Below are 56,093 nucleotides of genomic sequence, written 5' to 3' on the forward strand. Positions count from 1 at the left end.
GAGCTTGAATCACGCAGGAAGGGCAGCCTCAAGCCGTTTAATGGGTCCTGACCCTACGGCAGTCCATCTATGATCGGCCGGTATTCACAGATCTGAAATCTGGTCAAATTCCGCCCCGCTAATGCACCTCATCAGTGAGGTATCTTAACAATTGCCGTTCCACTCTCGCAGAACGGCATCAACATTTATCGCACGGGCTGGGCCGCGGGCGCCCCTTTTTTCATGCCGTCATTCCAGAACCCAGTCATCTTCGCCGCGAACCTGGCCCATCGCGGTCCAGTCGGCACGCACCCGCGCGACACGGGTATCCCCCCAGGTCTTGAAGACGATGTGAAAGCCCTGCGGTGTGATCGCCTCGGCGCTGATGTCGACGCGGGAATTGTGCATATTGTCGATGTCCCACATGGACAGCCCCACCATCACCACCGGCGGTTCGAGGAAGGCTTCCTTGAAGGTCACGATGAAACGGCTTTCACGAGGCCCCTGCCCCGTCCACATCACGCCGCCATCTGCGAAATCGGAAAACAGCACCCGGCTGCCTTGCAGGATGCCCAAGGAACTTGTGTTGAAACGTCTCAAAATGGAAGTCTCCTTTCCCGCGGGTCAATAATGACAAATCCCGCCGGGACTGGAAGCTGCAATGATGAAGGCCCCGAAAAATATCGGGGCCTTCAATAACTTCAGCACGGGCAGCGATCAGTGCGCCGAAGCGCCCCGCAGCGCGAGCAGGTCATTCACGACCTTCTCGGCAGCGTCCTTCTGATCGGCCGGGGCCTTGGAGGCCAGGGCACGGGCCTCGGCCACCAGCTCGTCGATCACGGTCGCCGAAAGCTCTGCCACCGGAATGGCACGTTCGGCCAGCACGGTGACGCCCGAAGCGCTGATCTCGGCAAAGCCACCGGTCACGGCGAAGGCCTGCGTCCCTTGGGCGGAAACCGCCTTGAGGATGCCGGGGCGCAGAGTGGTGATGGTGGCCGCATGGCCTTCCATCGCCGTCAGGTCGCCGTCCGTCCCCGGGATCTGCACCTCGGTGGCCTGAACGGAAGCAAGCTTCCGCTCGGGCGACACGAGGTCGAATTGCAGGGTGTTGGCCATTCTCAGCCCCCTTACGCCGCAGCCGCGGCGAGTTTGGCAGCCTTGGCTTTCACTTCTTCGATGTCACCGACCATGTAGAAGGCGGCTTCCGGCAGGTGGTCATACTCGCCATTCACCACGGCCTTGAACGAGGCAATGGTCTTGTCGAGCGGAACCTGCACACCGTCCGAACCGGTGAACACTTTCGCCACGTCGAACGGCTGCGAGAGGAAGCGCTGGATCTTCCGGGCGCGGGCCACGGTCAGCTTGTCCTCTTCCGACAGTTCGTCCATCCCGAGGATGGCGATGATGTCCTGCAGCGACTTGTAGCGCTGGAGGATACCCTGCACCTGACGGGCGACGTTGTAGTGCTCTTCCCCGATGACGGCCGGGTCGAGCAGACGCGAGGTCGAGTCCAGCGGGTCCACGGCCGGGTAGATCCCGAGTTCCGAGATCGCGCGCGACAGAACGGTCGTTGCGTCGAGGTGGGCGAACGAGGTGGCCGGCGCAGGGTCGGTCAGGTCGTCGGCCGGAACGTAGATCGCCTGCACCGAGGTGATCGAGCCGTTCTTGGTCGAGGTGATGCGTTCCTGCAGCGCGCCCATGTCGGTCGCCAGCGTCGGCTGGTAGCCCACGGCCGAAGGAATACGGCCGAGCAGAGCCGACACTTCCGAACCCGCCTGGGTGAAGCGGAAGATGTTGTCCACGAAGAACAGAACGTCGGTGCCCGACTGGTCACGGAACTGTTCTGCCAGCGTCAGACCGGTCAGCGCCACGCGGGCACGGGCCCCCGGGGGTTCGTTCATCTGACCATACACCAGCGCCACTTTCGATTCCGCGAGGTTATCGGTCTTGATAACGCCGGATTCGATCATTTCGTGGTAGAGGTCATTGCCTTCACGGGTCCGCTCGCCAACACCGGCAAACACGGAGAAGCCCGAGTGCACCTTTGCGATGTTGTTGATCAGTTCCATGATGAGAACGGTCTTGCCCACGCCGGCGCCGCCGAACAGGCCGATCTTGCCGCCTTTGGCGTAGGGGGCCAGCAGGTCGATGACCTTGATGCCGGTCACGAGAACCTGGCTCTCGGTCGCCTGGCTGGCGAAGTCCGGGGCGGGCTGGTGGATGGCGCGGGTTTCTTTCGCCACGACCGGGCCCTTTTCGTCCACCGGCTCGCCGATGACGTTCAGGATGCGGCCGAGGGTCGCGTCACCCACCGGAACCGAGATCGGCGCGCCGGTGTCGCTGACCGCGGCGCCACGGACCAGACCTTCGGTCGCGTCCATGGCGATGGTGCGAACGGTGTTCTCGCCGAGGTGCTGGGCAACTTCCAGAACCAGTTTCTTGCCGTTGTTGTCGGTTTCGAGGGCGTTCAGAATCGCCGGCAGGGCGCCGTCGAACTGGACGTCCACAACGGCGCCGATGACTTGCGTCACTTTGCCTTGTGCTTGTGCCATGTCGTTATCTCCGTACGGGTCAGAGCGCCTCGGCGCCCGAGATGATTTCGATAAGCTCTTTGGTGATCGCGGCCTGACGGCTCCGGTTGTACTGGATCGTCAGCTTGTTGATCATGTCGCCCGCGTTGCGGGTGGCGTTGTCCATTGCGCTCATCCGGGCACCCTGTTCGGAGGCCCCGTTCTCCAGCAGTGCGGTGAAGATCTGCGTTGCGACGCCGCGCGGCAGCAGGTCGGCCAGGATGGCTTCCTCGTCGGGCTCGTAGTCATAAAGAGCCGCGGACGAGCCGCCTTCCAGCTTGGCCGGAATGATCTGCTGTGCCGTGGGCACCTGGCTGATGACCGACTGGAAGCGGTTGAAGAAGATCGTCGCCACATCGAATTCGCCGCCTTCAAAGCGGGCGAGGATGTCGCGGGCGATATCCTGCGCGTTGGCATAGCCCACGCGCTTCACTTCGGTCAGGTCCACGTGACCGACGAACTTGTCGCTCAGGTCACGCTTCAGCTGTTCACGGCCTTTCTTGCCGACCGTGAGGATCTTCACGACTTTGCCCTGCGCCAACAGCTCGTTCGCATGCGCGCGGGCAAGCCGCACGATGGTCGAGTTGAAGCCGCCGCAGAGGCCGCGTTCCGCCGTCATCACCACCAGCAGATGGACGCGGTCGGCGCCCGTCCCGGCCAGAAGCCGGGGCGCGCTTGCCGAACCCGCCACCGAGGAGGCCAACCCCGCCATCACGGCATTCATCCGTTCGGCATAGGGGCGGGCCGCTTCGGCGGCATCCTGGGCGCGGCGAAGTTTCGCCGCCGCCACCATCTGCATGGCCTTCGTGATCTTCCGCGTGTTCTTGACGCTTCCGATCCGGTTTTTTAGGTCCTTAAGGCTGGGCATGTCCCTGTCCCCTCAGACGGATCAAGCGAAGGTCTTGGCGAAATCAGCGATCGCAGCCTTCAGTTTCTCTTCGTCGGCACCCTTGATCTTCGGATCGCTGTTGGTGATCCAGTCCAGGATGTCCTTGCGCTGACCGCGCAGGTAGGACAGCAGGCCCGCTTCGAAACGGCCCACGTCCTTGACGGCGACCTTGTCGAGGAAGCCCGCGGTGCCCGCGTAGATCACGCAGACGATTTCCGCGTTGGTCAGCGGCGAGTATTGCGGCTGTTTCATCAGCTCGGTCAGACGGGCGCCGCGGTTCAGCAGAGCCTGGGTCGAGGCGTCGAGGTCCGAACCGAACTGGGCGAAAGCGGCCATCTCGCGGTACTGGGCGAGCGACAGTTTCACCGGGCCGGCCACGGTTTTCATCGAGTTGGTCTGAGCCGACGAACCCACGCGCGACACCGACAGACCGGTGTTCACGGCCGGGCGGATGCCCTGGTAGAACAGTTCGGTTTCCAGGAAGATCTGGCCGTCGGTGATCGAGATCACGTTGGTCGGAATGAAGGCCGACACGTCGCCGCCCTGGGTTTCGATGATCGGCAGCGCGGTCAGCGAGCCAGCCCCGAAATCTTCGTTCAGCTTGGCCGAACGCTCCAGCAGACGCGAGTGGAGGTAGAACACGTCGCCCGGATAGGCTTCACGCCCCGGCGGACGGCGCAGCAGCAGCGACATCTGACGGTAGGCAACGGCTTGTTTCGACAGATCATCATAGATGATCAGGGCGTGACGGCCGTTGTCGCGGAAGTATTCCGCCATCGCGGTCGCAGCATAGGGCGCGAGGAACTGCATCGGAGCCGGGTCCGAAGCGGTCGCAGCCACGACGATGGTATAGTCGATGGCGCCGGTTTCTTCGAGCTTCTTCACCAGCTGGGCAACGGTCGAACGCTTCTGACCCACGGCGACGTAGATGCAGTAGAGCTTCTTCGACTCGTCCGAGCCAGCCGCTTCGTTATACGACTTCTGGTTCAGGATGGTGTCGAGCGCCACGGCGGTCTTGCCGGTCTGACGGTCGCCGATGATCAGTTCGCGCTGGCCACGGCCAACGGGGATCATCGCGTCCACGGCCTTGAGGCCGGTCGCCATCGGCTCATGCACCGATTTGCGCGGGATGATGCCGGGGGCTTTCACGTCGGCGATGCGACGCTCGGTGGCCGCGATCGGGCCTTTGCCGTCGATCGGGTTGCCCAGACCGTCCACAACGCGGCCGAGCAGGGCGTCACCCGCGGGCACGTCCACGATCGACTTGGTGCGCTTGACGGTGTCGCCTTCCTTGATGTCCTGGTCGGAACCGAAGATCACGACGCCGACGTTGTCGACTTCGAGGTTCAGCGCCATCCCGCGGATGCCGCCGGGGAATTCCACCATCTCGCCGGCCTGGACGTTGTCCAGCCCGTGGACGCGCGCAATACCGTCACCGACGGACAGCACACGGCCGACTTCAGCCACGGCAGCGTCCGTGCCGAAGTTCTTGATCTGCTCCTTGAGGATCGCAGAGATCTCAGCAGCCTGGATTCCCATCACCCAACCTCTTTCATTGCATTCTGGAGAGCCGAGAGCTTGGACTTGATCGAGGTGTCGATCATGGTCGAGCCCAGCTTGACGACGAGACCGCCGATGAGGCTCTCATCGACGGCGAGTTTCACTTTGACGTCCTTGCCGACGCGCGCTTTCAGCGTCGCGGCCAGTTTGTCGGCCTGCTCTTGCGACAGGGCGGCAGCAGCGGTCACTTCGGCCGTCACTTCACCCTTTTCCGCTGCGATGCGGGCACGCAGGTCGGCCACCAGTTGCGGCAGCACGAACAGGCGGCGCTTGGCCGCCATGAGCTTGAGCGTATTGGTGGTCAGGGCCGAAAGACCCGATTTGGCCGCGATGGCGGCGATGGCATTCCCTTGATCGTCGCGCGAATAGATCGGCGAAGAGATCAGGTCACGCAGGTCTGCCGAAGCCGAGAGAGCGGCGTCGAGCAGATCGACATCCTTCTCAAGTGCCCCGAGGCCATTTTCTTCCTTGGAGAGGTCGAAAAGGGCGGTTGCGTAACGCGCGGCAATGCCGGAGGAGATCGAAGCTGGTTCGGACACGTCAACCCTTCCGCTGGCTCTGCCCCTTGACCCGCACGAAAAGCGCCGCGCAGGCCAGAGGCTATTGTTGGCGCATGAGGACCATGCGTCTCAAATTCGAGGCGTCTCTAGCAGAGGAACCCCAATGCCGCAACCGTGAACAGGGCAGAAAAAAGGCCTGTTCGGCGCAAACATTTCCGTCAGCGGGCCGTTATTGGTCATTTGCATCGAAACAGAGACTGACGGCCGGGAATCGCCCCCGGCGGGTGGGATCAGGCCGCCCCCTCTGCCCCGCGCGAAAGCGCGGAAACGACCCGATCGCCGCGGGGCGCGACCTGCCGGAACCGCCCGCGAAATGGGCGTGCGTCAGTCGAGACTGTGGTTCAGTGCAGGCTCCGGCACCCCCTGCCCCACCCCCTCCAGCACCTTCAGCGGCTTGCGGACCACCGCGCCCAGGCCGCCGCGTGTGGGCGCATAGACCTGTTTTGACGCCTCGACCAGCAGCACCCCGCCGGCAAGCCAGGGCGCGCAACGCCGACCGGCGCCTTCCCAGAACGCCGCCGTCCGCAGCCAGAACCGCTTGCCCGAGGGCGGGGCATACAGCGCGGCCACATGCCGTTCCGGGGTGAACCCGTGGCGGCGCAACTGCGCCTCAAGCTGGCGCAGCGAATAGGGCCGACCAAAGCCGAAGGGCGTGCCATCGCCCCGCGCCCACAGGCCCGACCGGTTCGGCACCACAAACAGCGCCTTTCCCCCCGGCCCCAGCACACGGTGACATTCCTCCAGCACGGCCGAGGGCTGCTCCGAGGTTTCAAGCCCATGCATCAGGATCAGCCGGTCGACAAAGCCGCTGGAAATCGGCCAGGCGGTTTCCTCGCACAGGAGGCTGACATTCTCCATCCCGGCGGGCCAGGGCATGACACCTTGCGGACCCGGCAGCAGGCCGATGACCCGCCGCGCCTCGGTCAGGTAGGGGCGCAGCAGCGGCAGCGCAAAGCCGAACCCCGCGACCGTCTGGCCCGGCGCGGGCGGCCACATGGCCACCACCTGATCCCGGATGGCCCGCTGTGCGACCCGCCCCAGAGGCGTCCGGTAATAGAAATTCCGCAGGTCCAGCACATCAAGATGCATTGCAGCAGGTTCCGCTTCACAGCAATCTGGGACCAACTTATCGAAAACGCCGGGAAATGCCATGCTCGAACTCGTGACGGTGCCGTGTCTCAAGGACAATTACGCCTTTCTGGTCCATGATCCGGAAACCGGAGCCACCGCCTGCGTGGATGTGCCCGAGGCCGCGCCGATCCTGAAGGCACTGGCGGATCGGAACTGGCAGCTGACCCATGTGCTGCTGACGCATCACCACTGGGACCATGTCGATGGCCTGCCCGACCTGGCGGCACGGCACAGCCCCATTGTGGTCGGTGCCGCCGCTGATGCCCATCGCCTGCCGCCTCTCGATCTTGCGGTGGCAGAGGGCGACAGCTTTGCCTTTGGCCCGGCCGAGGTGCGGGTCATGGATGTTTCGGGCCATACGGTCGGCCATATCGCCTTTCACATCCCCGCCGCGGGGCTTGTGTTCACAGCCGACAGCCTGATGGCCATGGGCTGCGGCCGCCTGTTTGAAGGCACCCCGGCCCAGATGTGGGACAGCCTGTCGAAACTTGCCGCCCTGCCCCCCGAAACGCTGGTCTGTTCGGGCCATGAATACACCGAAAGCAACGCCCGCTTTGCCGCAAGCCTTGATTTGACGCCTGCGCTGGCCGCCCGTCTGGACCGCATCGCCCGCGCCCGTGCCGCGGGGGAACCCACCGTGCCTTCAACCCTGGCCGAGGAACTGGCGACCAATCCCTTTTTGCGCGCCCGCGATCCGGCCCTGAAACAGGCGCTTGGCATGGAGAATGCACCGGATGCCGATGTTTTCGCCATGCTCCGAAGCCGCAAGGATAATTTCTGAGACGATGACGGACGCCGCCGATCACAAATTGCAACCAAGCCGCACGAAAGCGGTAAATCTTCCAAATAGGGCTTGAAGCGCCGCAAAGAAAACCGAACTTTAACCTTATGAGGCCACGGTCGGAGATGGGGCCCCCACCCGCCGACCAGAAGGAAGGAGCACTCTGTCGTGCCATCTTTTTCGACCACCCTTGAACAGGCCATCCATGGCGCCCTGGCCCTCGCCAATGCCCGTCGTCACGAACTTGCGACGCTGGAACACCTGCTGCTTGCGTTGATCGATGAACCCGACGCAGCGCGGGTGATGAAGGCCTGCTCGGTCGATCTCGATGATCTGCGCAAGACTCTGACCGACTTCATCGATGATGACCTCTCGACGCTGGTCACCGATGTCGAAGGGTCGGAAGCCGTGCCCACGGCCGCATTCCAGCGCGTGATCCAGCGCGCCGCGATCCATGTGCAATCCTCGGGGCGGACCGAGGTGACCGGGGCCAATGTCCTTGTCGCCATCTTCGCCGAACGGGAATCGAACGCCGCCTATTTCCTGCAAGAACAGGATATGACGCGCTATGATGCGGTGAATTTCATCGCCCATGGTGTCGCCAAGGACCCGGGCTATGGCGAAAGCCGCCCGGTGACCGGCTCTGAAGAACCCCATCACGAAACGCCCAAGGGCGAGGCAGGTGAGGCGAAGGAATCCGCCCTTTCGAAATACTGTGTCGATCTGAACGTGAAGGCCCGCAAGGGCGACGTCGACCCGCTGATCGGCCGCGAGCAAGAGGTGGAGCGCGCGATCCAGGTGCTCTGCCGCCGCCGCAAGAACAACCCGCTGCTGGTGGGCGACCCCGGTGTCGGCAAGACCGCCATTGCGGAAGGTCTGGCCAAGAAGATCGTCGATGGCGAAACGCCGGAAATTCTTTCTGGCGCAACGATTTACAGCCTCGACATGGGCGCACTGCTTGCAGGGACCCGCTATCGTGGGGATTTTGAGGAACGCCTGAAGGCCGTCGTCAAAGAGATGGAGGATCACCCCGACGCGATCCTTTTCATCGACGAAATCCATACCGTCATCGGCGCGGGGGCGACCTCGGGCGGGGCGATGGATGCGTCAAACCTTCTCAAACCCGCGCTGCAGGGCGGCAAGCTGCGCTGCATGGGATCGACCACTTACAAAGAGTTCCGTCAGCACTTTGAAAAGGACCGCGCACTGTCGCGCCGGTTCCAGAAGATCGACGTGAACGAACCTTCGGTGCCGGATGCGATCAAGATCCTCATGGGCCTCAAGCCCAATTTTGAGGAACATCACGATCTGCGCTATACGGCCGAGGCGATCAAATCGGCGGTGGAACTGGCCGCGCGCTATATCCATGACCGCAAGCTGCCTGACAGCGCCATCGACGTGATCGACGAAGCCGGTGCCGCCCAGCACCTGCTGCCGACGGCCAAGCGCCGTAAGACCATCGGCATCAAGGAAATCGAATCTGTCGTGGCCAAGATCGCCCGCATCCCGCCGAAATCGGTGTCGAAAGACGATGCCGAAATCCTGCGCGATCTGGAAAAGACCCTGAAACGCGTGGTCTTCGGTCAGGACAAGGCGATCGAGGCGCTGTCTTCGGCGATCAAGCTGGCCCGTGCGGGCCTGCGCGAGCCGGAAAAGCCGATCGGCAACTACCTGTTTGCCGGGCCGACGGGTGTTGGCAAGACCGAGGTCGCCAAGCAGCTGGCCAATACGCTGGGGGTAGAACTTCTGCGCTTCGACATGTCGGAGTATATGGAGAAACACGCCGTCAGCCGTCTGATCGGCGCCCCGCCCGGCTATGTGGGGTTCGATCAGGGGGGTATGCTGACGGATGGTGTTGATCAGCACCCGCATTGCGTGCTGCTGCTCGACGAAATTGAAAAGGCGCACCCGGATGTCTACAACATCCTGCTGCAGGTGATGGACCACGGCAAACTGACCGACCATAACGGCCGTCAGGTGGATTTCCGCAATGTGATCCTGATCATGACCTCGAACGCCGGGGCCGCCGATCAGGCCAAGGCCGCCTTCGGTTTTGGCCGCGACCGTCGCACCGGCGAAGACACCGCCGCCATCGAACGGACCTTCACGCCCGAATTCCGCAACCGTCTGGATGCGGTGATCAGCTTCGCGCCCCTGGCGCGCGAGACGATCAATCAGGTGGTCGAGAAGTTCGTGCTGCAGCTGGAAGCCCAGCTCATGGACCGCAATGTCCATATCGAGCTGACGGCAGAGGCCGCGCAATGGCTGGGTGACAAGGGCTATGATGACAAGATGGGCGCGCGTCCGCTGGGCCGTGTGATCCAGGAAAACATCAAGAAGCCTTTGGCCGAGGAGTTGCTCTTTGGTCGGTTGATCAAAGGCGGCGTGGTGCGCGTCACCGTGAAGGACGAAAAGATCGAGCTGATCATCGAGGAACCGGGCAAGCCGCGGCTGACCGGGCAAAAACCACCGCTGCTGACGGCGGAATGATCGGCCGACTTGCGCTGTGTCTGACACTGGCCCCCGCGACAGCGGGGGCCTTTGATTTGGCGTTACCACTGGATTGCACGCTGGGCGAGACCTGTTTCATCCAGCAATTCCCCGATCACGACCCCGGCCCCGCGGCACGCGATTTCACCTGTGGCAGCCTGACTTATGACGGGCATGACGGCACCGATTTCGCGCTGGTCTCAGATGCCGCGATGGCGGCGGGTGTCACGGTCCGCGCGGCGGCGGATGGGGTGGTGCGGGGCATGCGGGATGGCATGGCCGATCTTCGCATCTCGGATCCGGCGGCGCCAGCGCTGAACGGGCAGGACTGTGGCAATGGCATCGCGATCACCCATGCGCACGGGTGGGAGACGCAGTATTGCCACCTCAAGCGCGGCTCGGTGCAGGTGGCCGCCGGGCAAAAGGTTCAGGCGGGGCAGGCGCTTGGCCAGGTGGGCCTGTCGGGCAATACCGAATTTCCGCATCTGCACCTGACCGTCCGGCGCAATGGCCGTCCGGTCGATCCCTTTGTACCGGATGCGCAGGCCTGCGGCCCCGCGGCCAAAGGTCTTTGGCAGGCGCCGCTACCCTATGTGGCGGGAGGCATCGTCTCGGCCGGGTTCGCGCCAGAAATCCCTGAGTTTGACGCCGTAAAGGCCGGGACCGCCCCACCCGCCAGTGACACCGCCCCGGCGCTGGTCTTTTGGGCCCAGCTTTACGGCACCCGCAAGGGTGACCGCCTGATCCTGCAACTTTCCGGCCCATTAGAAACGCTGGTCGAAGAAAGCTTCACCTTTGACCGACCTCAGGCCCGCGCCTTCCGCGCTGTCGGACGCAAGCTGCGCGACGACTCCTGGCCGCCCGGCACCTATCACGGCACAGCGCGGCTGATGCGTGATGGTGCCGAAATCGACCGCGTTGTCTCCAAGGTCATTCTACCGTAACAGCGGCGCCGCGCCGAGCGGGATGGGCCCCAGCATCATCCGCCCGTTCCGTGCCACCAGCGGCAGATCAAGCTGCCCCGGCACCTTCGATTGCACAGCAAGGTTTTCGGCCACCGACCGCAGCGCCACTTGGAACCGCGCGGGCACAAGGCCCATGGCCTCGGCGGCCGTCAGCGCCTCACGCCATCCTTGAACGGTAAAGGTGATGGTGCCTTCGGCCTGTCCCTGCGCATCGGCCACCAGACGCCCTTCACCCTTCACCTTGACCGGTCCCCATGTGACCAGCGCCTCGCGCAGATCCACCGCCTCCACCTGCGGCGCGCCATCCATCAGCGCAATCGGCGCGCGCAGCGTCAGGTCGGCCAGCAGCGACAGCCGCTCGACCGTGCCGGGCAGATCGGTGGTCGCAAGGGCCGCCGTCAGCGCCTGATCCGGCACCAGATCCAGCATCCGCAACGCCAGCTGCGCCTGCGTCCCCTCCCCCGCGATCAGCGCCGCATTGGCCGATCCGACCCCAAGCGACCAGCCCAGATCCGATCGCAGGCTGACCCCTTCTGCCACCAGATCGAGCCGTTTCAACGGCACGGACGGCAGCGGCCGGGTAAACAGCGACCCCTGCATCCGGGTGGACTTCAGCGCAACCTCCTGCCCTTGAAGCGAAATCGTCTGATCATCCGGCAAGGCGGCAATCAGGTTCCAAGGCGCATAGCTGAGCGTCAGGATCTGTGCGAACGGTGCGGACCAGGTCACGCCATGCGCGACATCCTCAACCCGCGGCTCTGTGAGTGTCACATCAAAGCGGTTGGGAAAGCCCGCAACCTCGACCCCGGCATGGCGGACCGCAAGGCCACGCACCGCGGCCTGATCCATCACCATGGCCACCGCCTTTTCGGCCCCACGTTCCCCGACGAACCACCACCCGCACCACAAAACCCCGAGGATCGCCACGATCCAGACCAGCGCCCGCATATCCGCCTCTTTTCCTTGTCAGCGGCCCAGTTTACAGGGGTCCGGAAGGGAGGGCCAGCCATGTGGGTCTTCGGTTACGGTTCCTTGATCTGGCATCCCGGCTTTCCGGTGGCGGAACGCCGCATCGCGCGCCTGACCGGCTGGCACCGCAGCTTCTGCATGCGGTCAATCCACCATCGCGGCACCGAGGAAGCACCGGGCCTTGTCCTCGCGCTCGACCGGGCCGAGGGGGCGGTTTGCGACGGCGTGGCCTTCCGCGTGTCGCCGGGGGCCGAGGAACACACCCTAGCCGAACTGCGCGAGCGCGAGCTTGTCTCCTCCGCCTATCTGGAAACCCGTCTGCCCGTCACTGCGGGGGATGAGGTGCTGGAATGCCTCGCCTACGTGATCGACCCTGATCACGTGCAGTATTGCGGGGGGCTGCCACTGGAAGAACAGGCACAGATCATCGCGCAGGCCACGGGCGGGCGCGGACCGAACCGAGATTACCTGTGGAACACCGCCGCCCATCTGGCGGAGCTTGGTCTTGCCGACCCCGATCTCGAATGGCTGTCAGCGCGGGTGCGGCAACTGACCGCCGCTTTGCCTTGACGGCTTGGCAGCGCGCCGTGCTGCCCCTACACTTGCCCCAAAACCAGAGCAGCCCGGCACCACCGGAAAAGGACGAGGCATGACCAGACTTGCCCCCAGCGCGGCCCCCGTCTTCGCGCAGCCCATCCGCCAGATCATCCTGATGCTGATCGTGATCGGGTTGGTGATTTCGGGCATCTGGGTGATGATGCCGGTGTTGCGGGGAATCATCGCCTCGAACCCGCCGCTGAACCTGTTCATCCTGTCGGTGTTCGCGCTGGGGATCCTGACCTGTTTCTGGCAGGTCTGGCAGCTGGTGAAATCGGTCAGCTGGCTGGATGCCTTCGTGCAGGACCGCCCCGGCGCCGATGTAACCAGCGCGCCGCGTATCCTCGGGCCGCTCGCGGCACTGCTGGGGCCGCGCACGGCGCGGTTGCAGCTGTCCTCCAGTTCGTCGCGGTCCATCCTCGATTCCGTGGCCACCCGCATCGACGAGGCGCGCGATATCACGCGCTATCTTGCCAACCTGATGATCTTCCTCGGGCTTTTGGGCACGTTCTATGGGCTTGCGACCACTGTCCCGGCCATTGTGGAAACCATCCGATCGCTGGCCCCGCAAGAGGGCGAATCCAGCCTGCAGATCTTTGGCAAGCTGATGGGCGGGCTGGAAAGCCAGCTGGGCGGGATGGGGACGGCGTTCTCGTCTTCGCTGCTTGGCCTTGCCGGGTCGCTGGTGATCGGCCTGCTGGAGCTGTTTGCCGGCCATGGCCAGAACCGCTTTTACCGCGAGCTTGAGGAATGGCTGTCGTCCATCACCCGCATCGGGCTTGAGGCGGGCGAAGGGGATGGCGGCGGGATGGGGCAGCTGGCGCAGGTGCTCGACAATCTCTCGGACCAGATCGAAAACCTGCAGATGATGGTCAGCCAGACCGAGGTCAGCCGCACCACCGCCGACGACCGGCTGGCCGAACTTGCCGAAGCTGTCACCCATCTGACCACGCGGCTTGAGGCCGATCAGGCGCAGACCGCCCTTCTGGCACGTATCGCGGATGGGCAGGATCGGCTGATCACCGCCCTGACGGGCGAAACGGGCGGCCCGCACATTGATGCCGAAAGCCGGATGCGCCTGCGGTCGATTGATGTGCAGCTGCTGCGGATTCTGGAAGAAATCTCGGCCGGGCGGCAGGAAACGCTGGCGGATCTGCGATCCGATCTGGGCGGGCTGACGCAGGCCGTGCGGCAACTCTTGCGGACGAGGGCCTGAGATGGGTCTTTCGCGCCGCGGCTCAGTTCGCAACAATGAGGGCATGGTCTGGCCGGGCTTTGTGGATGCTGTGACCACCCTTTTGATGGTGCTGATGTTCATCCTGACCATCTTCACCGTCATGCAATCGGTTCTGCAACAGACCATCACCACCAAGGAAAATGAGCTGGACGCGCTTGGGGTGCAGGTTTCGCAACTGGCCGATGCGCTGGGGCTGGAACGCAAGAAGGCCGAGGGTCTGCAGGCCGAAGTCGGCAGCCTGACCGCAAGCCTTGCCGCCGCCCGCGCCAAGGGCGAGGAGCAAGCCTCGCTGATTTCATCGCTGTCATCGCAACTTTCCGACAAGACCACCGCGCTGGAAGGCGCACAGGCCCGGATCACCAGCTTTGAGGCGCAGGTTGCAAGCCTGATCGCCGAACGCGATGCCGCGCGGGGCGAGGTCGGCAGCCTGACCGCCTCGGTTGAGGATCTGAAGGCCGCCCAGACCAAGCTGATGACGGAACAAGAGGCGCTGAACCTGGCGCTCGCCAAGGCGCGGGAAGAGATCGACAGCCAGACAGAGGCCGCGCGTCTGGCCGCCGCCCGCGCCGATGCGATGCAGGCGCTGGCCGACAAGCTGAAGGCCGAGAATGCGACCCAGGCTGTGAAGCTGACCGATGCCGAGGCCTCACGTCTGGTGGACGCCGCCGCCCTTGAGGCGCTGCGCGAAAAGCTCAAGGCCTCGGACACCGAACTGACGGCGCTGACCCTCTCGCTCGAAGAACAACGCAAACGGGCGGAAGAAACGCTCACCCTTCTCGCTGCAGCGCAGGGGGTGGATGTGGAAAAGGCCGACTTGGCCGAAACCGCCAAGGCGCTGCTGGCCCAGCAAGAGGCGAAATCGGCCGAGGCCGCGCGCCGGGTTGCCCTTCTGAATCAGCAGATCGCCGCGCTGCGGACGCAACTGGGGGAATTGCAGGGGCTGCTCGATGCCGCACAATCGCGCGATGCGGCGGCCAAGGTGCAGCTGGAAAATCTGGGCGGGCAGCTCAATTCTGCACTGGCGCAGGTAGCGGCGGAGCAAAAGCGCCGGGCCGAGCTGGAGGCCGCCGAACGCGCGCGGCTTGAGGCCGAGAAGCTGAACCTTGAAAAATTCCGGTCGGAATTCTTCGGCCAGCTGCGTGAGGTTCTGGCGGGCCGTGAAGGCGTGCGGATCGTGGGCGACCGTTTCGTCTTTTCCTCTGAGGTGCTGTTCAACCCCGGATCGGCCGATCTGGCGCCCGAAGGTCAGGCGCAGATCGCCAAAGTCGTGCAGACCCTGACCGAGATTTCAGGGGATATTCCGCCCGGCATCGACTGGATCATCCGGGTCGATGGCCATACCGACAATGTGCCGCTTTCGGGCACCGGCGCCTTCCGCGACAACTGGGAACTCAGCCAGGCGCGGGCGCTGTCGGTGGTGCGGTTCATGCAGGATCAGCTGGGCTTTCCGCCGAACCGCCTTGCCGCAACCGGCTTTGGCGAATGGCAACCCGTGGCCGAAGGCGATGGCGCCGAGGCCCGCGCCCAGAACCGGCGGATCGAGCTGAAGCTGACGGAACGCTGATCAGCGGCAGTAGGTGCCGTTGCGATAGCTGACGATATCCACATGGATATGGTCTTCGTGGAACCCATCCGACCCCGGCCCCAGCGTGGTGCCATAGGGGCCGCAGGCCGCCTTGTGCGCGGCCTTCATCGCCTTGGATTTGCGATAATCCTGCGCCACCGACAACGTCTTGCCATTTGACAGAACGAAGCCCGATACGTCCAGCGCGCGGCCGCGACCATGTTCGCTGACCTTGTTGCCGCGCACGCCATTGCGCGGGCGGCAGACATAGCTGCCCGCGATCTGCAACTGCACTACGGCATTGTCGAAGGCGGGCTGGATGCCGCGCTCGATCCACTTCTTGGCGGCGATGGCGGTGTCGCAGGTGATGGTAGCGGGCTGGCTGAAGGTCACGCCGGCGATTGCCGTCACCTTCACCGGGTCTTCGATGCCGCAGCCCCGCACGCGGCTGGTGATGGGCGCGATCTCTTCGCCGCGAATGTCGGGGTCGCCACAGACCGAGCCCTTCTTGGGCAGGACCGCAGTCTTGCCCGGCACGGTGCGGACGGCGGCGGCCTTGAAGATGCCCCAGCCCTTGCGCTTGGGTGCCTCTTCCTGCGGGGCGATGGCCAGATCGGCAGGCCGGGGGCGCGGGCGCGTCATCGGCACGGTGACGGCTGACACCAGCGCGACCGAGGCCTCATCCACCACGGGCGCCTCGGGCGCGGGTTCCGGTGCGGGTGCGTCTGTCACCAGCCCTGCCGGGCGCGGGCGCGGGCGGGTCAGCGGCACAACGGCATTGGTGGTGGAAACCGACACGACCAGCGGTTCCGTCGGGGCAGCAGGGACGACGGTGCCGGGACGGGCCTTGGGAAGCATCGAGGATTTCAGCCCTTCGGCCTGCACCGCCCCAGCCAGACATGCCAGACCGGCTGCAAGTACAATCGCACGCTTCATCATCGTTACTGCCCCCGCCGTATCGCTCACTTGCCCGGCGGTTGCACCCGCCCGAAATCCGGCGCAGAGGTATCCTGCCCCGCCTCGATGATCCCCCGGCGGATGGCCCGCGTCCGGGTGAAATAGGCATGCAGATGCGCGCCATCGCCCAGACGGATCGCCCGCTGCAGAGCAAAAAGCTCTTCGGTGAACCGCCCGAGTATTTCCAATGTCGCATCCTTGTTCGTCAAGAACACATCACGCCACATGGTGGGGTCACTGGCGGCAATCCGCGTAAAGTCGCGGAAACCCGCCGCTGAATACTGGATCACCTCGCTGTCGGTGACGCGGGCAAGGTCATCCGCGACCCCCACCATCGTATAGGCGATGAGGTGCGGGGTATGCGAGGTGACGGCCAGCACCAGATCATGATGCTCGGCGTCCATCTCATCGACCTTGGCGCCGATAGATTCGCAAAGCTGCCGCAGACGGCGCGTGGCCTCGGGGTCGGTGCCAGGAACCGGGGTCAGCAGCCACCAGCGGTTCTGGAACAGCGTGGCAAAGCCCGACCGCGGGCCGGAATGTTCGGTCCCGGCAATCGGGTGGCCCGGAATGAAATGCACCCCTGCCGGGATATGCGGGGCGACCGCATCGATCACCGCCTGCTTGACCGACCCGACGTCCGTAACGGTTGCACCGGGGGCCAGATGCGGGCCGATTTCCGCGGCAATGGCGCCCATGGCGCCCACCGGCACGGCCAGCACCACCAGATCGGCGCCGCGCACGGCCTCGGCCGCGGTTTCGGCCGTGCGATCGACAAAGCCGATATCAATCGCCACGGCCCGGCTTTCGGCCGACTTCGCAAAACCCACGATCTCATCGGCCAGACCGGCGGCCTTGATGGCATGGGCCATCGAGGAGGCGATCAGGCCAAGCCCGATCAGCGCGACGCGCCGATAGACGGTCCCTTGCCCTGCTGCCGTCATTTCACACCTTTGAACTGTCCAATCGCATGGGCCACGCGGCGGCAGGACGCTTCATCCCCCACGGTGATCCGCAGGCAATGCGGCAGCTTGTAGCCCGCCACGCGGCGCACGATCAGGCCCTGCTGCTGCAGGAAGGTATCGCAGGCCTCGGCCTCTTCGGCGCTGGCAAAGCGGGCCAGCACGAAATTGGCCATCGAGGTGTCAGACGGCACACCGACCGCAGCCAGCGCCTCGGCCAGCCAATGGCGCAGACGGGCGTTTTCGCTGCGGCAGCGGGTGACGAAATCCTGATCCCGCACCGCGGCCTCGGCCGTTTCCAGCTGGGTGTTCGACAGGTTGAACGGACCACGGATGCGGTTCAGCACATCGATGATCGCCTTGGGGCCATAACCCCAGCCAATCCGCAGCCCGCCCAGACCGTAGATCTTGGAAAAGGTCCGCGTCATCACGACATTGCCCGAAGCCTCGACCAGCGACAGCCCGGCGTCAAAGCCATCGACATATTCGGCATAGGCCCCGTCCAGCACCAGAATCGCCTGCGGCGGCAGACCGCGTGCCAGCCGCGCGACCTCACCGGCCGAAATCATCGTGCCGGTGGGGTTGTTGGGATTGGCAATGAAGACAAGCTTGGTGCGTTCCGTGCAGGCCGCAAGCAGCGCGTCCACGTCGGTGGTGCGCTCGCGCTCTTTGACCTCGACCGGGGTCGCCCCGACCGCAAGGGCCGAGATCTTGTACATCAGGAAGCCGTGTTCGGTGTAAAGCACCTCATCCCCCGGCCCGGCATAGGCCTGGCACAGGAAGGTGATGATCTCGTCCGAACCCACGCCGCAGATCACCCGCGCGGCATCAAGTCCATGCACCTCGGCGATGGCGGCGCGCAGATTGGCGTGATCGGTCGAAGGGTAGCGATGCAACTGATGCACCGACTTGGCGAAGGCATCCTTCGCCTTGTCCGACGGCCCGAACGGATTTTCGTTCGAGCTGAGTTTCACCACATTGCTCACCCCCGCCACATGGGCCTTGCCACCTTCGTAAAGGGCAATGTCCATGATACCGGGTTGCGGGCGGATGGCGTCGTTCATCGCTGTCTCCATTGCAGTTGCGCCGGGTTTAGCGATCCCCCCGGCGCTTTGCCAGTGCGATATGCGCCCGCGCAAAGGAAAGGGCCGCGACTGCGGCCCTTCGGTCAATGCTTGTCGGTCTTGGAGGCGAGCCAATCCATCAAGGCCAGCAACACGCCCGAGGCGACGAAGGTCAGGTGGATGATGACCAGCCATTGCAGCTTGACGCTATCAAGCGGCGCGGCGCCCTTGCCAATCTCCATAAAGACCTTGAGCAGATGGATCCCCGAAATCGCCACGATCGAGGCGATGAGCTTCATCTTCAGCCCCGAGAAATCGACCTTGCCCATCCAGCTGGGTCGATCCGCCGAATCCCGGATATCAAGCTTCGAGACGAAATTCTCATACCCCGAAAACAGCACGATCAGCAGCAGGTTTGCCGCCAGCGACAGGTCGATCAGCGTGAGGATCGCAAGGATCGCCTGATCTGCCGACATGGTGAAGGTCTTGCCCGCGTAATAGACCAGCTCTTCGGTGAAGACGATGGTCAGCATCCCAAGGCTGACAACCAACCCCAGATACATCGGCGCCATCAGCCAGCGGGACGCGAAAAGGCCCTGTTCGAAGCGGGTTTCGATACCGGGTTTTTGTGACATTACCGTTAAACTCCTGTGCCGGAAATGGATGAGGCCCGCCAAGACAGGCGGGCCTCCAAGCTTGGATCGACCGAAGGCCATAAGGCCCGCGGATCAGTTCTTCGCGTAGTATTCGACGACGAGGTTCGGTTCCATGACAACCGGGTAGGGAACGTCCGACAGCGAGGGCGTACGGACGAACTTGACGGTCATCTTGGAGTGGTCGACTTCGAGGTAGTCGGGAACTTCACGCTCGGTCAGGGCGACGGCTTCCAGCACGATGGCCAGTTGCTTCGAACGCTGACGCACTTCGATCACGTCGCCTTCCTTCACACGGTAGGAAGCGATGTTCACGCGCTGGCCATTCACGGTCACATGGCCGTGGTTGACGAACTGACGGGCCGCAAAAACGGTCGGAACGAACTTGGCGCGGTAGACAACGGCGTCCAGACGACGCTCGAGCAGACCGATCAGCATTTCGCTGGTGTCGCCCTTCACGCGCTCGGCTTCCGCATAGATCTTGCGGAACTGCTTTTCGGTCAGGTCCCCGTAGTAGCCTTTCAGCTTCTGCTTGGCGCGCAGCTGCGTACCGAAGTCCGACAGCTTGCCCTTGCGGCGCTGACCGTGCTGGCCGGGGCCATATTCACGCTTGTTCAGGGGCGACTTGGCGCGACCCCAGATGTTCTCGCCCATGCGGCGGTCGATCTTGTACTTGGCAGCGGTGCGTTTGGTCATCGCTGATCTCCTTCTCTCTTTATGCCCTCGGCGCTTCCGAAACCGCGTCACGCGCCGGGCCTTGCGGCCCATTGCGATCTTCGATCCCGGCCTTGCCAAGATGGAAGGGCGTTGTCCTTTCCCTTGCGGGCGACAGGCATCCCCTTGCGGGGGCCACCAACACCAATGAAAAGCCCCGGAATCTCTTCCGGGACATGGCGCGCTTATACAGGCCCGCCGACCCGAGTCAACGCCAGATGACGGCCCGATGTCATCAGGCCGCCATGTCGTGCCGCAGGATCGCCGCCTCGGAGGCGGAAAGGTTGCGCCGCGCGTAATCGCCATAGCGATCGGGGTTCACCTCAATGCCCGGCAGAACCTCAATCAGCCCGGCCCGCTGGTCAGGGGTGATGGTGTCCAGCGCCGTATTCGAGGGGTGGAAGCTTTCCGTCTCCATCCCGTTGGCAAAGACAATATTGTGCCGTTCCAGCAGGATATGGACATAGGTCACTTCGCGCAGCGCGTGATCGACCACGATGCTGCGGTCATTCAGCAGATCTTCCGCCGCGACCAGAACCTCGGCCTCGTTGAACAGCGCCCGCGCCGCCGGACCCTGCACCAACATCCGGTGCTGGGGCGAGACCAGGAGGTCATCCTCAGGCCGCCCCGACCCCAGCGCACCGGCGCGGAAGCGGATGGGGCGCAGATGCGGCATCGCGTAAAGACGCGCACCTGTCATGCGGCGATGTCCCGTCCAGAGGATCGGCTGCGGGCCATTGTCCCGCGTCAGGATGCTGTCGCCCGGCCGCAAGTGCTGAATGAGGCGTGGTCCTTCGGGGGTTGCGATGCGCGTATCGGGGGTAAAGCAGATCACCCCGCCGGCATGGCGGGCCCCTGCCCCTTTGTGCGTGCGGTCGATCGCCACACGAACGACCCACATATCCCGGCCCGCGGGCGGCAAATCCCCCACGAACATCACCAGTCGCGCGCCCGTATCGGGCACGTCGATCAGCGTGACCGCATAGGAATGGTGGCCATCCGTGACGATGAAGCCCTGTTCGGGTTCATCCTCGACCGGCGCGGCCATTGCGTCCCTGTCCTCGGGCAAACGTTGCTGCCCAAGAGATGCACCCACAAGGCGGCGCACCATGCGCGCCGCACGTTTCCGTACTTCCGCTGCCCCCTCGGCCCCTTCCAGAACCAGAACGGTTTGCGGGCCATCGACCCGCACCGGCGCGCCCGTCCAGCGCCAGGATGCCCCGACATTGAGCACATCCAGCGGCGCGGCCGCGATTCCGTCTGTCTCTGTCTGCGACCAGGATATGACAAACGTGCCCCGAGAGCCCGCCATCATGCCTGTTTGCCTGCTCGTTTTATTGTTTATGAGAAAAACGTTAACAGGCGGTTTTCCGCTTGGCTATAACCAAACGGCAACAATCCCAACCAATTGGATGTGTTGTATCATCTTTGGGATAGGTCAAAACTGCAGGCTGAGACGGACAGAGCCTAAAATTTGGTCAGTCGCCTGTTCCTCAAACTCTTTGCCCAGCCAGGTGACGCCGTAAAAGACAGCCGCACGCTCGCCCTGCCAATGTACACCGGCCCGAAGCCGCGCGCGGTCCCCCTTCAGCGTCGCAGGGCCAAAATCGGGCAGGTAGACGCTGTCAAAGACCCGCGCCACATCGCCACCCAGGGTCAGACTGATTCCCTGTTCCGGCAAGGCAGAAATCCCCAGCACGCGATGCCCGGTGACGGTATCGCGGGTAAACAACCCATCGCGGCCAAAGCGGCCCAGAATCACATCGGCCCCGACGCGCAGATAATCTTCGACACCGACCTGCGCCTCAAGGAAGGGGCGCACCACGGCAGACCCCAGTGTCAGATCCTTGCCGATTTCCAGATTGGCGGTGGGATGCACCCCATCGGGGATCTGCGACCCAAGCACCCGCGGGGTATCGAGGCCCAAAAATTCATGCACTTCGCGCTGGAAGGCGCCGACCTTGGTCTGCGGGCCGGTAAAGACCAGTTCTCCCCCAAGCCGCGCCTCGAACCCGCCAACATCAAAATGCGTGAAAAGCCCCGGCGCGATCACCCCGGCATAGGGCCGGTCGATGGCCCTGTTGGTCAGACTGCGGGGCGCGATGATTTCGCTGCGGATCCGCGCCTCAAGCACGGAACCGGCCTCGGAAGGAAGCTGACCATCCCAGCGATAACCACGAAAGCGACTGACCGCATAAGACCCTGACCGCCAGCGATCATGCATGTCGCCCAAGGCATCATTGGTGAAAAGGCGCGCAAAACCCAGCGTCACCCGATCCTGGGAAAATGCCGAGGGGGCGCATCCCATGAAAACAAGCGCGGCACAAATCGCCGCCCGGAGAACCTTTTTCATAACAATCCCGACTCAAGGCCCCCCAGCCTTGACCAAGCTTAAGCAGAAAAACCCGCCCCGGCATAGTGCGGTCGGGCCACAGTCGCCTGCGCTGCCGCGCCGTCTTTGCTGAGTGAAAGAATCAGGCTTTACAAATCCAAGTGTTTTTGTCACCTTTCCTGCATCCAAGCCAACCCGCCTCGGGCCAGCCCGGATCGCACAGCCGCAGCAACCCGAGGTCCAGATGAAAGCGCGCCAAACCCGCCCTTTGCCCCAGCTCTCTTCCGAGCCGAGCCTGACAGAGATCCTGCTGCAGACCTTGAACGGCCTGATGCCGGTGACCCCGGATCTCTCGGCCTTTTTCGACCGGATGGAGATGCCCCGATGAACATGCAAGTTGACCCCCGCACCCTCATTGCCCTGACCACCGACCGCACCCCCTGCCATGACGCGCTGCTGCTGACGGAAGGGGGCAATCTGGCCCGCATCGTGCTGCACGATCAGGTCTATTCGCTGCGGATCACGCGGGCAGGCAAACTGATCCTGACCAAGTAAACTTTGGAAAACCCATGAAACGCACGCTGACCGCCGCCCTTTTCGCCACAGTGGCCCTTCCCGCCCTTGCCGCCACCGAGGCCGAGGTCGTCACGACCTATGCCGATCTGGCAGAGGCGGGCTATGCCGACAGTCTGGCCACGGCCAAGACCCTGCAGGCGGCGGTCGCGGCGCTGATTGAAACGCCGAGCGAGGCAACCCTCGCCGCCGCCCGCGCGGCCTGGTTCGCGGCCCGCATCCCCTATCAGCAGACCGAGGTCTTCCGCTTCGGCAACCCCATCGTCGATGATTGGGAGGGCCGCGTGAATGCCTGGCCGCTGGACGAAGGGCTGATCGATTATGTCGACAGCAGCTATGGCGAGGCGCCGGAAAACCCGCTCTCCACGCTGAACGTGATTGCGGCGCCCGAAATCACCATCGGCGGCGCCAAGATCGATGCCAGCCAAATCACCCCTGGCCTGATCCGCGACACCCTGCATGAGGCCGACGGCATCGAGGCCAATGTCGCCTCGGGCTATCATGCCATCGAATTCATGCTTTGGGGGCAAGATCTGAACGGCACCGGCAAGGGCGCGGGCGCGCGCGCCTTCACCGATTACCTGCAGACCGAGGGCTGCACCGGCGGAAATTGTGACCGCCGCGCCGCCTATCTGCAGGCCGCGACTGACCTGCTGGTATCGGACCTTGCGGAAATGACCGCGAACTGGGGCCAATCCGGCGCCGCCCGCGCGGCCGTGCTGGCCGATCCGGCCAAGGGATTGCAGGCCATGCTGACCGGGATGGGAAGCCTCTCTTATGGCGAACTGGCGGGCGAACGGATGAAACTGGGGCTCATGCTCAATGACCCCGAGGAGGAGCAGGACTGCTTCTCGGACAATACCCACAACAGCCATTTCTATGACGGCGTGGGCATCCGTAATGTCTATCTCGGCAGCTACACCCGCGCCGATGGCAGCACTGTCAGCGGCCCCGCGCTGGCCGATCTGATCGCCGCGCGCGACCCAGCACTGGATACGCGCCTGCGGGCAGAGCTTGACGCCTCGGTCGCCGCGCTGCAGGCGGTGAAGACCGCGGCCGAGGGCGGGCTGGCCTATGACCAGATGCTTGAGGCCGGCAATGCCGAGGGCGAGGCGCTGATCACCGGCGCGGTCGATGCGCTGGTCACCCAAACCGCGTCAATCGAGCGGGCGGTGGCGGTGCTGGGCCTGACCGGCGTTGCCTTCGAAGGGTCCGACAGCCTCGACAACCCCGGCGCCGTTTTCCAGTGACGCCGATGCCGGGCGCGCGGCCTCCCTCTCGTGCGCCCGGCCCTTTTCCGACAGGAGCCGCGACATGATCGTCTGCCACTGCATGAACATTTCGGACCATGACATCCGCGCCGCGGTAGACTGGATGCGCGCAGCCGACCCGGAAACCGTCATCACCCCCGGCAAGGTCTATCACGCCATGGGCAAGCGCGCGGACTGCGGCGGCTGCATGCCGCTTTTTCTTGCAACCATGCGCGGATGTGACACGTTCGAAATACCCATGCAGCTGCGCGGCCTGAAACGCCGTGCCCCAGCCACAGGACAGGACATCCATGAAGGGCGATCCCAAAGTCATCGAGTATCTGAACGCAGCCTTGCGGTCTGAACTGACGGCCGTCAGCCAGTATTGGCTGCATTACCGCCTGCAGGAAGACTGGGGCTTTGGCCGGATCGCCGCCAAATCGCGCGCCGAAAGCATCGAAGAGATGCACCATGCCGACCGGCTGATTGCGCGCATCATCTTTCTGGAGGGGCATCCGAACCTCCAAAAGCTCGATCCGCTGCGCATCGGCCAGAACCTCAAGGAAACGCTTGAGGCCGATCTGGCCGGCGAACATGACGCCCGCACCCTTTATATCGCGGCGCGACAGCATTGTGACGCGGTGGGCGATTATGTCAGTCGGGCGCTTTTCGATTCCCTGATCGCGGATGAAGAGGGTCACATCGACTTCCTCGAAACGCAGCTTGGCCTTTATGAGACGCTGGGCCCCGAAAAATACGGCATGCTCAACGCGAAACCGGCCAACGAGGCGGAATGACGCATTGCAGGCGGCGAGATTTCCGATAGAAGTAGTCGGAAATCTCGCCCTCTCATGCCCGAGCTCCCCGATGCCCCTTCGCCTCGCCCTTCCGGTCGCCCTTCTGGTGGCCCTTCCCGCCGTGGCGCAAACGCTGGATGACCGGCATCTGCCCGTCCTGCCCCGCACCCCGGCCGAAGCCAAGCGCATCGCGGCCGTGCTGGCCCCGCCCACCGATTTCACCAAGCCCGAAGCCTTTGAGGACAACCCCGGCGGCGCGGCAACCACCCGCACCATCGCCACCGCTGATGCCTTTTCGCAATCGTCGGAAAACATGCCTTTTGAGCGCGAGATGGATTTCAAGCTGGGCAATGGGCTGTTCCGCAAGACCTGGGTCGCGGCGCCGTCGTCAACCCGCGCGTCGGATGGGCTGGGCCCGATCTACAATGCCCGCGCCTGTCAGGATTGCCACCTGAAGGATGGTCGCGGCCATATGCCCGAAACCGCGCAAGAGCCGCGCGTTTCGGCCTTTCTGCGGCTTTCGGTGCCCAGCGGGGCTGCCCCCGCGGGCATTCCCGACTACCTTCCCACCCTGCCCGAGCCGACCTATGGCGGCCAGCTGCAGGACTTCGGCGCCCCCGGCCATGCCCCCGAAGGGCAGATGACGGTTCGCTACGAAGAGGTGCCGGTCACGCTGGCCGATGGGACCGTCGTGTCCCTGCGCCGCCCGACCTATGGGGTGGACGATCCCGCCTATGGCCCGCTGCACCCCGACGTGATGCTGTCGCCCCGCGTGGCGCCACAGATGATCGGCCTCGGGCTACTCGAGGCGATCCCGGCGGCTGAAATCCTCGCCCGCGCCGACCCGGGGGATGCCGATGGCGACGGGATTTCGGGCCGCCCGAACATCGTGATCAGCGCCGAATTCGGCGTGCCCATGCTGGGCCGTTTCGGACACAAGGCCGGGGCGCCGACCGTGCGGGAACAAAGCGCCGGGGCCTTTGCGGGGGATATGGGGCTGTCAAACCCGCTCCATCCCGATCCGGCAGGCGATTGCACGCCGGGCCAGACCGCCTGCAAATCCGGCCCCCACGGGCAGGAACCCGGCCTGCGCGAAGGGCTTGAGGTGGACGGGCCGAGCCTTGACCTTGTGACCTTCTATTCCCGCAATCTGGCCGTGCCCGCGCGCCGCGATCCGGCCGACCCGCAAGTGCTGCATGGGAAAGAGCTGTTCCATCAGGCGCAATGCGCGGCCTGCCATGTTCCGAAACATGTGACCAACCGCCTGAAAGACCAGCCGGAGCAAAGCTTTCAGTTGATCTGGCCCTTCACAGATCTTCTGTTGCACGACATGGGCCCCGGTCTTGCGGACAACCGCCCCGAGGCGCGGGCCACCGGGCAGGAATGGCGCACCGCACCCCTTTGGGGGATCGGGCTGACGGAACAGGTCTCTGGCCACAGCCAGTTCCTGCATGATGGCCGGGCGCGCAACCTGCTGGAGGCGATCCTGTGGCACGGGGGCGAGGCTGAAGCCGCGCGCGAAACCGTGATGGCCATGCCCGCCGCCGACCGGGAGGCGCTGGTCGCCTACCTGAAAAGCCTGTGATACAGATCCCGATCAAAGGCCCGTGCCTGTCGTCAAGAAAGCCCCGATGAAACGCTCTGCTCTCCTGCTTGGTCCCCTTCTCGCCCTTACCCTTGCCGCCCCGGTCGCCCGGGCCGATGTGGCCGAAACGGTCGAGGATCACATCCTTCCGGGGCTTGCACGTTTCACGGCGACCACCGCCACGCTGGCGGCTATCGACAGCTGCGAACCCGAGGCGCTGCAAGTGGCCTGGGGTGCGGCCTTTGACGCCTGGGTTGGGGTGGGCCATCTGCGGCTCGGCCCGGTCGAGGAAGAGGGCCGCGTGCTGGCCATCGCCTTCTGGCCCGACCCCAAGGGAATGGGCCAGAAACAGACCAATGCGCTTTTAGCCAAGGCAGATCCCGCCGTGTTGGAGCCTGCGCTGATGGCCGAACAATCGGTGGCGGTGCGCGGCCTTTTTGGCCTTGAACGGCTGCTTTGGCCGACCGAGACCGCAACCGGCGATTACCCCTGCGCCTTGACCCATGCGATTGCGGATGATCTGGCACGCATGGCTGCGGAAATCGATGCCGAGTGGCGCGCGAGCTTTGCGGATCACCTGCTCAACCCCGGTCCGTCCAGCCGCTATCTGACCTTGACCGAGGCGCGACAGGCGCTGTTGACCACCTTGATCACGGGGCTGGAGTTCAACAAGGACGCCCGCCTGGGCCGCCCTCTGGGCAGCTTCGACAAACCCCACCCCGAGCGGGCCGAGGCAGCAACCTCGGGGCGCTCCACCCGCAATCTTGAACTGTCCCTGGTGGCGCTGCGCAGCCTTGCACGGTCGCTTCACCAGCCGATCCCCCGGACCGAAGCGGCCTTCGACCGCGTTCTTGCCAATGTGGCAAAGGTAGACCTGTCACAGGTGGATGACCCGACCATGTGGCTCAAGGCCGATATCCTGCGGCAGGACATCACCGCAGTGCGCGAGGCAGTGATGGCCGAAATCGCCCCCGCGCTGGGGGCCGGGGTCGGCTTCAACGCCGCCGACGGGGATTGATCGATGCAGCGGCGAAGTTTTCTCGCCTCGGTTCTGGCGGCCTCGGTGCTGCCGCAGCTGAGCTGGGCGGATGCGGGCGATCCGGCCTATCTGGCCGCCGCGCAGACCGCCGATGGCGCCTTTGCCCTGCACGGGCTGAGCCTTGCGGGCGAAAGCCTGTTTGCCCTGCCGCTGCCGGCCCGCGGCCATGCCGCGACCGCACACCCGACGCGGCCGCTCGCCGTGGCCTTTGCCCGCAGGCCCGGCACCTTCGCGCTGGTGATCGATTGCGCGCTGGGGCAGGAAACGGCGCGGCTGACCCCGCCTGCGGGGCGGCAGTTCAACGGCCACGGCACCTTTTCTGCCGATGGCGCGCGGCTTTACACATCCGAAGTTGTGGCCGAAACCTCGGAAGGGCGGCTGGGCATCTGGGATACGGCCAGCTGGCAGCGCATCGGCGAATGTGCCACCCATGGCGTCGGTCCGCATGACGTGAAGCGCCTGCCCCTGTCGGAGGACCTGCTGGTCGCCAATGGGGGCATCCAGACCGACCCGACCGACCGAACCAAGCTGAACATCGCGACCATGCGGCCCAATCTGGCGCGGCTTGGGCCGGATGGGGCGCTGATCTCGCTGGCAGAAGCGCCAGAGGATCTGGCCCAGAATTCGTTGCGTCATCTGGCGCTTTTGTCCGATGGTCGCGCCGCCGTCGCGACGCAGTGGGAAGGCGATCCGGCCGAGGCGCCGCCACTGCTGGCGCTGTGGGAGGACGGGCGGCTGACCTTCTGCCCGGTGCCCGAAGCCGAAATGCTGGTGATGCAGAACTATGCAGGCTCTATCGCCTATTGCCCGGCGCGGGCCGAGATCGCGATCACCTCGCCCAAGGGTGGGGCCGTGCAGGTCTTTGACGCGGCAGGCCGGTTCAGGGCCACGCATCGTCGGGCCGATGCCTGCGGCGTGGCGCCCGCACCGGCGGGGTTTACCGTGACGGACGGGAATGGTGCGATCTCCACGCTGGGGGCCGCGGGGCTGCAACCCGCCACCCGGCTGGACGTGAAATGGGACAATCATCTGATCGCGCTCGACCGCGCCTAGCTGCCCGATCTTTGATCAAACCCATTGCATCCCCGCGCGCTGCATGGTCATCCTGCGCCGAACAGGATTGGGGGGCCGGATATGCGCGTCTTCATCAACGGATTTGGCCGGATCGGACGTTCGGTACTGCGGGCTTGGGCGCTGGCCGCACGCAAGGGGGCGGATCCCGGGCAAAGGTTGGAAATTGTCGGGATCAACGACATCGCTGCCGCCGAAATGTGTGCCTATCTGTTCGAATATGACAGCGTCTTTGGCCCCTTCCCCGGCACGGTCGCCCTGTCCGAAGGGCATCTTGTGGTTGATGGTCGCGCGATTCCGCTGCACCGCACCGCCGATTTGACGACGCTGGATCTGTCCGGCATCGATCTGGTGATGGAATGCACCGGCCGCGCCGATGCGCGCGATGTGGCCGAACGCGGGCTGACCGCCGGGGCGCGACGGGTGCTGATCTCCGGTCCCTCCAAGGCCGCCGACCTGACGGTGGTGCTGGGCGCCAATGATGCAGCGTTGACCGATCAGCGGATCGTGTCGAATGCCTCTTGCACGACCAATGCGCTGGCACCGCTGGCGCGGCTGATCCATGAACATTGGGGCATCGTTACCGGATCGATGACGACGATCCACTGCTATACCGGCAGCCAACCTACGGTGGACGCCCCGGCGGCAGATTTCGCCCGGTCGCGCGCGGCGGCCCTGTCGATGGTGCCGACCACGACTTCGGCCCAGCGGCTGGTCGATCTGGTGCTGCCCGATCTGGCAGGGCGGCTCGAAGGGTCGGCGGTGCGGGTGCCGACGGCCTCAGTGTCTGCCGTGGATCTGGCGGTGATGACCGAACGTCCGGCCACGGCAGAGGCCGTGAACACCGCCTTCCGCGCCGCGGGTGGGGTGATCGGTGCCACCGACAAGGCGCTGGTCTCCACCGATCTGCGCGCCCGGCCCGAAAGCATCATCATGGCCTGCCCGGAAACCCGCGTCACGCGTGGGGGCATGCTGCGGGTCTTTGGCTGGTATGACAACGAATGGGGCTTTTCCAACCGGATGCTGGATGTGGCCCTGCGGATGGGCTGAGGCTTAGCGGCAGCGCGTCAGCACCCGGTCGAGCTTATCCAGGAAAAACGAAAGGTTCTCCGCGTTGAAGGGCAGCGGCGGGCGGATCTTCAGCACATGCCCCTGCGGCCCGGTGGCCGAAATCAGCACCCCTTCGTCGCGCAGCCCGTTGACGATGCGCCCGGTCAGCGCAGCATCTGGCCGCCCCTCGGCCGAGATGATGTCCTGCCCGAGGAAGAGGCCCACGGCCCGCAAATCCCCCAGCATGGCGTGGCGATGGGCAAGGTCGTGCAGCCCTTCGGCAAAGGCGCGGCCGATCTGATCGGCGTGCGCGATCAGCCCCTCATCCTCGATCACATCCAGCACCGCCGCGGCGACCGAAGCGGCCACGGCATTGCCCCCGAAGGTGTTGAAATAGCGCGCATGGGCGCCGAATTCTGCAATCACCTCGGGGCGCAGGGCCAGACCGGCGACGGGATAGCCATTGCCCATCGGCTTGCCCATCGACACCATATCCGGCACGACGCCATGGCGCGCAAAGCCCCACATCCCCGCCCCGGTACGGCCGAAACCGGGCTGCACCTCATCGGCGATGAACACGCCCCCCGCCGCGCGGATGGCGGCGACGGCGGGTTGCAGCACCCCTTCCGGCCCGACAAAAACCCCGTCCGAAGAAAAGACTGTATCCACAATCAACGCAGCAGGCTTGATGCCGTGGCGCAGCAGATCGTCGATCGCCGCCTGCACCGCGGCGCCAAAGCCCCCGGCGGCATCGCCGCCAAAGCGACGGGCATCGGGCGGCGGCACGGTGCGGACATGTGCCCCAAGCGGCACCCCGGCCCCGAGCGAGGGCGAAAACTCGGCCACGCTGAGGGTGACGCCGTGATAGGCGTTTTCGGTCACAATGACCCCGGTGCCCCCCGTCTGCGCGCGGGCGATCCGCAGCGCCAGGTCATTCGCCTCGGACCCGGTGCAGGTGAACATCATATGCCCGATCTCATCCGGCAGTGTGGCGAGCAGCCGTTCCGCCAGCGTCAGCACCTTGTCATGCAGATAGCGGGTATGGCTGGCAAAAATCGCCGCCTGATCGGCCATGGCCTGCACCACGCGCGGGTGGCAATGCCCGACCGAGGCCACGTTGTTGTAGGTGTCCAGATAGGCGCGGCCATCGGCATCGTAGAGCCAGACCCCCTCGCCCCGCACCAGATGCAGGGGGCGTTCGTAGAAAAGCCGGTAAGCCGGGCCAAGCGCGGCCTGACGGCGGGCGACCAGATCGGCCTCGACCGGCGGCAAATCGACCGCACCGGGGCGAAAGGCATTGGGCATCGGATCACGGGTCATGGCGGCCTCCGGCTGGGGGTGGCAGGGCCAAAAGCCCCGCACGAGAGATGGGGAAATTCCGCAGGATATAGGCGGCATTGTCAGGCTGGCGTTTCGCACGGTGGCTGGTGATGGCTAGGGTTGTCACCATGCGAATGGCGGCCAGATCGGGCAACAGGCTGCGTTCCTCCGACAGAAGCGGCAGCTCTGCGGCACAAGCGGTCGCGATCTCATCCAGCGCGCCAAGGGCATTCGCGGGATCGATCAGGTAAGAGGCCGCGACCGCAAGGTCGCAGATGCGCGGCGTGCGAACCATATCGCCGAAATCCAGCACGCCTGCGACGGTGTCCGGGTCCGTTTCGGACACCAACACGTTATGGGGGTTCAGATCGGCATGGACCACCTGCCACGGCAGATCGGCCAGCGCGGGGGCGATAACGCGGTCAAACCGGTCGAGCCAACGGGCGCAGAGGTCGCGCAGCGCCGGCTCCTCAATCGCGGGCAACAGCGGGCGGAGGCGACCGGCCTGTTTCAGATCCCATTGCAGCACATGATCGGCGGCGGGGTGCCTGAACCCTTCGAGCGCGCGGGTCAGCCGACCGGCCATGGCCCCCAGACTGCGGCGCAGCGCGGCCGTCACCGGAACCTCATGCATGGGTCGGCCTTCGACATAGGTCAGAAGGCGGATCAGATGGCCCGCAGGCAGGGTGATGTCGGTTTCACCGCCCACCGCAGGGACCACGCGCGGCACCGGCAACTGCGGGTCGCGCGCCGCGATATGCAGCAGCGCCGCATTCTGGAACCGCGTCACCGCCGGGTCTTCGGCCGCATTGGCGATTTTCAGCACGAAACGCCCCGAGGGCGTCGTCACCCGCCAGTTCAGATCGCGTTCCGAGGTCAGACGGCGCAAATCCCCCTCAAGCCCCCAATGGGCCTGAAGAAGGGCGCGGCTCTCGCCCTCGGACAGGTCGGGCGGGGGGGCATTGAGGATCGGGCCAAGCGGGTCTTCGGGGGTCATGGCGCTACCGAACAGGAAAACGCCCCCGGCGGCAAGGCCGGGGGCGACATGGCATGTCGCGGCTGATCAGTGATCGGCAAGGCTCGCCGCCGATTTCGCCTCATCCTGCGTGCCGGAGGCACCGTTGAAGAAGAGGTTCAGCAAAACTGCGGAAATCGAGGCCAGCAGGATGCCGCTTTCGATCAGCGGATGCAGGCCATGCGGCATCCACTGTTTGAAATTGGGCGCAACCAGCGGGATCATCCCCATGCCAAGACTGACCGCCACGACAAACAGGTTGTTGCGGTTGGCGGTGAAATTGACCCCCGCAAGGATGCGGATGCCCGTGGCCGCGACCATGCCGAACATCACAAGACCCGCACCGCCCAGCACCATGGTGGGGATGCTTTCAACCAGTGCGCCCATCTTGGGCACAAGGCCGAGCACAATCAGGATCACGCCCCCCTGCCACGCAGACAAAGCGCGAGCGGATGCCGGTGACGCCCACCAGCCCCACGTTCTGACTGAACGAGGTATAGGGGAAGGTGTTGAAAATGCCGCCGATCAGCGTGCCCAGACCATCGGTCCGCAATCCGGCCGACAGCATCGGCTGGCTGACGCGCCGCCCGGTCATATCCCCCAGCGCAAGGAACATGCCGGTCGATTCGATCATCACCACGATCATCACCAGTGTCATGGTCAGGATCATCACCGGATCAAAGGTCGGCATCCCGAAGTGGAACGGGGTGATCAGGCCGAACCACGCGGCCTCGCCCACCTTGGCGAAGGTCATGGCGCCGGTTGCCACCGCAATCACCGCCCCGATGATGATGCCCATCAGGACCGAGATATTGGCGATGAAGCCGCGCGCGAATTTTGCGATGATCAGGATGGACACCAGCACGGCAGCCGAAACGGCGATATTGCCCAAGGGTGCATAGGCCGGGTTCGGCACGCTGGGGGCGGCCGCGATCTTGGCCGGAACCTCGGGCAGGCCCGCGGCTGTGGCACCTTCGGTCGCAGCCTTCAGCCAGTCGGCATGGGCGGGATCGACGATCATCGGCGCGGTCGGGCCGACAGGGTTGCCGAAGATCCAGTTGATGCCGATCCGCATCAGGCTGACCCCGATGACAAGGATGATGGTGCCCGTCACCACGGGCGGGAAAAACCGCAGCATGCGCGACACCGCAGGCGCGATGATCATCGAGATCAACCCCGCCGCGATGATCGCGCCAAAGATCGCCGCGCGCCCGCAGCACCGCTGGTCTGGTTCGCCATCGCCACCATCGGGCCCACGGCCGCGAAGGTCACGCCCATCATGACGGGCAGGCGGATGCCGAACCATTGCGTGGCCCCCAAGGACTGGATCAGCGTGGCAATGCCGCAGACGAAAAGATCGGCCGAGATCAGATAGGCGACATCGGCGGGGTCAAGCTTCAGCGCGCGCCCGACGATCAGCGGCACGGCAATCGCGCCCGCATACATCACCAGCACATGCTGCAACCCCAGGGCAAAGAGCTTCGGCGCAGGCAGAAGCTCATCCACCGGATGGGTGGGAGAAGTGGTCATGCGTTTCCATTTCCTGCGGGGGATTTTGATTGTTCGCGCCGTCTCCGCGCCTCCCCCGAGGGTCGCGGTCCGGTTAGATCCCCGGCCGGGTCAGGCCGGGGTGATGGTCCAAGGCTGGTCGAACCAGTGTTCTTGCAAATTGGCGGTCGGGCCGATGCGGTCGACCACCGCGAAAAGACCCGGAGCGGCAAGGGGTGTTAGCACGCCATGCCAGGTGCCGCGATGAAAGTTGATCGCCTGCGACCCGTCCGTCAGGAAGGCGCGCGGGGTTCCGGGGGTGCCGTCCTGATCGGGGGCGGTGATGACGAGGAAGGGATCGGCCGTCATCGGGATGAAGGCCTGGCTGCCCTCGGGGTGGCGTTCGACCAGATCAAGCAGATAGGGAAAGCTGCGCGGAATGGCCTTGAAGATCGAGAGCCCCGCCCGGCCATCCGGCCCGAAGTCAAGCTGCGCCCGGTCGTGGTAACGGCCGCAGAACCCTTGATTGATCAGTCGGTCCGGTGCGCCGGTGGCGGCCATCACATCGCCGAAGGGAGCAAAGCTTTCGGGTGTCAGGGGTTCGGTATGGATCACGCGCATGGCGGGCCTTTCCGCGGGGTGGAGAGGCCGGGGGCGCTTCGCCCCCCGGACCCCCAGAGGATATTTTGGGACAGAAAATGCAGGCGGTCAGCGCCCGAAGCCGCCGGGCCCGCGCAGTTTGGCGTGGCGGTTCACGTCCTTGTAGAGGAGGTAGCGGAAACGACCGGGGCCTGCGGCGTAGCAGGCCTGCGGGCAGAAGGCGCGGAGCCACATGAAATCGCCGGCCTCGACCTCGACCCAGTCCTGGTTGAGTTTGTAGACGGCCTTGCCTTCCAGCACATAGAGCCCGTGCTCCATGACATGGGTTTCTTCGAAGGGGATGAGGCCGCCCGGTTCGAAGGTGACGATATTGACATGCATGTCGTGGCGCAGGTCTTCGGGATCGACGAAGCGGGTGGTGCCCCAGCGGTTTTCGGTGCCAGGCATCCAGGAGATCGCGATCTCTTGTTCATGGGTCACGAAGGCCTCGGGCGCGGGGAGGCCGGGGGAGGGTTCGTAGAGTTTCCGGAGCCAGTGGAAGCGTGCCGGGGTGGTATGGGCGTTTTTGACCCGCCATTGGCAGCCGGGCGGCAGATAGGCATAACCGCCGGGGCCGAGGTCATGGTCCTGCCCGTCAATCGAGAGCCAGATTTCCCCTTCGGTCATGAAGATCACGCCTTCGGCGCCGACTTCGGGTTCGGGTGTGTCGGAGCCGCCGCCGGGGGCGACCTCCATCACATATTGGCTGAAGGTTTCGGAGAACCCGGTCATCGGGCGGGCGATAAGCCAGAGGCGCGTCTTGTCCCAGCCGGGCAGATAACTGGTGACGATATCCGAGAAGCAGCCCTTGGGGATGAAGGCATAGGAGGGGGTGAAGACGGCACGTTGGGTCATCAGGGCAGTCTGGGGCGGCAGGCCGCCCTTGGGGGCGAAATATCCGGTCATGGCAGCAGATCCTTCAGCCTGAGTTCGGCGATGCGTTCGACCTGACGGCAGGCGGTGGCGAATTCGGTTTCGGTATCCTGGGCGATACGGGTTTCGAAGGCCGCAAGGATGCTGGCCTTGGTATTGTCCCGCACGGCGATGATGAAGGGGAAGCCGTGTTTGGCGGTGTATTTGGTGTTCAGCCGGGTGAATCGGTCGCGTTCGCCATCGGTCAGGGCATCGAGTGCGGCACTGGCCTGTTCGGCGGTGCTTTCGGCCGTGAGGCGGCGCGCCTGCGCGAGCTTGCCTGCCAGATCGGGGTGGGCGCGCAGGACGGCCAGCCGTTCTTCGGCACTGGCGCTGCGGAAGATGCGGGTCAGCGCATTGTGCAAGCCAGCCGCGCTGTCATGCGCGGGGCCGAGTTCGAGATCAAACGCGCGATCCGCGATCCAAGGGGAATGTTCGAAGATCGACCCGTAGCGCGCGACGAAATCGGCGCGCGGCAGGGCCGAGGGGCGGTCACTGCGCTGCGGCGGGTGGGTCTTGTGCCAGTGGTCGGCAATGTCGATGCGGCGGGGGAACCAGACGCCCTCATGCGATTGCGCATAGTCGAGAAAGCGCATCAACCCCGCGATCTTTCCGGGCCGTCCGATCAGACGGCAATGGAGGCCGATCGAGAACATCTTGGCCGCGCCCGCTGCCCCTTCGGCGTAAAGCACATCGAAGCTGTCCTTCAGATACTGAAAGAATTGCTCGCCCGTGATATAGCCGGGAGCGGTAGCAAAGCGCATGTCGTTCGCCTCGAGCGTATAGGGGATGACCAGTTGGTCGCGGTCGCCCACCTGCCGCCAATAGGGCAGATCATCGTCGTAAGTGTCTGAGATCCAGTCGAACTGGCCCGTCTCGGCGGTCAGCTGCACGGTGTTCATGGAGCAGCGCCCGGTATACCAGCCGCGCGGCGGTTCACCTACGACCTCGGCATGCAGGCGGATGGCCTCGGCGATCTGGCGGCGCTCTTCCTCAGCGGGCATGTCGCGGTGTTCGACCCACTTCAGCCCATGCGAGGCGATTTCCCAGCCTGCGGCCTTCATTGCGGCGACCTGTTCGGGGCTGCGGGCCAGCGCGGTGGCGACGCCATAGACCGTCACCGGGACCTGCCGCCCCGTGAACAGCCGGTGCAGACGCCAAAAGCCCGCCCGCGCACCATAGTCATAGATGGATTCCATGTTCCAATGGCGCTGACCCGGCCAGGGTGCCGCCCCGGCGATGTCGGACAGGAACGCCTCAGACCCGGCATCGCCGTGCAGAAGGTTGTTCTCGCCCCCTTCCTCATAGTTCAGCACGATGGAAACGGCGATCTTCGCCCCACCTGGCCAGGCGGCATCGGGGGGCATGGGGCCGTGGCCTCGGAAATCGCGGGGGTAGCGGTTCATGCGGGCACCTTCTGTTTCGCCGTCAGATTAGGCGGCAATCGCTGATTGTTTTTTCAAAAAATCCCGGAAAGACCTTTGCTGCATCTGCGCTGTCGCCAGCCGGACGAAAACCGGGCAGGATTGCCGAAGGCTTCATCGCAGGAGAGATTGGCATGGCTGCTGGCCGTTTGACGACCCATGTTCTGGATACGGCGCGCGGTAAGCCCGCGGCGGGGGTGGCGATCACGCTGTATCGGGTGAATGGCGCGGCGCGGGAAGAAATTGGCCGCACCATCACCAATGCCGATGGGCGGACCGATGCGCCGATGCTGACAGGCGAAGGCATGGCCGTGGGGCAGTATGAACTGGTCTTTCAGGCCGGGGCCTATCTGCGTGCGACAGGCCAGGCGGGGGATGGGGTGCTGTTTCTGGATGAGGTGCCGATCCGCTTTGGCATTCCGGATGCCGGGCAGCACTACCACGTGCCGCTGCTGATTTCGCCCTTCGCCTATTCCACCTATCGCGGCAGCTGAAGCCGGGCGCGGCGCTGGCCCCCTGCCCCGGTGGCGATGCGGATCAGGCGGCGGCGGTCGCCGCTCAGCGCGGCGCTGACAAGGCCGGGCAGGCAGCCGCGGGCCTTCAGATGCGGCAGCAGATCGCTGTGGCCCAGACCGGGGAACAGCAGATGGTCCAGATTGGCCTGTTCGGGAAACGCCTGCGCCTGCGCGCCGTCATCGGCCATCCCGTGCATCAGCGTGATCTGCGGGCCAAGGGCCAAGGGTGCGGTCGGGTAGCGCAGGGACGCGATCCGCGCCGTCCAGTCCTGCCAGCGGGCATCGGGCAGGCGTGCGGGGTCGATGGTGAACTGCGGGCCAAAGGCCAGCACTGCCGTCACGGGCAGCACATCGGCCGCGACCAGCGCGCAGAAGCCGCCCATCGACAGACCCAGCGTCAGGATGCGTCGTGCAGGGGCCGCCGCCGCAAGGGCGCCCAAGATCGCCGGGGCAAAACCCGGGTCATTGGCCCAGCTGCGGCTTTCATCCATAACGAACAGCGCGGGCCGCCCCCCGGCGGTGGCCGCCCCGAAAAATTCGGGCGAGGGGGCGCGCGTCGCATCATGGCCGATGCTGGAAAAAGAAATCACCAGATCCTCGCCCTGCCCCGGTGCGTAATCGACGCTATAGGGCGCCCGGTCCCAGACGCGGATCAGGGTCACGGAAAGACCATCCGATGCCGTTCATCCATGCGGCTGAAGCGGGCATGTTCATCGGCCAGCAGCGTGTGAATGGTCAGGCCATCCGGGGTGAAATCCAGCAGGTTGAAGGCATTGGCCTCGGCCCGGCGGCGATGCGACAGGCCGGTGCCCGCCTGCACGAACAAAAGGCCCGGCGCGGCGGTGAAGGGGCCGGCGTGGCTGACATGGATATGCCCCGACAGCACCACCTGCGCCCCAAGGCCCGGCAGCTGCGCCAGCGCGCGCCCCGCCCCCTGCATGAGCCATTGGGTTTCGCCTGCCAGATGTTCCAGCGGGTGGTGCATGACCACGATCCGCCGCCGCGCGCCCGCATTGGCAAAAAGCGCCCCCAGCCGGTCAAGCTGCCGCTGCGTGATCCGGCCCCGCTGCCAGGCCAACGGATTGGCGGTGTTCACGCCCGCGACGATCACGGTGTCATTCTGCCAAACCGGCTCAAGGTCCGGGTTGATCCAGTGTCGATACCGGCGAAAGGGGGTGAACAGCCGCGCCACCAGATTGTGCAGCGGCATGTCATGGTTTCCCGGCACACACAGCGTGGGCGCCCCGATCCGCGCCATGAAGGCGCGCGCCTCGGCGAACTGCGCCGCGCGGGCGCGTTGTGTTAGATCGCCCGAAATCACCACGAGATCAGGCCGCAATTCCGCCACGCGGGCGGCCAGCGGGTCGAGCAGCGCATGGGTCACCGCGCCGAAATGCAGATCGGACAGATGGACGATGCGCGTCATGCCAACCTAGACCTTCACCCGGTCCTGCGGCGCGGGGCAGATGATGTTCAGGGCCTGGCTTTCGATCCTGAATCGCAAAGGCGCGCGCATCCGCATCTTTTCACCATCGAAGGCCACGCGCGGGGTGCGCTTGCGCGTCTCGATCACCAGATCGCGGCAGTACAGGACATCGACATCCCGGTCCTGTTGCAACCGCCGCAGGGCGAGCCGCAGCGCAAGCTTCATCAGCCCCCAACGCGACCCGCCATGCACCAGAAACACCGCGAACTGATCATCACTGATCGCCCGCGCGCCCTGCAGGCCAAAGCGTTCCAGCTGATAGGCCGACCGCGCCACGAAGACGAGCGGGCTTTTCACCGCAACCCTTTCACCATCGGCTGTCAGCATGATGGCCTGCGGCCGCTGAAACCGCAGGATGGTGGACAGAACAGTCCAATAGGCCGCAAGGCGCGACCGGCCCCATTTGGCATAGACCCCTTCCCGTGCCTGCAGGATGGTCGGGTATATCCCGATCGACGCATTGTTGAGAAAGAGCTGCCCGTTGACCGTGCCGACGGAAATGCGCTGCCTCTGCCCGGCCAGAATGGCGCGTGCTGCGGCCTCGGGTTCCTGCGGAAGGCCAAGTCCCCGCGCGAAATAGTTGAAGGTGCCCAATGGCAAGACGCCAAGCGTCGCGTCGGACCCCATCAGAGCATGGGCGACGCCCATCACGGTACCGTCGCCTCCGGCGGCCACGATGGTGGAAAACCCATCCTCGACGGCCTGCCGCACGAAGGCATCCAGATCATCGCCCTTGCGCCAGCGCCGCAGGGTGGCTTTGGGCCCAAAGGCCGCCATGGCCCGGTCGATGGCGGCCCCGTCCTTGCTGTTTCGACCCGATCCGGGATTTGTCACGACGCAGATGGTTTCGGGGTCGATCGTCACTTTGCACCTTGGGTCCTAGACTGCGTCGTCGCCTCAACGTCCGGCGCGGGGTTGGGTTCCAGCACCAGCCCCTCCATCCGTGCGGCCATATCGCCCTTGATCCGGGTGATGACGAAATCGACAAACAGCCGGATCTTCGGATCGCGGAAGCGGCGATGCTGGCTCAGGCACGAAAGCTGCGTGGGCATCGGCGGCGTCGCCACGGCAACTGGCACCAAAGCCCCCGATTGCAGATGTTCGGCCACCTCGAAGATCGGCTTCATCACGATGCCGCGCCCATCCAGTGCCCAACCCGTCAGCACATCGCCATCATCGCTTTCGAAGGGGCCGGTGATCTCGAACCGCCGCGGGCCTTCGGGGGTTTGCAGCGTCCATTGAAATTCCCGCGCACCGGGAAAGCGGAGGTTGAGACAATCATGCCGATCCTCGACCAAGGCCGCCCCGTCGACCGGATTGCCCCGCCGCGAAATGTAATCGGGTGCCGCACACAGGATGCGTGGGCAATCGGCAATCAGCCGCACCTTCAGCGTACTGTCATCGAGCAACCCCAGATGGAAGGCCACGTCTAGCCCTTCGGCCGTGACATCGACATTGCGGTCCGACAGACGCAGCCGCACATCGATCTGCGGGTAAAGATCCTTGAAGGCCGGCACATGCGGCGCGATGAACCGCCGCCCGATGCCCAGGGGGGCCGCCACATAGATCGTGCCGCGGGGGTTCTGCGTCACATCGACAACCGCCGCCTCGGCCTCGTCAATCGCCTCCAGCACCTTGCGCGCGCCGTCATAGAAGATGCGTCCGTTTTCGGTGGGCTGCAGACTGCGCGTCGTGCGATTGAAGAGCCGCACCCCCAGATGTTTCTCCAGCTCCGAGATTCGGGCCGAGGCCACGGCGGGCGAGGTGCGCTGATCGCGCGCGGCCGCGCTCATGCTGCCCAATTCATAGACACGCACGAACATCTTGATGTTGTTCACATAGGACATCCGCCTTGCCTTTCATTTTCTGCGGGCATTTGAAAGTGATCCGGCATTTGATGGAATTAACCGAAAGCCATGCGACGGTATACAGTTTTCATATGGGGCCGAGAGGAGTGACCGATGTATGACTTCGTCGTGATCTGGGAATGGATCGAATTTGCCGTCCGCTGGACACATGTCATCACCGCCATCGCCTGGATCGGGTCGAGCTTCTATTTCATCGCGCTTGACCTAGGCCTGCACCGGGACCGCAACCTGGCCAGCGGCGCCGATGGCGAGGAATGGCAGGTGCATGGCGGGGGGTTCTACCACATCCAGAAATATCTGGTGGCCCCGGCGGCAATGCCCGATCACCTCGTCTGGTTCAAATGGGAAAGCTACATGACCTGGGTCAGCGGCTTTACCATGCTGGTGCTGGTCTATTACCTTGGCGCTGAATTCTATCTGATCGACCCGGCGGTGATGGCGCTTGCGACCTGGCAGGCGGTGGCGCTGTCGATGGCGAGCCTTGCCTTCGGCTGGATCGCTTACAACACGCTCTGCAAGCTCTTCGTGAACGCGAACCAGACCGCGCTGATGGTGGCGCTGTTCGGGGTGCTGGTGGCGATGTCCTACTTCTATACCTCGGTCTTTTCGGGGCGCGCGGCGTTGCTGCATCTGGGTGCCTTCACCGCGACGATCATGTCGGCCAATGTGTTCTTCATCATCATGCCCAACCAGCGCATCGTGGTGGCGGATCTGAAGGCCGGGCGCAAACCCGACCCGAAATATGGCAAGATCGCCAAGCAGCGCAGCACGCACAACAACTACCTCACGCTGCCGGTGCTGTTCCTGATGCTGTCGAACCATTACCCGCTGGCCTTTGCGACCCCCTACAACTGGATCATCGCCAGCCTCGTGTTCCTGATGGGTGTTACGATCCGGCACTGGTTCAACACCCAGCATGCCCGCAAGGGCGCCCCCTACTGGACCTGGGCCGCGACGGTGATCCTGATGATCGTGATTGCCTGGCTGTCCTCGATCCGCCCCGAGACACCGGCCGAGGGCAGCGCCGAGGCGCCGCTGGGCAAGGCCGCGCTGGTCTTTGCCGCCGCACCGGGGTTTGACGATGTCACCTCGATCGTGCAGGGCCGCTGCTCGATGTGCCATGCGGCCGAGCCGTCATGGGAGGGGATGTATTGGCCCCCCAAGGGCGTGGTGCTGGAAACCCCCGCGCAGATCGCGCATGAGGCCCGCCGCATCTATGTGCAGGCCGGGCTGACCCATGCCATGCCGCCCGCGAACCTCAGCTTCATCGAACCCGAAGAACGCGCGGCGATCCGCCGCTGGTATGAATCCGCAGGCGCCGCGCCGGGGATCTGACGCCTCAGACCTCGCGGTCAAAGCGCCATTGCATCGCTTGCACCTTCTGCCCACCCGCAGGCACCAGCACGCTGGGGAAAGCGGGCTGGTTCGGCGCATCGGGCCAGTGCTGGGGCTCGATCGCCAGCCCCTCATAGGCGCCCTTGCCGGGACGGCCGGGCTTGCGGTTGTCGTAGACCTGAATGCCCGGCTCGGTCGTGGCAATGGTCATGCGCAGCCCGTTGCGTCCGGTCAGCCACAGCACATCCCGCATGGCCTGCGCCCGGTCCGACAGGCAGAAATTCGTGTCCATCGCCGGGTCGCCGGGATGGATCGCCCGCCCTGCCCGCAGATCGAAAGGCGTGCCGCGCACCAGCGCCAGATGGCCGGTCGGGATCAGATCCTCATCCACCTCGGTCACACGGTCGGCGGCGATCTTCAGGCGATGACCGGCCCAGTCCGCGCCGCCATCAAGATTCCAGTAGCTGTGATTGGTGCAATTGACCAAGGTATCGGCATCGGTCGTGGTGGTGATGGTCAGCGACAACGTCGCGGGCGCCGCAACCTGCCAGACCGCCGTGACCCGACGGTTGCCGGGAAAACCACCTTCCCCGTCAGGCAGGTCCACGGCGAGCGTGAGGTGATCGGCCCCCTGCGCCACGATCTGCCACACCTTGAACTGTGCCCCGGCGGAGCCGGAATGCAGCGTATGCCGCCCCGCCTGATTGGGGTCAAAACGGCAGGTCCGGCCCGCCACAAAGGCGCGCGCATCGCAGATCCGGTTCGCCACAGGCGCCACCAGCGATCCGTGGTGGCGCATGCTGCCTTCGTAATCGGCCACCGAATCAGAGCCGAGCGTCAGCCCATGGTCCACGCCCTGCAGCCGCACGTCCTGCAGGATGGACCCGAGGGTCAGCACCGTCACGCTCAGATCCCCGGCCTGCAGCGTAACGGCCTGCACCGTCTCACCCGCCGCTGTGACCCCAAAATCCACGATCATGCCACCCCCCGGAACTGGCCCTTGCGTCGGCGCTATCAACAGGGCTTCTGCGCGGAAAGGTCAAGAGCGGTTGAGACACTCTGTCAGCGCGGCCCCCAATGCCTCCAGCACGGCCAGATAGGCACCCGGTCCGGGGTCGGCCTGCACGCCCTCGGGGTCAAGGGCGGCCCCGACGGCAACCCCGGTTGCCTCTGCCATCTGCTCCACCAGTTTGGGATCATGGCCTGCTTCGGGGAACAGGCAAAGCGCACGCGTACCCGCCTGATCCTGCAACGCGGCCAGATGCGCGGCCCCCGGCGAGGTCGCATCCCCCAAGGCAACGGCCCCCGCCAGGGTCAGACCGTAATGCCCGGTGAAATACCCATAGGCATCATGGAAAACCACAAAAGGCTTGCCCTTCAACGGGGCAAGGTCGGCCGTCAGACGTTGGTCCAGTGCTGCCAAATCGGCCTGGGCGCGGGCCGCATTGGCGGCATAGGTCGCGGCATTTTCGGGGTCGCGGGCCGCAAGCTCTTTTGCGATCTGGCCCAGCCAGAGCTGCCCATTGCCGGGGTCAAGCCAGGCGTGGGGGTCCATGCCCTCGGCGGAATGGTCATGTCCGTCACCCGCTTCATGGTCGTCATGACCCGAATCTTCGGGGGCGGCGGCGTGATCGTGGCCTTCATGCCCCGCATCCTCATGGGTGGCGCCGAAGGGTTGCAGATAGGTGCCCGCGATCTCCAGCAGACGGATCTGCGGCAGGTCGCCCTGCCCTTCCAGCGCGCGGTTCAGCCAGGGCGCCATCTGCGGCCCCATCCAGACCACCAGATCAGCCTCGGCCAGCGCGGCGGCCTGGCTGGGCCGCAACTGGAAGTCATGCGGATTCGCACCCTGCTCCAGCAGCCGCTCGGGCGACCCCAGATCGCCCATCACCATGGCCACCAGCCCTTCGGCAGGGGCAAAATCGGTCACCACGCGCGGCACTTCGGCCAGCGCCTGCCCCCCGAAAACAAGAGCCGTGGTGGCCGCCAGGCCTGATATGGTATAACGCATCGCAACGCCTCTTTGCTTCTCGGACGGGGCGATCTATGTATGTAATATCATAACACGTCAAGAGGCCCCGCGTGCAGCCCCAGCCGTTTCACGACCATGACCATTCGCATTGCACCGGCGATGTGATGGCGCGTGCCGAAGCCGTGACCGCCGCCAGCGGCGCCCGCATGACGCCGGTTCGCCGTCGCGTGCTGGAAATCCTGCTTGAGGAACACCGCGCGCTGGGGGCCTATGACGTGTTGCAGCGCCTGTCGGCTGAAGGCTTCGGCAATCAGCCCCCGGTGGCCTATCGCGCGCTGGAATTCCTTGTGGATCAGGGTCTTGCCCATCGCATCCAGCGGCTGAACGCCTTTACCGCCTGCATGCATCCCGGCACCAGCCATGCCCCCGCCTTCCTGATCTGCCGCAGCTGCAATACGGTGGCCGAAGCCCCGGTGGCCCCGGTGCGCGCCGCGCTGGATGCCGCCGCGGCCGAGCTGGGCTTTGCTGTCGAACGCGCGAATATCGAGGCGCTCGGCCTCTGCCCCGCCTGCGGGGAGACCGCGTGATGCCGCTGATCGAGGCCAAGGGCATCTGCGTGCAGATCGGCACGCAAGAGGTGCTGCATGACGTGACCCTGCGGATCGACAAGGGCGAAATCGTCACCATCCTCGGGCCGAACGGATCGGGGAAATCGACGCTGCTGCGCGCCCTGCTGGGCATCATCCCCACCAGCCACGGCAGCGTGACGCGCAAGCCGGGGCTGGGCATCGGCTACGTGCCGCAAAAACTCCATATCGACCGGTCCATGCCGATGACGGCGCGGCGCTTCCTGTCGTTACCGCGCAGACACGGTCTGGCGGAAACCGACGCGATGCTGGCCCGCGTGGGCGTGCCCGAAGTGGCCGAACGCCCGATGACCGGCCTGTCGGGCGGGCAGTTCCAGCGCGTTCTGCTGGCTCGCGCCCTGCTGACCCGACCCGAGCTTCTGGTCCTAGATGAACCGACCCAGGGCCTCGACCAACCCGGCGAGGCCGCCTTTTACCGCCTGATCGACGAAGTCCGCCGCGACACCGGGGCGGCGGTGCTGATGGTGAGCCATGACCTCCATGTGGTGATGAGCGCGTCAGACCGGGTGATCTGCCTCAACGGGCATATCTGCTGCGAAGGCACGCCGCGTGTCGTGTCCACCGCGCCGGAATATCGCGCGCTGTTCGGGCTGGGCACGCAAGGGGCGCTTGCGCTGTATCAGCATGTGCATGACCACGATCACACCCATGATCACGAGCACCACCATCACGACCACGCGCATCACGGACATGACCATGCTTGACGATTTCCTGATCCGGGCCGCGCTGGCAGGTCTGGGTGTTGCGGCGGCAACGGGGCCGCTGGGCTCTTTCGTCGTCTGGCGGCGGATGGCCTATTTCGGAGATGCCACAGCCCATGCGGCGATTCTGGGGGTGGCGCTGGCGCTGGCGGCGGATCTGCCGATCGGGCTGGGAACGCTGGCGATTGCGCTGGTCATGGCGGTGACGGTGGCAACACTGGCCGCGCGGGGCTGGGCGATGGATACCACGCTGGGGGTGCTCGCCCATTCGGCGCTAGCCTTCGGTCTGGTCGCGGTCAGCTTCGTGCCCGACGCGCGCACCGATCTTTCAGCCTATCTGTTTGGGGATATTCTGGCCGTATCAAAGGCCGATCTGGCCTATATCTGGGCCGGGTCGCTGATGGTGATCGGGCTGGTCGTCTGGCGCTGGTCGGCGCTGTTGACCGCCACGCTGAACGAAGACCTCGCCGCGGCCTCGGGGCTGAACCCTGACCGGGAGCGGCTGATTCTGACGCTGGCCCTGGCGCTGACGGTGGCGGTCGCGCTCAAGGTCGTGGGGGCGCTGCTGATTGCGGCCATGCTGATCATCCCCGCCGCGACGGCCCGCGGCCTGTCCCGCAGCCCCGAGACGATGGCGATTCTGGCCGCCCTTGTGGGCGCCGGGGCGGTGCTGGGGGGGCTGCGCATGTCGCTTTCGCTCGATACGCCCGCAGGGCCTTCGATCGTGGCGGTGGCGGCCCTGGCCTTCACACTTTCGGCCACGCTGGGACGGATGCGGAGGGGGTGATTCCCCACTCTCGCGCAGGACGCAAAACGACACCGGAACCTGCCGCGATCAGGACACCAATGTCGTTTTTCGCCGGAACAGGTCGGACCACCTTGGATGGATCGCCGCTTCTCTGGCATTGATGTGGCCAAAGCATCAGCGCAGCACGGAGTCGCGCCCATGAAAACCCATGTCAAAGCCCTTGTCGTCGGCGGTGGTGCCGTCGGGAACGGCATCGCCTACCATCTCGCCAAAGCCGGTTGGGATACCATGCTGGTGGAGCGCGACGAGCTGACCGCGGGCTCGACCTGGCACGCCGCCGGTCTGCTGCCGCTCTTCAACATGAGCTACGCGACCACCCATATCCACAAATACTCGGTGGACTTCTACAAGGGCCTCGAGGCCGAGACCGGCCTGAATGCCGGCTTCTCGATCTGCGGCAACCTGCGGATGGCCCAGACCCAAGAGCGTATGGACGAATACATGCTGTATTCGTCGGTCGCGGAAACCGCTGGCGTCTACCACGAATTCATGACCCCCGCCCAGATCAAGGAGCGTTGGCCGCTGGTCCGCACCGAAGACCTGAAGGGCGCGCTGTTCCACCCGCAGGACGGCTATATCAACCCCGCCGACGTGACCCAGGCCATGGCCAAGGGCGCCCGTCAGCTGGGCGCGACCATCGAACGCAAGGTTCAGGTCGATGGCTACCGCTGGAACGGCAATGAATGGATCGTCTCCTGCACCCGCATGATCGAAAAAGGCGGCATGCTGGTTCCGGGCGAAGAGAAGTTCGAAATCGTTGCCGAACATGTCGTCACCGCGACGGGCAACCACGCGCAGCGCACCGCCCGCCTGCTGGGCGTGAAGATCCCGGCCATTCCGGTGGAACACCAGTTCATCGTGACCGAACCCGATCCGATGCTGCAGGAATACCGCAAGAACAACCCGGAACACCCGGTTCTGCGCGACGCCGATGCGAAATGGTATGTCCGCGAAGAGCGCGGCGGCTGGATCCTTGGCCCCTATGAGCGCAACGCCCCGGCCCGCTTCCTCTATGACGTGCCGGAATCGTTCCGCGCCGACCTCTTCCCGCTCGATCTGGAGCGGATCGAAGCCGAATACATGTCGATGATCCACCGGATCCCGTCGTCGGAAACCGTGGGTCTGAAAGACGACTTCAACGGCCCGATCTGCTATACCCCCGACGGCAACCCGCTGGTCGGCCCGGTGCCGGGTCTGCGCAACATGTGGATCGCGGAAGGCTTCAGCTTCGGCATCACGGCCGCCGGTGGCACGGGCTACTACCTGGCCCAGATGATGACCCAGGGCGAAGCCGAAATCGACATGGCCTCGCTGGATCCGCGCCGCTACGGCCAGTGGATGACCACCGAATATGCTGCCCGCAAGAACGAAGAATGCTATGAGCACGTCTTCATTCTGCACCACCCGGATGAAGAGCGTGAAGCCTGCCGTCCGCTGCGCACCGCCCCCGCCTATGACCGTCAGAAGGAAATGGGCGCGCAATTCGGCCAGGTGAACGGCTGGGAACGCCCGAACTACTACGGCCCGAAAGACGCGCCGGCCGATTTCGACCATGACAGCCGCTCGTTCCGTCGTGGCGCCTGGTGGCCCTATGCCAAGGCCGAGGCCGAGGCCGTCCGCAACACCGTGGGCATCATCGACGCTTCGGCCTTCACCAAGCATCTGGTCCGTGGCCCCGGCGCGACCCAGTTCCTCGACTGGTTCACCTGCAACAAGCTGCCGAATGTCGGCCGCATCAACCTGACCTATGCGCTGACTGATGCGGGCACCACCCGCACCGAATACACGATCGTCCGCCTGAAAGAGAACGAGTACTACCTGATCTCGGCCGGTGCCTGGACTTCGTATGACGGCGACTTCCTGATCAAGTCGGCGGAAGACTTCATGGCGCAGGGTGGCGGCTATATCGACATCCACGACATCACCACCCAGTGGGGCGTCTTTGCGCTGGCCGGTCCGAATGCCCGCGCCCTGCTCAAGGAAGTGGTCAAGGATGCGAATCCCGACACCGTTCTGGGCAACAAGCGCTTCCCCTGGCTGTCGTATCGCGACATCGAACTGGGCATGTGCCCGGTGCGCGCGGTCCGCGTGGCCTATACCGGCGAACTGGGTTGGGAACTGCACTTCCCGATCGAATTCGGCCGCTACCTTTGGGATCTGCTGTGGTCGGTCGGTGAGAAGCACGGCCTCAAGGGCGTCGGCGCGCGCGCCCAGAACTGGCTGCGTCAGGAAAAATCCTACCGCGCCTTCGGCAACGAGCTGGGCCGCGATGCAACCCCGCTGGAAGCCGCGCTGGACCGTTTCGTCGATCTGAACAAGGACTTCCGCGGCAAGGCCAAGATGCTGGAAACCGGCATCCGCGCCAAATGCGTGACGCTGCTGATCGACGGGCCGGATGACACCGATCCGTGGGGCAAGGAAGCCATCCTGAACGACGGCGTGAAGGTCGGCCGTCTGACTTCGGGTGGCTGGTCGGTCGCCTTCGGCAAGCAGATCGGCATGGGCTATGTCCCCGAGGCGCTGGCCGAGGTGGGCACCAAGCTGAAGGTCAAGATGCTGCTCAAGGAATGGGACGCCGTGGTTGTCGAAGACAGCCCCTTCGACCCGACGAACGCCCGCATCCGCGTGGATGGCTGATCCACAGCCCCTGGAACAACTTACGGAACGCGGCCCTTCGGGGCCGCGTTTTGCTTTGCGCGGGCCGCGTCACCCTGCCACCTTGGCCGCAGCGCGCAAAAGATGCACCCTCGCCGCACCTTGCAGGAGCCTGCCATGACCACCGCCTTTCCGCCGCGCTTCTTTGTCACCCCTGATCAGATCGACGCGCAGGTGCGGGCTTTTTACGCGGCGGTGCGCGCGCATCCGGTGCTGGGCCCGGTCTTTGCCCATCACGTCACCGACTGGCCCGCGCATGAGGAAAAGATCAGCCGCTTCTGGCGCAATGCCATCCTGCGCGAGGGGGTTTATGACGGCTCGCCCATGATGGCGCATCGGCAAGCGGGCGATGTGACGCCCGATCATTTTCCGATCTGGCTGAGCCTTTTCGATGAAACGCTATCCCAGACCCTGCCGCGGGATGCGGCAGAGGCCTGGTCACACATGGCCCATCGCATCGGCCGCGCGCTGAGCATGGGCGTGGTCGAGGCGCGCCGCCCCGAAGGCTCAGTCCCGCAGTTCTGAGGGCGTCTCGCCGAGCCGGGATTGCGCCCAGCGGTTCAGCCAGGCCAGCCCCGCCAGTGACAGGCCAAGCCCCGCAAAGCTGACAACCCGCGTCAGCCCCGTCAGCCCGGCCGCATCCCAGAGAAAGACCTTGGCCGCCGTCAGGCCGATGACACCCATGGCCATGCGCTGCAGCAGCGCCGACTGACGCGCCAGCGCCTGCCACAGCATCGCCGCCCCGGTCACCAGCATGGCAAGGGTATAGCTGTAAAGCTCTCCCTGCAGCACGCCCGGCCCCCCGATCCAGCGGCCCTGCCACAGGCGGCGGATCTCCTCGCCGGCATAGACGGTCAGCAGCGCCACGCCGATGGCGCGCAGCACCAGCCGCCCCCGCGCGGGCAGAACCCGCAGCCGCGGCGGCGCGATCAGCAGCAGCAGACCCGGCAACGCATAGGCAAGGAACAGGCTGTCAAGCAGCACCGGCCCCCGCACCAGCCCGACCGGGTCTTCGGCCCAATCGTTGAACAGCGGGTTGAACGGCACCAGCGCCAGCAACAGCCCCGATGCCGCCATGATCCCTGCCCCCGCCGCAATGGCCAGCCGGAAGCGATGGGTCCAGCCCGGTGCCGTGGCGCCCGCGCGCCACAGCTGCGTGCCGGTCAGGATCAGCCAAGGCAGTGCGTTCAGCGCGGCCCCCCAATGCGACAGCGCCCAGTCCGGCTGCCAGTCGGTCGCCATCGGATCGGGCTGCAACAGGCGCAGGATCACCACATTGGCCAGCAGGGCCAAGGCGGCAAGGCCCAGGCTCTCCAGCACCGCGCGGGGCAGAACGCGCCCCGCAGGCATCAGGCGCAGGCCCGCCGCGCAGGCCAGCGCGGCCCCCAGATAGGCGGCAAGCACCCCGCCCCAGGACGCCTGCAAGGCCCAGTCCAGCCCCGGATCCGCCACCAGCCGCCAGGACAGCACCGCCCCACCCGCCTGAATGAACCAACCCATTTCCGGCAGGTTGAAGCGCCGGTCCAGTGCCGCAGCCGCCGCAACCAGCACCCCCAGCGCCAGCGTCAGGGCCGCGCTGGATGTCAGCAGGAACAGCGCCAGCGCGATCAGGGACAGCGCCGAAAGCGTGGCCCAGGCGGTGCGCGCGCCCGGCGCGCCATCGGCCCGCGCCCAAAGCACGGCAAGCCCCACCATGCCCGCCGCAAGCGCCATGACATGCAGCGCCCAGGGGTAGGCGCCCAGCACCTCGGTCGGGTGCCAGAGCATCTCAAGGATGCTGGCGGCCAGCGGGGCCACCAGCACGGCACCCAAAGCCTGCGGCCGCGCGCCGGTCTGCAGGCTCCGCCAGCCCGCCGCGGCACTGATCAGCGCGGCCAGCCCAAGCAGCAGCGTCACCGTGGCGGGCGCCGCGGATTCCGGGGCGCGCAGCACAATAGCCTGATCGCGGAAGGCCCAGATCAGCGGCTCGGCCAGCGCCAGCAGCGCCAGCAGGCCCGCGGCGGGAAGTGCGGCCAGATCCTCAAGCCCCGGCGCGGCGGCGGCCCAAAGGATCAGCAGCAGCGCAAGCCCCGTCAGAAGCAACGCCGCCAGAATGCCGTTCGAACCATGCGGCACCAGAAGCAGCAGTGTCAGCACCACCGCCAGCAGATTGCCCGCGGCCAGCCGCACCGGGAACGCAGGCCAAACCCCATCGCGGCGCCACAGCGCACGGGTCACCGAAGGTCCGGCATGGGTGGGCAGCAGCCCCTTTTCGGGCAGGATGATCGCCACCAGCGCCAGCGCGAACAGCGCCCACATCCAGGCCCCCTCGGACCCGCCGCCAAGCGCGATCAGCGCCATGCCCGCATGGGCCAGCACAAGGGCCAGAACCGAAATCCAGGCCCAACGGCGGAAGGCATCCACCGCCAGACCCAGCGCCGCAACCAGCACGTAATGTGCGAAAAGCCATGCAGGCGTCCCGCCCCCGCCCGAAACAAGGAACGGCGTCGCCGCAGCGCCAAGCAGACCGATGGCCACCAGCAGCGGCCCATGCCGCCACCCCAGCGCCACAGCCAACCCCGCCGTGACCACGAGCCCCGCAAAGGCCGTGCCCGCCCCATACAGATCATAGAGCAGCCGCCCCGCAGCAACGCCCGCGAAAATCGCAACGATCCCCGCGCCGCTGAAGACCGATGGCAGATAGGCCGTGGTCCGGTCCACCCCGTCGCCGTGGCGGCGGCGGATCCATTCGCCCGCGCCAATCAGTCCGGCACCGAACAGGATCGCCAGCACCACCCGCGCCACCGGAGGCAGAAGGCCCTTCTCCATGCCATATTGCACGAAGAAAACGCCCGCGAAGGCCAGCGACAGAGCCGATACCGCATAGACCCAATTCTCGCGCAGCCAGCGCCCCAAGGCGGCGAAACGGTCAGGACGGATGACCAGCGGGCGGTTCTGATCGGGCGCCACGGTTTCCTCGGGCAGGTCCTGCGGCACGGCGCGGGGCCAGACCTCGGCCTGCGGGGGCGGTTCCGGGATCGCGGCGGGCTGTGCGTTCTCTTCGCTCGCAGGCGCGGTCTCGGGTCGGCGCGCAAGCTCGGCCCGCAGTTCGGCCAGTTGCTGTTCCAGCCGCGTCACCCGGCCCCGTGTTCCCGCCATCAGGACAAACAGGATGACCACCCCCAAGGGAATGGCCAATGCGATCAGGATCATCAGCAGCAGCAATCCGTCGTCCATGCCCGCCCCCCAGGATTTCAGGGCAGCATAACAGGCGCAGCAACCTTAACCAGTCAGGAATTCCCCCGGCTCTCGCCCCGGTCGAACAGCCCCGTCAGCGCCCGGCTGACCAGCACCGAAACCCCCGGCCGCGCCGCGACATGGAAGGGCAAGGGGCGGCAAAGCTCCATCGCCGCGACACCCACCCGGGCGGTCAACGCGCCATTCACCAGCCCCTCGCCAAAGCGGCGCGACAGTTTGGACAGCACCCCACCCCCGGCAACCGAGCCGATCAAATCATCGGTCAGCGCGACAGCCCCAGTGGCCACAAGGTAGGTAAACACCCGCCGCAAAAGCCCGAGCGAGGCAAAGCCCCCCGACCTTCCGCCGTAAATTTCGGCAATGCGCCGGATCATCCGCAGATTGGCGAAAAGCGCGGTCGCCACATCGGCCAGCGCCATCGGCACCAGCGCGGTGACGGTGGCGACCTGCCGGGCGGCGGCCTCAACCTCGCGCCGGGCCTGGGCATCAAGGGGCAGGACCAAAAGCTGTTCGGCCAGATCAAGCGCGCCATCCGCATCGAAAAGATCGCCCTCACGGGCGGCAAGGCGGGCGCGGGCCTCGGTCAGTTCGGGGCGCGCGGTGTAAAGGGCGGCCACCCGCCCCACCACCGCGCGGGCCGCGCGCAGATCGGCGCGGCTGCGGGCGGCCCCTGCCTCTTGCCGCAGGGCATCGAGCCGCGAGAGGCGGAGGTAAGCCCCCCATTCCCGCAGGCCCGCGATCAGTGCCAGCGCCACAAAGACCACCGTCAGGGCCAGCGCCGCATAACCCAGCACCACATTGCGCGCGATCAGCCCGGTGACGAAATCATAGGCCGCGACCGAAAGGACAAAGGTAAAAAGCGTCGAAAACGCCCAAAGCAGCGCCCGCCCCAGGGGCGACCCGCGGCGCGCAGCCACCTTGGCGGCAAGCTGCATGGCGCGGCCGTCAGGCGTGCCATCCAGCACCGGGGCGGCAGCGGATGGGTCGGCCTCATCGCTGCGTTCGATGACCACGGGGCGGCGCAGAGGGGTGGGGTCATCCGTCACAGCCGGTCTCCGATCAGAAATTCCGCGGCCCGGTCCAGCCGGATATGCGGCGGCCCCTCGCCGGGGCGCAGGTTCAGCCGTGCGGGCGCAAAACCCATCAGCGCGAAATCGGCGTCCAGCCAGCGGTCCGCCCCTTGCCGCGCGGGCGACAGAAGCCGCGCGGGATCGCCCGGCAATTCGCCCGGATACATCGCCGCCTGCTTGCCCGTGGCCAGAAGCCGCCCCCGGACCATGTCAAGCGTGGTGCCATCCCGTTCCACCGTTTCTTCTACCGTGGCGCGCAGCCCGGCCAGCGACAGCGCCGCTACCTCGGCCCCGGAAAAGGCGGCGCGGTCGCGGGCATCACGCACAAGCCCCTCGGTGATGGCGGTCAGGGCGGCGTGCTGGCTTTGGTGCAGATGGTCGGCCTTGGTGGCCGCGAAGAGGATCTTTTCCACCCGCCGCCCCAGCAGGATTTCCGACAGGAACCCGTTCCGACCGGGACGGAAAGCGGACAGGATTTCGGCCATGGTCTGACGCAGATCCTCCAGCGCGCGGGGGCCTGCATGCAGCGCGCCCAGCACATCGACCAGCACGATCTGCCGGTCGATCCGGGCGAAATGCGCGCGGAAGAAAGGCTTGACCACCTTGGCCTTGTAGGCCTCATACCGGCGGTCCATTTCCTGCCAGAGGCAACCGCGCGGGGTGGCCGCGGGCTGCGGCAGCGGCGCAAAGGTCAGGACCGGGCTTCCCGCAAGCTCGCCCGGCAGCAGGAACCGCCCCGGCGTGCAATCCGACCAGCCCGCCGCCCGCGCATCTTGCAGATAGGTGGTGAACCCGGCCGCCAGCGCCTGCGCGCGGCCTTCCTCAAACGGGTGCGAGGCATCCTCGGCCCGGGCGATGGCCAGAAATTCGCGCCCCTCGGGCCGTTTGGCCATGCGGATCAGCGCATCTTCGGCCCAGTCGGCATAGGTCTTGTCCAAAAGCGCAAGGTCCAGCAGCCATTCGCCGGGGTAATCGACGATGTCGAGATGCACGGTCTGCGACCCTTTCACCCCGGCCAGAAGCCCCGCGGGCTTGACCCGGAAGGACAGGCGGAGTTCCGACACCGCGCGGGTGCTTTCAGGCCAATGCGGGTCATCCCCGGTGAGCGCGGCCAGATGGCCCTCGAAATCAAAGCGGGGGATGGTGTCATCGGGCTGGGGCTGCAGATAGGCGGCCTCAATCCGGCGCGCGGCCTCGGCGCGCAGTTGCGGCATCCGCCCCCGATCCAGCAGATTGGCGACCAGTCCGGTGATGAACACTGTCTTGCCCGCCCGCGACAGACCCGTCACGCCAAGGCGCACCACGCTGTCGGTGAACGGGTCGGTGACGGTGGACACCAGCCCCTCAAGGCTGCGGCCCAACTGATAGGTCAAATCACGGATGGCCACACGCACCTGCCTGCAAAACCTGCATCTTTCCAGAACATAGGCATCGAGGGCGGGCGGCGTAAGGGGGCAAGAAAAAAGGGGCAGATGCGCGCGCATCCGCCCCTTCATGGTCTTGACCACAGGCCCGATCAGCCCGCGTCGCGATAGTTGACCGATTTCACGTCATCGCCGGGGGCGGTTTTCTTGCGGCGTTCGATCAGGCGGTTCAGCGCGTTCACATAGGCCTTCACGCTAGCCACGATGGTATCCGTGTCGGCCGAAGCGCCGGTCGCGATGCGGCCCTCTTCCTCGATCCGGACCGAGACGGTCGCCTGCGCGTCGGTGCCTTCGGTCACGGCGGCCACCTGATAGAGCTGCAGCCGCGCCTTGTGCGGATAGAGCATCTTCACACAGTTGAACGCCGCATCGACCGGGCCGTCGCCGGTGGCATCGATCGAATGCTCCACACCGTCGATGGAGAGGGTCAGCTCGGCCTCTTGCGGGCCATCGGTGCCGCAGATCACGCGCAGACGCTTCACCTGCAGGGTGTCATGGGTCGAGGTGGTTTCCTGATCCTTCATCAGCGCGATCAGGTCATCATCATAGACCTCTTTCTTGCGGTCGGCCAAAGCCTTGAACCGCACGAAAACATCGTTCAGCTGGTTGTCGGCCAGTTCGAACCCCAGCTCTTTCAGCTTGGCGCGCAGCGCGGCGCGGCCCGAATGTTTGCCCATGGCGATATTCGCCGCCGAGAGGCCGATGGTTTCGGGGCGCATGATCTCAAACGTCTCGACGTTCTTCAGCACGCCATCCTGGTGGATGCCGCTTTCATGCAGGAAGGCGTTCTTGCCGACGATGGCCTTGTTGAACTGCACCGGGAAGCCCGACACGGTCGAGACCTTGCGGCTCAGGTTCATGATCTTGGTGGTGTCGATGCCGGTCTGGAAGGGCATGATGTCATTGCGCACCTTCAGCGCCATGACCACTTCCTCCAGCGCGGCATTGCCCGCACGTTCGCCCAGACCGTTGATCGTGCATTCGATCTGACGGGCGCCCGCCTCGACCGCTGCAAGGCTGTTGGCCGTGGCCATGCCCAGGTCGTTGTGGCAATGGGTCGAGAAGATCACCTCATCCGCGCCCGGCACCCGTTCGATCAGCATGCGGATCAAGTCGGCGCTTTCGCGCGGGGCGGTATAGCCCACGGTATCAGGGATATTGATGGTGGTGGCCCCGGCCTTGATGGCGATTTCGACGACGCGGCACAGGTAATCATGTTCGGTGCGATAGGCATCCATCGCCGACCACTGCACGTTGTCGCACAGGTTGCGCGCATGGGTGACCGTCTGGTGAATGCGGTCGGCCATTTCGTCCATGGTCAGGTTCGGAATGGCGCGGTGCAGCGGCGAGGTGCCGATGAAGGTATGGATGCGCGGGCGGGCGGCATGTTTCACCGCTTCCCAGCAACGGTCGATATCCTTGAAATTCGCCCGGCTCAGGCCGCAGATGGTGCTGTTCTTCGACCGTTTGGCGATTTCGCTGACGGCGGCAAAGTCACCCTCGCTGGCGATAGGAAAGCCCGCCTCGATGATGTCCACGCCCATCTCGTCCAGCATGCTGGCGATTTCCAGCTTCTCTTCATGGGTCATGGTCGCGCCGGGCGACTGTTCGCCGTCACGCAGGGTGGTATCGAAAATCAGAACGCGGGGTTGGGCGCTGGTCTCGGTCATGTCATCTGTCCTTGGTCTCTGGTTTCTCCTGCGGGCGCTGGACACCTCTGAGCGGTCGCACCCGAAGGCACGCTCAGAGGCAGCTAAGGAGAAGCAGGCCACGGGTGGCCTGGGCGCAATGCGATGCGCGAACGAGGATATGATCGTGTCCCGTGGTCATGGGTCGCGACTATACCGGGCAGATCAGGAAAGAAAAGGGGGGCCGCAAAGAAAACGGGCGGCCTAGCCGCGCTCCGGATCGTGATAGCGGTGCTGCGCGCCAAGGCGGTCGGTGATGGCCCAGGCATCGCCCTCGGGCGTGGCATGGGCAGGGGTCAGCGGCACCTTGCCCGCCCCGCCCGGAATATCCAGCACATAGGTCGGCAGCGCGAGCCCCGAGAGCCTGCGCCGCAGTTCGGCCATCAGGGCGCGGCCCTCGGCGATGGTGGTTCGGAAATGGCTGGTGCCTTTGGCCAGATCGCAGTGATGCAGGTAATAGGGCTTGACCCGGTTCGCCAGAAGCTGCCGGAACAGCGCCTCAAGCGTATCGGCATCGTCATTCACCCCGCGCAGAAGCACGCTTTGCGAA

At 65.2% G+C, this 56,093-nt stretch carries 56 protein-coding genes (1 of these 56 running past the window's edge); 22 read left to right on the top strand and 34 right to left on the bottom strand.

Annotated features, from left to right (window positions below; translation table 11 throughout):
• Positions 1-228 precede the first annotated feature (228 nt).
• The 7 genes from IE101_RS09650 to IE101_RS09680 form a co-directional block, all read right to left on the bottom strand.
• Positions 229-579: an H-type lectin domain-containing protein gene (locus tag IE101_RS09650; protein ID WP_189633629.1), complete on the bottom strand. Its 351-nt coding sequence runs from the start codon at positions 577-579 to the stop codon at positions 229-231.
• 117 nt (positions 580-696) lie between these two features.
• Entirely contained in the window at positions 697-1,095 is a 399-nt protein-coding gene (locus tag IE101_RS09655) for a F0F1 ATP synthase subunit epsilon (protein ID WP_189633630.1), read from the bottom strand.
• An 11-nt stretch (positions 1,096-1,106) separates the two neighbouring features.
• Positions 1,107-2,531 (bottom strand): F0F1 ATP synthase subunit beta, encoded by a 1,425-nt coding sequence (gene atpD, locus IE101_RS09660; protein WP_189633631.1) that lies wholly within the window; start codon positions 2,529-2,531, stop codon positions 1,107-1,109.
• Positions 2,532-2,550: 19 nt separating this feature from the next.
• Positions 2,551-3,417 (bottom strand): F0F1 ATP synthase subunit gamma, encoded by an 867-nt coding sequence (locus tag IE101_RS09665; RefSeq protein WP_189633632.1) that lies wholly within the window; start codon positions 3,415-3,417, stop codon positions 2,551-2,553.
• A gap of 21 nt (positions 3,418-3,438) precedes the next feature.
• The gene (atpA, locus tag IE101_RS09670) at positions 3,439-4,977 is read right to left on the bottom strand and encodes a F0F1 ATP synthase subunit alpha (protein WP_189633633.1); all 1,539 of its coding nucleotides are present in this window, start codon (positions 4,975-4,977) and stop codon (positions 3,439-3,441) included.
• A complete protein-coding gene (locus IE101_RS09675; RefSeq protein ID WP_189633634.1) occupies positions 4,977-5,537 on the bottom strand; it encodes a F0F1 ATP synthase subunit delta in 561 nt (186 codons plus the stop codon). The genes atpA and IE101_RS09675 overlap by 1 nt, the downstream gene beginning before the upstream one ends.
• Positions 5,538-5,882: 345 nt before the next feature.
• Positions 5,883-6,647, bottom strand: a complete 765-nt coding sequence (locus IE101_RS09680; RefSeq protein ID WP_189633635.1) for a class I SAM-dependent methyltransferase — start codon at positions 6,645-6,647, stop codon at positions 5,883-5,885.
• A gap of 61 nt (positions 6,648-6,708) precedes the next feature.
• Here IE101_RS09680 and gloB point away from each other — a divergent pair, with 61 nt between their 5' ends.
• The 3 genes from gloB (at position 6,709) to IE101_RS09695 (ending at position 10,904) form a co-directional block, all read left to right on the top strand.
• Positions 6,709-7,470 (top strand): hydroxyacylglutathione hydrolase, encoded by a 762-nt coding sequence (gene gloB / locus IE101_RS09685; protein ID WP_189633636.1) that lies wholly within the window; start codon positions 6,709-6,711, stop codon positions 7,468-7,470.
• A 168-nt stretch (positions 7,471-7,638) separates the two neighbouring features.
• A complete protein-coding gene (clpA, locus tag IE101_RS09690; RefSeq protein ID WP_189633637.1) occupies positions 7,639-9,960 on the top strand; it encodes an ATP-dependent Clp protease ATP-binding subunit ClpA in 2,322 nt (773 codons plus the stop codon).
• Complete coding sequence (locus IE101_RS09695) at positions 9,957-10,904, top strand: M23 family metallopeptidase (protein WP_189633638.1); 948 nt, start codon at positions 9,957-9,959, stop codon at positions 10,902-10,904. Before clpA ends, IE101_RS09695 begins: the two co-directional genes overlap by 4 nt.
• On the opposite strand, the gene IE101_RS09700 is transcribed toward IE101_RS09695, so the two are convergent.
• Positions 10,896-11,873 (bottom strand): DUF2125 domain-containing protein, encoded by a 978-nt coding sequence (locus tag IE101_RS09700; protein ID WP_189633639.1) that lies wholly within the window; start codon positions 11,871-11,873, stop codon positions 10,896-10,898. The two genes, IE101_RS09695 and IE101_RS09700, sit on opposite strands and share 9 nt — an antisense overlap.
• Before the next feature lie 60 nt (positions 11,874-11,933).
• On the opposite strand from IE101_RS09700, the gene IE101_RS09705 reads away from it, so the two are divergent.
• The 3 genes from IE101_RS09705 to IE101_RS09715 all read left to right on the top strand — a co-directional run bounded on the left by IE101_RS09705 (position 11,934) and on the right by IE101_RS09715 (position 15,292).
• Complete coding sequence (locus IE101_RS09705; protein WP_189633640.1) at positions 11,934-12,464, top strand: gamma-glutamylcyclotransferase; 531 nt, start codon at positions 11,934-11,936, stop codon at positions 12,462-12,464.
• Between the two features lie 79 nt (positions 12,465-12,543).
• The gene (locus tag IE101_RS09710) at positions 12,544-13,707 is read left to right on the top strand and encodes a biopolymer transporter ExbB (protein WP_189633641.1); all 1,164 of its coding nucleotides are present in this window, start codon (positions 12,544-12,546) and stop codon (positions 13,705-13,707) included.
• A gap of 1 nt (position 13,708) precedes the next feature.
• Positions 13,709-15,292 (top strand): peptidoglycan -binding protein, encoded by a 1,584-nt coding sequence (locus IE101_RS09715; protein WP_189633642.1) that lies wholly within the window; start codon positions 13,709-13,711, stop codon positions 15,290-15,292.
• Here IE101_RS09715 and IE101_RS09720 read toward each other — a convergent pair whose 3' ends face one another.
• From IE101_RS09720 to IE101_RS09750, 7 genes are all read right to left on the bottom strand, one after another.
• Entirely contained in the window at positions 15,293-16,231 is a 939-nt protein-coding gene (locus IE101_RS09720; protein ID WP_229804090.1) for an extensin-like domain-containing protein, read from the bottom strand.
• A 23-nt stretch (positions 16,232-16,254) separates the two neighbouring features.
• Positions 16,255-17,193, bottom strand: coding sequence for a prephenate/arogenate dehydrogenase family protein (locus tag IE101_RS09725; RefSeq protein WP_189633643.1), 939 nt, complete (start codon positions 17,191-17,193; stop codon positions 16,255-16,257).
• A complete protein-coding gene (gene hisC / locus IE101_RS09730) occupies positions 17,190-18,275 on the bottom strand; it encodes a histidinol-phosphate transaminase (RefSeq protein WP_189633644.1) in 1,086 nt (361 codons plus the stop codon). The genes IE101_RS09725 and hisC overlap by 4 nt, the downstream gene beginning before the upstream one ends.
• Positions 18,276-18,379: 104 nt before the next feature.
• Entirely contained in the window at positions 18,380-18,910 is a 531-nt protein-coding gene (locus IE101_RS09735; RefSeq protein WP_189633645.1) for a TIGR00645 family protein, read from the bottom strand.
• A gap of 93 nt (positions 18,911-19,003) precedes the next feature.
• Positions 19,004-19,624, bottom strand: a complete 621-nt coding sequence (gene rpsD / locus IE101_RS09740; RefSeq protein WP_189633646.1) for a 30S ribosomal protein S4 — start codon at positions 19,622-19,624, stop codon at positions 19,004-19,006.
• A 253-nt stretch (positions 19,625-19,877) separates the two neighbouring features.
• Positions 19,878-20,957 carry a Hint domain-containing protein gene (locus IE101_RS09745; protein WP_189633647.1) on the bottom strand — a complete coding sequence of 360 codons (1,080 nt, stop codon included), beginning with the start codon at positions 20,955-20,957 and terminating at the stop codon, positions 19,878-19,880.
• A 123-nt stretch (positions 20,958-21,080) separates the two neighbouring features.
• Positions 21,081-21,995, bottom strand: a complete 915-nt coding sequence (locus tag IE101_RS09750) for a lipid A-modifier LpxR family protein (protein WP_189633648.1) — start codon at positions 21,993-21,995, stop codon at positions 21,081-21,083.
• A 223-nt stretch (positions 21,996-22,218) separates the two neighbouring features.
• Between IE101_RS09750 and IE101_RS09755 the strand changes: the two genes are divergently transcribed.
• The 9 genes from IE101_RS09755 to IE101_RS09795 all read left to right on the top strand — a co-directional run bounded on the left by IE101_RS09755 (position 22,219) and on the right by IE101_RS09795 (position 29,339).
• Positions 22,219-22,362, top strand: coding sequence for a hypothetical protein (locus tag IE101_RS09755; RefSeq protein ID WP_189633649.1), 144 nt, complete (start codon positions 22,219-22,221; stop codon positions 22,360-22,362).
• On the top strand, positions 22,359-22,529 hold the full coding sequence (hemP, locus tag IE101_RS09760; RefSeq protein WP_373296103.1) for a hemin uptake protein HemP: 171 nt from the start codon (positions 22,359-22,361) through the stop codon (positions 22,527-22,529). The genes IE101_RS09755 and hemP overlap by 4 nt, the downstream gene beginning before the upstream one ends.
• A gap of 14 nt (positions 22,530-22,543) precedes the next feature.
• Positions 22,544-23,797, top strand: coding sequence for an imelysin family protein (locus tag IE101_RS09765; protein ID WP_189633650.1), 1,254 nt, complete (start codon positions 22,544-22,546; stop codon positions 23,795-23,797).
• 64 nt (positions 23,798-23,861) lie between these two features.
• Positions 23,862-24,161, top strand: coding sequence for a (2Fe-2S)-binding protein (locus IE101_RS09770; protein WP_189633651.1), 300 nt, complete (start codon positions 23,862-23,864; stop codon positions 24,159-24,161).
• On the top strand, positions 24,109-24,594 hold the full coding sequence (bfr, locus tag IE101_RS09775) for a bacterioferritin (protein ID WP_189633652.1): 486 nt from the start codon (positions 24,109-24,111) through the stop codon (positions 24,592-24,594). The genes IE101_RS09770 and bfr overlap by 53 nt, the downstream gene beginning before the upstream one ends.
• Before the next feature lie 70 nt (positions 24,595-24,664).
• Positions 24,665-26,179 (top strand): di-heme oxidoreductase family protein, encoded by a 1,515-nt coding sequence (locus tag IE101_RS09780; protein ID WP_189633653.1) that lies wholly within the window; start codon positions 24,665-24,667, stop codon positions 26,177-26,179.
• 46 nt (positions 26,180-26,225) lie between these two features.
• Positions 26,226-27,197, top strand: coding sequence for an imelysin family protein (locus IE101_RS09785; RefSeq protein WP_189633654.1), 972 nt, complete (start codon positions 26,226-26,228; stop codon positions 27,195-27,197).
• Between the two features lie 3 nt (positions 27,198-27,200).
• Entirely contained in the window at positions 27,201-28,271 is a 1,071-nt protein-coding gene (locus tag IE101_RS09790) for a DUF1513 domain-containing protein (RefSeq protein ID WP_189633655.1), read from the top strand.
• Positions 28,272-28,352: 81 nt separating this feature from the next.
• A complete protein-coding gene (locus tag IE101_RS09795) occupies positions 28,353-29,339 on the top strand; it encodes a type I glyceraldehyde-3-phosphate dehydrogenase (protein ID WP_189633656.1) in 987 nt (328 codons plus the stop codon).
• 3 nt (positions 29,340-29,342) lie between these two features.
• Here IE101_RS09795 and IE101_RS09800 read toward each other — a convergent pair whose 3' ends face one another.
• From IE101_RS09800 to puuE, 8 genes are all read right to left on the bottom strand, one after another.
• Positions 29,343-30,659 carry an aspartate aminotransferase family protein gene (locus tag IE101_RS09800; RefSeq protein ID WP_189633657.1) on the bottom strand — a complete coding sequence of 439 codons (1,317 nt, stop codon included), beginning with the start codon at positions 30,657-30,659 and terminating at the stop codon, positions 29,343-29,345.
• Positions 30,649-31,656, bottom strand: a complete 1,008-nt coding sequence (locus IE101_RS09805; protein WP_189633658.1) for a phosphotransferase — start codon at positions 31,654-31,656, stop codon at positions 30,649-30,651. Before IE101_RS09805 ends, IE101_RS09800 begins: the two co-directional genes overlap by 11 nt.
• Before the next feature lie 66 nt (positions 31,657-31,722).
• Positions 31,723-32,094 carry a solute carrier family 23 protein gene (locus IE101_RS19745; protein ID WP_229804091.1) on the bottom strand — a complete coding sequence of 124 codons (372 nt, stop codon included), beginning with the start codon at positions 32,092-32,094 and terminating at the stop codon, positions 31,723-31,725.
• A complete protein-coding gene (locus IE101_RS19750) occupies positions 32,045-32,839 on the bottom strand; it encodes a solute carrier family 23 protein (RefSeq protein ID WP_229804098.1) in 795 nt (264 codons plus the stop codon). The genes IE101_RS19745 and IE101_RS19750 overlap by 50 nt, the downstream gene beginning before the upstream one ends.
• A 5-nt stretch (positions 32,840-32,844) precedes the next feature.
• Positions 32,845-33,204 carry a solute carrier family 23 protein gene (locus IE101_RS19755; protein ID WP_229804100.1) on the bottom strand — a complete coding sequence of 120 codons (360 nt, stop codon included), beginning with the start codon at positions 33,202-33,204 and terminating at the stop codon, positions 32,845-32,847.
• A gap of 90 nt (positions 33,205-33,294) precedes the next feature.
• The gene (locus IE101_RS09815; protein WP_189633659.1) at positions 33,295-33,783 is read right to left on the bottom strand and encodes an ureidoglycolate lyase; all 489 of its coding nucleotides are present in this window, start codon (positions 33,781-33,783) and stop codon (positions 33,295-33,297) included.
• Between the two features lie 87 nt (positions 33,784-33,870).
• Positions 33,871-34,707 carry a bifunctional allantoicase/(S)-ureidoglycine aminohydrolase gene (locus IE101_RS09820; protein ID WP_189633660.1) on the bottom strand — a complete coding sequence of 279 codons (837 nt, stop codon included), beginning with the start codon at positions 34,705-34,707 and terminating at the stop codon, positions 33,871-33,873.
• Entirely contained in the window at positions 34,704-36,119 is a 1,416-nt protein-coding gene (puuE, locus tag IE101_RS09825; RefSeq protein WP_189633661.1) for an allantoinase PuuE, read from the bottom strand. The genes IE101_RS09820 and puuE overlap by 4 nt, the downstream gene beginning before the upstream one ends.
• Before the next feature lie 152 nt (positions 36,120-36,271).
• On the opposite strand from puuE, the gene uraH reads away from it, so the two are divergent.
• Positions 36,272-36,631: a hydroxyisourate hydrolase gene (gene uraH, locus IE101_RS09830; protein ID WP_189633662.1), complete on the top strand. Its 360-nt coding sequence runs from the start codon at positions 36,272-36,274 to the stop codon at positions 36,629-36,631.
• On the opposite strand, the gene IE101_RS09835 is transcribed toward uraH, so the two are convergent.
• Genes IE101_RS09835 through IE101_RS09850 form a run of 4 tightly spaced genes read right to left on the bottom strand, consistent with a single transcriptional unit; the run spans position 36,616 to position 39,985 of the window.
• Positions 36,616-37,314 (bottom strand): alpha/beta fold hydrolase, encoded by a 699-nt coding sequence (locus tag IE101_RS09835; RefSeq protein WP_189633663.1) that lies wholly within the window; start codon positions 37,312-37,314, stop codon positions 36,616-36,618. The genes uraH and IE101_RS09835 overlap by 16 nt on opposite strands.
• A complete protein-coding gene (locus tag IE101_RS09840) occupies positions 37,311-38,078 on the bottom strand; it encodes a metallophosphoesterase family protein (RefSeq protein ID WP_189633664.1) in 768 nt (255 codons plus the stop codon). Before IE101_RS09840 ends, IE101_RS09835 begins: the two co-directional genes overlap by 4 nt.
• A gap of 6 nt (positions 38,079-38,084) precedes the next feature.
• A complete protein-coding gene (locus IE101_RS09845; protein ID WP_189633665.1) occupies positions 38,085-39,002 on the bottom strand; it encodes a diacylglycerol/lipid kinase family protein in 918 nt (305 codons plus the stop codon).
• Positions 38,999-39,985, bottom strand: coding sequence for a LysR family transcriptional regulator (locus IE101_RS09850; RefSeq protein ID WP_189633666.1), 987 nt, complete (start codon positions 39,983-39,985; stop codon positions 38,999-39,001). Before IE101_RS09850 ends, IE101_RS09845 begins: the two co-directional genes overlap by 4 nt.
• A 114-nt stretch (positions 39,986-40,099) precedes the next feature.
• Between IE101_RS09850 and IE101_RS09855 the strand changes: the two genes are divergently transcribed.
• Complete coding sequence (locus IE101_RS09855) at positions 40,100-41,341, top strand: urate hydroxylase PuuD (protein ID WP_189633667.1); 1,242 nt, start codon at positions 40,100-40,102, stop codon at positions 41,339-41,341.
• A 4-nt stretch (positions 41,342-41,345) separates the two neighbouring features.
• Here the strand turns inward: IE101_RS09855 and IE101_RS09860 are convergent, their stop codons facing one another.
• A complete protein-coding gene (locus IE101_RS09860) occupies positions 41,346-42,320 on the bottom strand; it encodes an aldose epimerase family protein (RefSeq protein ID WP_189633668.1) in 975 nt (324 codons plus the stop codon).
• Positions 42,321-42,380: 60 nt separating this feature from the next.
• Entirely contained in the window at positions 42,381-43,352 is a 972-nt protein-coding gene (locus IE101_RS09865; RefSeq protein WP_189633669.1) for a zinc ABC transporter substrate-binding protein, read from the bottom strand.
• Positions 43,353-43,477: 125 nt separating this feature from the next.
• Here IE101_RS09865 and IE101_RS09870 point away from each other — a divergent pair, with 125 nt between their 5' ends.
• The 5 genes from IE101_RS09870 (at position 43,478) to IE101_RS09890 (ending at position 48,649) form a co-directional block, all read left to right on the top strand.
• Positions 43,478-43,900 carry a Fur family transcriptional regulator gene (locus tag IE101_RS09870; protein WP_189633836.1) on the top strand — a complete coding sequence of 141 codons (423 nt, stop codon included), beginning with the start codon at positions 43,478-43,480 and terminating at the stop codon, positions 43,898-43,900.
• Positions 43,900-44,664, top strand: coding sequence for a metal ABC transporter ATP-binding protein (locus tag IE101_RS09875; RefSeq protein ID WP_189633670.1), 765 nt, complete (start codon positions 43,900-43,902; stop codon positions 44,662-44,664). The genes IE101_RS09870 and IE101_RS09875 overlap by 1 nt, the downstream gene beginning before the upstream one ends.
• Positions 44,657-45,448 (top strand): metal ABC transporter permease, encoded by a 792-nt coding sequence (locus IE101_RS09880; protein ID WP_189633837.1) that lies wholly within the window; start codon positions 44,657-44,659, stop codon positions 45,446-45,448. Before IE101_RS09875 ends, IE101_RS09880 begins: the two co-directional genes overlap by 8 nt.
• A 159-nt stretch (positions 45,449-45,607) precedes the next feature.
• Entirely contained in the window at positions 45,608-48,106 is a 2,499-nt protein-coding gene (locus tag IE101_RS09885; protein ID WP_189633671.1) for a GcvT family protein, read from the top strand.
• A gap of 135 nt (positions 48,107-48,241) precedes the next feature.
• Complete coding sequence (locus IE101_RS09890; protein ID WP_189633672.1) at positions 48,242-48,649, top strand: group III truncated hemoglobin; 408 nt, start codon at positions 48,242-48,244, stop codon at positions 48,647-48,649.
• On the opposite strand, the gene IE101_RS09895 is transcribed toward IE101_RS09890, so the two are convergent.
• From IE101_RS09895 to IE101_RS09915, 5 genes are all read right to left on the bottom strand, one after another.
• Positions 48,632-51,340: a DUF2339 domain-containing protein gene (locus IE101_RS09895; RefSeq protein ID WP_189633673.1), complete on the bottom strand. Its 2,709-nt coding sequence runs from the start codon at positions 51,338-51,340 to the stop codon at positions 48,632-48,634. The genes IE101_RS09890 and IE101_RS09895 overlap by 18 nt on opposite strands.
• A 53-nt stretch (positions 51,341-51,393) precedes the next feature.
• The gene (locus tag IE101_RS09900; protein ID WP_189633674.1) at positions 51,394-52,407 is read right to left on the bottom strand and encodes a YcjF family protein; all 1,014 of its coding nucleotides are present in this window, start codon (positions 52,405-52,407) and stop codon (positions 51,394-51,396) included.
• Entirely contained in the window at positions 52,404-53,819 is a 1,416-nt protein-coding gene (locus tag IE101_RS09905) for a YcjX family GTP-binding protein (RefSeq protein WP_229804101.1), read from the bottom strand. Before IE101_RS09905 ends, IE101_RS09900 begins: the two co-directional genes overlap by 4 nt.
• Positions 53,820-53,947: 128 nt before the next feature.
• A complete protein-coding gene (locus tag IE101_RS09910) occupies positions 53,948-55,525 on the bottom strand; it encodes a 2-isopropylmalate synthase (protein WP_189633676.1) in 1,578 nt (525 codons plus the stop codon).
• A gap of 222 nt (positions 55,526-55,747) precedes the next feature.
• A protein-coding gene (locus IE101_RS09915) for a lysine-2,3-aminomutase-like protein (protein ID WP_189633677.1) crosses the window boundary here: on the bottom strand, positions 55,748-56,093 show its 3' end. The gene runs 704 nt beyond the window's last position; 346 of the gene's 1,050 nt are visible here — the last part of the coding sequence; its start codon lies beyond the right edge, outside the window; the stop codon is at positions 55,748-55,750.

Source organism: Gemmobacter lanyuensis, assembly GCF_014652355.1.
Classification (GTDB): Bacteria; Pseudomonadota; Alphaproteobacteria; order Rhodobacterales; family Rhodobacteraceae; genus Gemmobacter; species Gemmobacter lanyuensis.

Excerpts from the sequence above, each read along its gene's own strand:
- IE101_RS09655 (WP_189633630.1), bottom strand. The coding sequence starts at position 1,095 with ATGGCCAACACCCTGCAATTCGACCTCGTGTCGCCCGAGCGGAAGCTT.
- atpD (WP_189633631.1), bottom strand. The coding sequence starts at position 2,531 with ATGGCACAAGCACAAGGCAAAGTGACGCAAGTCATCGGCGCCGTTGTG.
- IE101_RS09665 (WP_189633632.1), bottom strand. The coding sequence starts at position 3,417 with ATGCCCAGCCTTAAGGACCTAAAAAACCGGATCGGAAGCGTCAAGAAC.
- atpA (WP_189633633.1), bottom strand. The coding sequence starts at position 4,977 with ATGGGAATCCAGGCTGCTGAGATCTCTGCGATCCTCAAGGAGCAGATC.
- IE101_RS09680 (WP_189633635.1), bottom strand. The coding sequence starts at position 6,647 with ATGCATCTTGATGTGCTGGACCTGCGGAATTTCTATTACCGGACGCCT.
- gloB (WP_189633636.1), top strand. The coding sequence starts at position 6,709 with ATGCTCGAACTCGTGACGGTGCCGTGTCTCAAGGACAATTACGCCTTT.
- IE101_RS09695 (WP_189633638.1), top strand. The coding sequence starts at position 9,957 with ATGATCGGCCGACTTGCGCTGTGTCTGACACTGGCCCCCGCGACAGCG.
- IE101_RS09700 (WP_189633639.1), bottom strand. The coding sequence starts at position 11,873 with ATGCGGGCGCTGGTCTGGATCGTGGCGATCCTCGGGGTTTTGTGGTGC.
- IE101_RS09705 (WP_189633640.1), top strand. The coding sequence starts at position 11,934 with ATGTGGGTCTTCGGTTACGGTTCCTTGATCTGGCATCCCGGCTTTCCG.
- IE101_RS09710 (WP_189633641.1), top strand. The coding sequence starts at position 12,544 with ATGACCAGACTTGCCCCCAGCGCGGCCCCCGTCTTCGCGCAGCCCATC.
- IE101_RS09715 (WP_189633642.1), top strand. The coding sequence starts at position 13,709 with ATGGGTCTTTCGCGCCGCGGCTCAGTTCGCAACAATGAGGGCATGGTC.
- IE101_RS09720 (WP_229804090.1), bottom strand. The coding sequence starts at position 16,231 with ATGATGAAGCGTGCGATTGTACTTGCAGCCGGTCTGGCATGTCTGGCT.
- IE101_RS09725 (WP_189633643.1), bottom strand. The coding sequence starts at position 17,193 with ATGACGGCAGCAGGGCAAGGGACCGTCTATCGGCGCGTCGCGCTGATC.
- hisC (WP_189633644.1), bottom strand. The coding sequence starts at position 18,275 with ATGAACGACGCCATCCGCCCGCAACCCGGTATCATGGACATTGCCCTT.
- IE101_RS09735 (WP_189633645.1), bottom strand. The coding sequence starts at position 18,910 with ATGTCACAAAAACCCGGTATCGAAACCCGCTTCGAACAGGGCCTTTTC.
- rpsD (WP_189633646.1), bottom strand. The coding sequence starts at position 19,624 with ATGACCAAACGCACCGCTGCCAAGTACAAGATCGACCGCCGCATGGGC.
- IE101_RS09745 (WP_189633647.1), bottom strand. The coding sequence starts at position 20,957 with ATGATGGCGGGCTCTCGGGGCACGTTTGTCATATCCTGGTCGCAGACA.
- IE101_RS09750 (WP_189633648.1), bottom strand. The coding sequence starts at position 21,995 with ATGAAAAAGGTTCTCCGGGCGGCGATTTGTGCCGCGCTTGTTTTCATG.
- IE101_RS09755 (WP_189633649.1), top strand. The coding sequence starts at position 22,219 with ATGAAAGCGCGCCAAACCCGCCCTTTGCCCCAGCTCTCTTCCGAGCCG.
- hemP (WP_373296103.1), top strand. The coding sequence starts at position 22,359 with ATGAACATGCAAGTTGACCCCCGCACCCTCATTGCCCTGACCACCGAC.
- IE101_RS09765 (WP_189633650.1), top strand. The coding sequence starts at position 22,544 with ATGAAACGCACGCTGACCGCCGCCCTTTTCGCCACAGTGGCCCTTCCC.
- IE101_RS09770 (WP_189633651.1), top strand. The coding sequence starts at position 23,862 with ATGATCGTCTGCCACTGCATGAACATTTCGGACCATGACATCCGCGCC.
- bfr (WP_189633652.1), top strand. The coding sequence starts at position 24,109 with ATGAAGGGCGATCCCAAAGTCATCGAGTATCTGAACGCAGCCTTGCGG.
- IE101_RS09780 (WP_189633653.1), top strand. The coding sequence starts at position 24,665 with ATGCCCCTTCGCCTCGCCCTTCCGGTCGCCCTTCTGGTGGCCCTTCCC.
- IE101_RS09785 (WP_189633654.1), top strand. The coding sequence starts at position 26,226 with ATGAAACGCTCTGCTCTCCTGCTTGGTCCCCTTCTCGCCCTTACCCTT.
- IE101_RS09790 (WP_189633655.1), top strand. The coding sequence starts at position 27,201 with ATGCAGCGGCGAAGTTTTCTCGCCTCGGTTCTGGCGGCCTCGGTGCTG.
- IE101_RS09795 (WP_189633656.1), top strand. The coding sequence starts at position 28,353 with ATGCGCGTCTTCATCAACGGATTTGGCCGGATCGGACGTTCGGTACTG.
- IE101_RS09800 (WP_189633657.1), bottom strand. The coding sequence starts at position 30,659 with ATGACCCGTGATCCGATGCCCAATGCCTTTCGCCCCGGTGCGGTCGAT.
- IE101_RS09805 (WP_189633658.1), bottom strand. The coding sequence starts at position 31,656 with ATGACCCCCGAAGACCCGCTTGGCCCGATCCTCAATGCCCCCCCGCCC.
- IE101_RS19750 (WP_229804098.1), bottom strand. The coding sequence starts at position 32,839 with ATGATCATCGCGCCTGCGGTGTCGCGCATGCTGCGGTTTTTCCCGCCC.
- IE101_RS19755 (WP_229804100.1), bottom strand. The coding sequence starts at position 33,204 with ATGACCACTTCTCCCACCCATCCGGTGGATGAGCTTCTGCCTGCGCCG.
- IE101_RS09815 (WP_189633659.1), bottom strand. The coding sequence starts at position 33,783 with ATGCGCGTGATCCATACCGAACCCCTGACACCCGAAAGCTTTGCTCCC.
- IE101_RS09820 (WP_189633660.1), bottom strand. The coding sequence starts at position 34,707 with ATGACCGGATATTTCGCCCCCAAGGGCGGCCTGCCGCCCCAGACTGCC.
- puuE (WP_189633661.1), bottom strand. The coding sequence starts at position 36,119 with ATGAACCGCTACCCCCGCGATTTCCGAGGCCACGGCCCCATGCCCCCC.
- uraH (WP_189633662.1), top strand. The coding sequence starts at position 36,272 with ATGGCTGCTGGCCGTTTGACGACCCATGTTCTGGATACGGCGCGCGGT.
- IE101_RS09840 (WP_189633664.1), bottom strand. The coding sequence starts at position 38,078 with ATGACGCGCATCGTCCATCTGTCCGATCTGCATTTCGGCGCGGTGACC.
- IE101_RS09850 (WP_189633666.1), bottom strand. The coding sequence starts at position 39,985 with ATGTCCTATGTGAACAACATCAAGATGTTCGTGCGTGTCTATGAATTG.
- IE101_RS09855 (WP_189633667.1), top strand. The coding sequence starts at position 40,100 with ATGTATGACTTCGTCGTGATCTGGGAATGGATCGAATTTGCCGTCCGC.
- IE101_RS09860 (WP_189633668.1), bottom strand. The coding sequence starts at position 42,320 with ATGATCGTGGATTTTGGGGTCACAGCGGCGGGTGAGACGGTGCAGGCC.
- IE101_RS09865 (WP_189633669.1), bottom strand. The coding sequence starts at position 43,352 with ATGCGTTATACCATATCAGGCCTGGCGGCCACCACGGCTCTTGTTTTC.
- IE101_RS09870 (WP_189633836.1), top strand. The coding sequence starts at position 43,478 with ATGGCGCGTGCCGAAGCCGTGACCGCCGCCAGCGGCGCCCGCATGACG.
- IE101_RS09875 (WP_189633670.1), top strand. The coding sequence starts at position 43,900 with ATGCCGCTGATCGAGGCCAAGGGCATCTGCGTGCAGATCGGCACGCAA.
- IE101_RS09880 (WP_189633837.1), top strand. The coding sequence starts at position 44,657 with ATGCTTGACGATTTCCTGATCCGGGCCGCGCTGGCAGGTCTGGGTGTT.
- IE101_RS09885 (WP_189633671.1), top strand. The coding sequence starts at position 45,608 with ATGAAAACCCATGTCAAAGCCCTTGTCGTCGGCGGTGGTGCCGTCGGG.
- IE101_RS09890 (WP_189633672.1), top strand. The coding sequence starts at position 48,242 with ATGACCACCGCCTTTCCGCCGCGCTTCTTTGTCACCCCTGATCAGATC.
- IE101_RS09895 (WP_189633673.1), bottom strand. The coding sequence starts at position 51,340 with ATGGACGACGGATTGCTGCTGCTGATGATCCTGATCGCATTGGCCATT.
- IE101_RS09910 (WP_189633676.1), bottom strand. The coding sequence starts at position 55,525 with ATGACCGAGACCAGCGCCCAACCCCGCGTTCTGATTTTCGATACCACC.